General features: G+C 64.1%; 46 protein-coding genes and 1 pseudogene (1 of these 47 only partly in view). 16 read left to right on the top strand and 31 right to left on the bottom strand.

All coding sequences use genetic code 11. The features are described from left to right. Together ACV1FX_RS31165 and ACV1FX_RS31170 are read left to right on the top strand one after the other, a co-directional pair. Positions 1 to 250, top strand: the 3' end of a protein-coding gene (locus ACV1FX_RS31165) for an efflux RND transporter periplasmic adaptor subunit (RefSeq protein WP_473121368.1). 995 nt of this gene lie to the left of the window's left edge; 250 of the gene's 1,245 nt are visible here — the last part of the coding sequence; the start codon falls outside the window, past its left edge; the stop codon is at positions 248 to 250. A 57-nt stretch (positions 251 to 307) separates the two neighbouring features. After that, positions 308 to 3,424 carry an efflux RND transporter permease subunit gene (locus tag ACV1FX_RS31170; protein ID WP_473121369.1) on the top strand — a complete coding sequence of 1,039 codons (3,117 nt, stop codon included), beginning with the start codon at positions 308 to 310 and terminating at the stop codon, positions 3,422 to 3,424. Between the two features lie 5 nt (positions 3,425 to 3,429). Here ACV1FX_RS31170 and ACV1FX_RS31175 read toward each other — a convergent pair whose 3' ends face one another. Continuing rightward, on the bottom strand, positions 3,430 to 4,056 hold the full coding sequence (locus ACV1FX_RS31175) for a LysE family translocator (protein WP_473121370.1): 627 nt from the start codon (positions 4,054 to 4,056) through the stop codon (positions 3,430 to 3,432). 214 nt (positions 4,057 to 4,270) lie between these two features. Further along, entirely contained in the window at positions 4,271 to 5,233 is a 963-nt protein-coding gene (locus ACV1FX_RS31180; protein WP_473121371.1) for an amidohydrolase family protein, read from the bottom strand. A 277-nt stretch (positions 5,234 to 5,510) separates the two neighbouring features. On the opposite strand from ACV1FX_RS31180, the gene ACV1FX_RS31185 reads away from it, so the two are divergent. After that, a complete protein-coding gene (locus tag ACV1FX_RS31185; RefSeq protein WP_473121372.1) occupies positions 5,511 to 7,109 on the top strand; it encodes an FAD-binding protein in 1,599 nt (532 codons plus the stop codon). A gap of 802 nt (positions 7,110 to 7,911) precedes the next feature. Here ACV1FX_RS31185 and ACV1FX_RS31190 read toward each other — a convergent pair. From ACV1FX_RS31190 to ACV1FX_RS31220, 7 genes are all read right to left on the bottom strand, one after another. Then, complete coding sequence (locus tag ACV1FX_RS31190; protein ID WP_473121373.1) at positions 7,912 to 8,250, bottom strand: hypothetical protein; 339 nt, start codon at positions 8,248 to 8,250, stop codon at positions 7,912 to 7,914. Continuing rightward, positions 8,228 to 9,343, bottom strand: a complete 1,116-nt coding sequence (locus tag ACV1FX_RS31195) for a hypothetical protein (protein ID WP_473121374.1) — start codon at positions 9,341 to 9,343, stop codon at positions 8,228 to 8,230. The genes ACV1FX_RS31190 and ACV1FX_RS31195 overlap by 23 nt, the downstream gene beginning before the upstream one ends. Beyond that, on the bottom strand, positions 9,336 to 9,755 hold the full coding sequence (locus ACV1FX_RS31200; protein WP_473121375.1) for a hypothetical protein: 420 nt from the start codon (positions 9,753 to 9,755) through the stop codon (positions 9,336 to 9,338). The genes ACV1FX_RS31195 and ACV1FX_RS31200 overlap by 8 nt, the downstream gene beginning before the upstream one ends. A 33-nt stretch (positions 9,756 to 9,788) precedes the next feature. Next, positions 9,789 to 10,757: an alpha/beta fold hydrolase gene (locus ACV1FX_RS31205; protein WP_473121376.1), complete on the bottom strand. Its 969-nt coding sequence runs from the start codon at positions 10,755 to 10,757 to the stop codon at positions 9,789 to 9,791. Positions 10,758 to 10,956: 199 nt separating this feature from the next. Next, on the bottom strand, positions 10,957 to 12,387 hold the full coding sequence (locus ACV1FX_RS31210) for a TolC family outer membrane protein (protein WP_473121377.1): 1,431 nt from the start codon (positions 12,385 to 12,387) through the stop codon (positions 10,957 to 10,959). Positions 12,388 to 12,561: 174 nt separating this feature from the next. Further along, entirely contained in the window at positions 12,562 to 13,341 is a 780-nt protein-coding gene (locus ACV1FX_RS31215) for an enoyl-CoA hydratase (protein WP_473121378.1), read from the bottom strand. A gap of 139 nt (positions 13,342 to 13,480) precedes the next feature. Then, positions 13,481 to 14,143: a hypothetical protein gene (locus ACV1FX_RS31220; RefSeq protein ID WP_473121379.1), complete on the bottom strand. Its 663-nt coding sequence runs from the start codon at positions 14,141 to 14,143 to the stop codon at positions 13,481 to 13,483. 297 nt (positions 14,144 to 14,440) lie between these two features. On the opposite strand from ACV1FX_RS31220, the gene ACV1FX_RS31225 reads away from it, so the two are divergent. Continuing rightward, positions 14,441 to 14,986, top strand: a complete 546-nt coding sequence (locus tag ACV1FX_RS31225) for a sigma-70 family RNA polymerase sigma factor (RefSeq protein ID WP_473121380.1) — start codon at positions 14,441 to 14,443, stop codon at positions 14,984 to 14,986. Between the two features lies 1 nt (position 14,987). Beyond that, positions 14,988 to 15,626 carry an NrsF family protein gene (locus ACV1FX_RS31230; RefSeq protein ID WP_473121381.1) on the top strand — a complete coding sequence of 213 codons (639 nt, stop codon included), beginning with the start codon at positions 14,988 to 14,990 and terminating at the stop codon, positions 15,624 to 15,626. Between the two features lie 6 nt (positions 15,627 to 15,632). On the opposite strand, the gene ACV1FX_RS31235 is transcribed toward ACV1FX_RS31230, so the two are convergent. After that, positions 15,633 to 16,745: a DUF2336 domain-containing protein gene (locus ACV1FX_RS31235; RefSeq protein WP_473121382.1), complete on the bottom strand. Its 1,113-nt coding sequence runs from the start codon at positions 16,743 to 16,745 to the stop codon at positions 15,633 to 15,635. Between the two features lie 63 nt (positions 16,746 to 16,808). Further along, the gene (locus ACV1FX_RS31240; protein WP_473121383.1) at positions 16,809 to 17,966 is read right to left on the bottom strand and encodes a GGDEF domain-containing protein; all 1,158 of its coding nucleotides are present in this window, start codon (positions 17,964 to 17,966) and stop codon (positions 16,809 to 16,811) included. Between the two features lie 466 nt (positions 17,967 to 18,432). On the opposite strand from ACV1FX_RS31240, the gene ACV1FX_RS31245 reads away from it, so the two are divergent. From ACV1FX_RS31245 to ACV1FX_RS31260, 4 genes are all read left to right on the top strand, one after another. Further along, on the top strand, positions 18,433 to 19,002 hold the full coding sequence (locus tag ACV1FX_RS31245; protein ID WP_473121384.1) for a sigma-70 family RNA polymerase sigma factor: 570 nt from the start codon (positions 18,433 to 18,435) through the stop codon (positions 19,000 to 19,002). Then, positions 18,999 to 19,697: a hypothetical protein gene (locus ACV1FX_RS31250; protein ID WP_473121385.1), complete on the top strand. Its 699-nt coding sequence runs from the start codon at positions 18,999 to 19,001 to the stop codon at positions 19,695 to 19,697. The genes ACV1FX_RS31245 and ACV1FX_RS31250 overlap by 4 nt, the downstream gene beginning before the upstream one ends. 12 nt (positions 19,698 to 19,709) lie before the next feature. Beyond that, a complete protein-coding gene (locus ACV1FX_RS31255; RefSeq protein ID WP_473121386.1) occupies positions 19,710 to 21,410 on the top strand; it encodes a S8 family serine peptidase in 1,701 nt (566 codons plus the stop codon). A 483-nt stretch (positions 21,411 to 21,893) separates the two neighbouring features. Continuing rightward, complete coding sequence (locus ACV1FX_RS31260; protein WP_473121387.1) at positions 21,894 to 22,391, top strand: TIGR03809 family protein; 498 nt, start codon at positions 21,894 to 21,896, stop codon at positions 22,389 to 22,391. Between the two features lie 126 nt (positions 22,392 to 22,517). On the opposite strand, the pseudogene ACV1FX_RS31265 reads toward ACV1FX_RS31260, so the two are convergent. From ACV1FX_RS31265 to ACV1FX_RS31330, 14 genes and pseudogenes are all read right to left on the bottom strand, one after another. Then, a pseudogene (locus ACV1FX_RS31265) lies at positions 22,518 to 22,825 on the bottom strand (GIY-YIG nuclease family protein). A 107-nt stretch (positions 22,826 to 22,932) separates the two neighbouring features. Next, on the bottom strand, positions 22,933 to 24,303 hold the full coding sequence (locus ACV1FX_RS31270) for a TIGR03808 family TAT-translocated repetitive protein (protein WP_473121388.1): 1,371 nt from the start codon (positions 24,301 to 24,303) through the stop codon (positions 22,933 to 22,935). A gap of 225 nt (positions 24,304 to 24,528) precedes the next feature. Continuing rightward, positions 24,529 to 25,176 carry a pyroglutamyl-peptidase I gene (locus ACV1FX_RS31275; protein WP_473121389.1) on the bottom strand — a complete coding sequence of 216 codons (648 nt, stop codon included), beginning with the start codon at positions 25,174 to 25,176 and terminating at the stop codon, positions 24,529 to 24,531. Further along, positions 25,173 to 26,162, bottom strand: a complete 990-nt coding sequence (meaB, locus tag ACV1FX_RS31280) for a methylmalonyl Co-A mutase-associated GTPase MeaB (protein WP_473121390.1) — start codon at positions 26,160 to 26,162, stop codon at positions 25,173 to 25,175. The genes ACV1FX_RS31275 and meaB overlap by 4 nt, the downstream gene beginning before the upstream one ends. Before the next feature lie 81 nt (positions 26,163 to 26,243). After that, complete coding sequence (locus tag ACV1FX_RS31285; protein ID WP_473121391.1) at positions 26,244 to 27,224, bottom strand: tripartite tricarboxylate transporter substrate binding protein; 981 nt, start codon at positions 27,222 to 27,224, stop codon at positions 26,244 to 26,246. A 131-nt stretch (positions 27,225 to 27,355) separates the two neighbouring features. Continuing rightward, positions 27,356 to 28,117: an RsiV family protein gene (locus ACV1FX_RS31290; RefSeq protein WP_473121392.1), complete on the bottom strand. Its 762-nt coding sequence runs from the start codon at positions 28,115 to 28,117 to the stop codon at positions 27,356 to 27,358. A gap of 219 nt (positions 28,118 to 28,336) precedes the next feature. Then, positions 28,337 to 30,493, bottom strand: a complete 2,157-nt coding sequence (scpA, locus tag ACV1FX_RS31295) for a methylmalonyl-CoA mutase (protein WP_473121415.1) — start codon at positions 30,491 to 30,493, stop codon at positions 28,337 to 28,339. A gap of 10 nt (positions 30,494 to 30,503) precedes the next feature. After that, positions 30,504 to 30,968, bottom strand: coding sequence for a GFA family protein (locus ACV1FX_RS31300; RefSeq protein ID WP_473121393.1), 465 nt, complete (start codon positions 30,966 to 30,968; stop codon positions 30,504 to 30,506). Beyond that, entirely contained in the window at positions 30,965 to 32,836 is a 1,872-nt protein-coding gene (locus ACV1FX_RS31305) for a methylmalonyl-CoA mutase family protein (RefSeq protein ID WP_473121394.1), read from the bottom strand. Before ACV1FX_RS31305 ends, ACV1FX_RS31300 begins: the two co-directional genes overlap by 4 nt. An 80-nt stretch (positions 32,837 to 32,916) precedes the next feature. Beyond that, positions 32,917 to 33,432, bottom strand: a complete 516-nt coding sequence (gene folK, locus ACV1FX_RS31310; protein WP_473121395.1) for a 2-amino-4-hydroxy-6-hydroxymethyldihydropteridine diphosphokinase — start codon at positions 33,430 to 33,432, stop codon at positions 32,917 to 32,919. A gap of 38 nt (positions 33,433 to 33,470) precedes the next feature. Next, positions 33,471 to 33,848 (bottom strand): dihydroneopterin aldolase, encoded by a 378-nt coding sequence (gene folB, locus ACV1FX_RS31315; protein ID WP_473121396.1) that lies wholly within the window; start codon positions 33,846 to 33,848, stop codon positions 33,471 to 33,473. Continuing rightward, complete coding sequence (folP, locus tag ACV1FX_RS31320; protein WP_473121416.1) at positions 33,845 to 34,693, bottom strand: dihydropteroate synthase; 849 nt, start codon at positions 34,691 to 34,693, stop codon at positions 33,845 to 33,847. Before folP ends, folB begins: the two co-directional genes overlap by 4 nt. A 141-nt stretch (positions 34,694 to 34,834) precedes the next feature. Then, positions 34,835 to 35,242: a DUF4332 domain-containing protein gene (locus ACV1FX_RS31325; RefSeq protein ID WP_473121397.1), complete on the bottom strand. Its 408-nt coding sequence runs from the start codon at positions 35,240 to 35,242 to the stop codon at positions 34,835 to 34,837. Positions 35,243 to 35,267: 25 nt separating this feature from the next. Then, on the bottom strand, positions 35,268 to 35,633 hold the full coding sequence (locus ACV1FX_RS31330; protein ID WP_473121398.1) for a DUF2267 domain-containing protein: 366 nt from the start codon (positions 35,631 to 35,633) through the stop codon (positions 35,268 to 35,270). A gap of 330 nt (positions 35,634 to 35,963) precedes the next feature. Here ACV1FX_RS31330 and ACV1FX_RS31335 point away from each other — a divergent pair, with 330 nt between their 5' ends. After that, positions 35,964 to 37,586 (top strand): helicase HerA-like domain-containing protein, encoded by a 1,623-nt coding sequence (locus ACV1FX_RS31335; protein ID WP_473121399.1) that lies wholly within the window; start codon positions 35,964 to 35,966, stop codon positions 37,584 to 37,586. Between the two features lie 83 nt (positions 37,587 to 37,669). Continuing rightward, positions 37,670 to 39,064, top strand: coding sequence for a M20/M25/M40 family metallo-hydrolase (locus ACV1FX_RS31340; RefSeq protein ID WP_473121400.1), 1,395 nt, complete (start codon positions 37,670 to 37,672; stop codon positions 39,062 to 39,064). 204 nt (positions 39,065 to 39,268) lie between these two features. Here ACV1FX_RS31340 and ACV1FX_RS31345 read toward each other — a convergent pair whose 3' ends face one another. Beyond that, entirely contained in the window at positions 39,269 to 40,048 is a 780-nt protein-coding gene (locus ACV1FX_RS31345; protein ID WP_473121401.1) for a class II aldolase/adducin family protein, read from the bottom strand. Between the two features lie 126 nt (positions 40,049 to 40,174). Beyond that, on the bottom strand, positions 40,175 to 41,824 hold the full coding sequence (locus ACV1FX_RS31350) for a glycosyltransferase family 39 protein (RefSeq protein ID WP_473121402.1): 1,650 nt from the start codon (positions 41,822 to 41,824) through the stop codon (positions 40,175 to 40,177). 312 nt (positions 41,825 to 42,136) lie between these two features. On the opposite strand from ACV1FX_RS31350, the gene ACV1FX_RS31355 reads away from it, so the two are divergent. Beyond that, complete coding sequence (locus ACV1FX_RS31355) at positions 42,137 to 42,985, top strand: DUF308 domain-containing protein (RefSeq protein ID WP_473121403.1); 849 nt, start codon at positions 42,137 to 42,139, stop codon at positions 42,983 to 42,985. A gap of 9 nt (positions 42,986 to 42,994) precedes the next feature. Then, positions 42,995 to 43,408, top strand: a complete 414-nt coding sequence (locus tag ACV1FX_RS31360) for a Ros/MucR family transcriptional regulator (RefSeq protein ID WP_473121404.1) — start codon at positions 42,995 to 42,997, stop codon at positions 43,406 to 43,408. A 7-nt stretch (positions 43,409 to 43,415) separates the two neighbouring features. Here the strand turns inward: ACV1FX_RS31360 and ACV1FX_RS31365 are convergent, their stop codons facing one another. The 3 genes from ACV1FX_RS31365 to ACV1FX_RS31375 form a co-directional block, all read right to left on the bottom strand. Further along, the gene (locus ACV1FX_RS31365; protein ID WP_473121405.1) at positions 43,416 to 43,844 is read right to left on the bottom strand and encodes a SufE family protein; all 429 of its coding nucleotides are present in this window, start codon (positions 43,842 to 43,844) and stop codon (positions 43,416 to 43,418) included. A 67-nt stretch (positions 43,845 to 43,911) separates the two neighbouring features. Then, positions 43,912 to 44,337 (bottom strand): DUF5330 domain-containing protein, encoded by a 426-nt coding sequence (locus tag ACV1FX_RS31370; RefSeq protein ID WP_473121406.1) that lies wholly within the window; start codon positions 44,335 to 44,337, stop codon positions 43,912 to 43,914. Between the two features lie 16 nt (positions 44,338 to 44,353). Continuing rightward, positions 44,354 to 44,638, bottom strand: a complete 285-nt coding sequence (locus ACV1FX_RS31375; protein WP_473121407.1) for a hypothetical protein — start codon at positions 44,636 to 44,638, stop codon at positions 44,354 to 44,356. Between the two features lie 85 nt (positions 44,639 to 44,723). Here ACV1FX_RS31375 and ACV1FX_RS31380 point away from each other — a divergent pair, with 85 nt between their 5' ends. Genes ACV1FX_RS31380 through ACV1FX_RS31390 form a run of 3 tightly spaced genes read left to right on the top strand, consistent with a single transcriptional unit; the run spans position 44,724 to position 47,687 of the window. Beyond that, positions 44,724 to 46,574, top strand: coding sequence for a PAS domain-containing sensor histidine kinase (locus ACV1FX_RS31380; protein WP_473121408.1), 1,851 nt, complete (start codon positions 44,724 to 44,726; stop codon positions 46,572 to 46,574). After that, complete coding sequence (locus ACV1FX_RS31385) at positions 46,567 to 47,283, top strand: peptidoglycan-binding domain-containing protein (RefSeq protein WP_473121409.1); 717 nt, start codon at positions 46,567 to 46,569, stop codon at positions 47,281 to 47,283. Before ACV1FX_RS31380 ends, ACV1FX_RS31385 begins: the two co-directional genes overlap by 8 nt. A gap of 59 nt (positions 47,284 to 47,342) precedes the next feature. Continuing rightward, the gene (locus ACV1FX_RS31390; RefSeq protein ID WP_473121410.1) at positions 47,343 to 47,687 is read left to right on the top strand and encodes a DUF1491 family protein; all 345 of its coding nucleotides are present in this window, start codon (positions 47,343 to 47,345) and stop codon (positions 47,685 to 47,687) included. A gap of 4 nt (positions 47,688 to 47,691) precedes the next feature. Here the strand turns inward: ACV1FX_RS31390 and ACV1FX_RS31395 are convergent, their stop codons facing one another. Beyond that, complete coding sequence (locus tag ACV1FX_RS31395) at positions 47,692 to 48,666, bottom strand: DUF2336 domain-containing protein (protein WP_473121411.1); 975 nt, start codon at positions 48,664 to 48,666, stop codon at positions 47,692 to 47,694. Positions 48,667 to 48,992: the final 326 nt, after the last annotated feature.

Here is a 48,992-nt window from a genome sequence, read left to right on the forward strand (position 1 = left end):
GTTCGCCAACGTGACGATCTATTCGGCCGGCGGTCGCGGAGCACCGGCGGTGCCGAAGCAGGCCCTGATCTATGAAGGTGACCAGGTCCGCATCTGGGTCGCGCGCGAGGACAAGTCGGTCGAGCTGCGCCAGATCAAGATCGGGCTCGTCAACGGCGATCTCGTCGAAGTCACAAGCAATCTGAAACCGGGCGAGCAGATTGTCACCAAGGGCAGCCTGTTCATCGATCGCGCAGCCTCTGGCAGCTAGCGCATGATCATGCGCCATCAAAACTGCCGTTAGCGCACAGCGAAAAACTGGCCTGTAATGGATCGTCTCGTCGCCCTTGCCGTCAATCGCCGCTACCTGATGGTCGGCATGTTCGTCGCCGTGCTGATCGGCGGCCTGATCGCGTTCAACCAGCTCAACATCGAGGCCTATCCCGATCCGACGCCGCCGATGGTCGACATCGTGACGCAGAGCCCGGGCCTGTCGGCCGAGGAGATCGAGCGCTACATCACGATCCCGATCGAGACCCAGGTCGCAGGCCTGAAGAACCTGACGACCATCCGCACCATCTCGCTCTACGGACTGTCCGACGTCAAACTCCAGTTCTCCTTTGCCTACACCTATGACGAGGCGCTCCAGCAGGTCTTGAACCGCCTGGCACAGCTCGCGCCGCTCCCCGGCAACGTGCAGCCGCAAATCTCGCCGCTGAGCCCGATCGGCGAGATCTTCCGCTATCGCCTGGTCGGCCCGCCGAACTACAGCGTGCTCGACCTGAAGACGATCCAGGACTGGATTCTCCAGCGCCGCTTCCGGGCAGTCCCCGGCGTGATCGACGTCACCGGGTGGGGTGGCAAGACCAAGACCTATGAGCTGCAGGTCGACTTCAACAAGCTGATGGCCAACGGCCTGACGCTGCCGCAGCTGCTTCAGGCTGTGAGCAATTCCAACGTCAATGTCGGCGGCAACACCGTCAATATCGGCTCGCAATCCGCCGTGGTGCGCGGCGTCGGCCTGATCCGATCGATCGACGACCTCGCCAATACCATGGTGGCGCAGACCGGCGGCAACCCGGTGCTGGTGAAGGACGTCGCCGCCGTCACCGTCGGCGAGAAGCCGCGGCTCGGCATCGCCGGCCTCGACGATAGCGACGATATCGTGCAGGGCATCGTGCTGATGCGCCGCGGCGAGCAGAGCACGCCGACCATCAAGCGCGTCGAGCAGCTCGTGGCGCAGATCAACAATTCGACCATCCTGCCGCCCGGCGTGCGCATCGAGCGCATCTACGACCGCAAGGACTTGATCGATCTCACGACCCACACCGTGCTTCACAACATGGTGGTCGGCATTCTCCTGATCGTGCTGTTGCAGTGGATCTTCCTGGGGGATTTGCGCAGCGCATTGATCGTCGGCGCCACCATTCCGTTCGCGCTGTTCTTCGCCGTCATCATCCTGGTGCTGCGCGGAGAGTCGGCCAACCTGCTTTCGGTCGGCGCCATCGATTTCGGCCTGATCGTGGACGCGACGGTCATCATGGTGGAGGCCATCTTCCGCCGCCTGACCCAGACCACGCCGCTTTCCGAGCTCGAGCACGCTTCGGCGGACACGCTGTTTGGCATGAAGAGCCACGCCATCCTGTCGGCCGCCGCCGACGTGTCGCGTTCGATTTTCTTTGCCGCTGCCATCATCATCGCAGCCTTCTTGCCGCTATTCACGCTGTCCGGCGTCGAAGGCAACATTTTCGGCCCGATGGCGCGTACCTATGCCTATGCGCTCGCCGGCGGCCTGCTCGCGACCTTTACGGTTACTCCGGCGCTCTCCGCGATCATCCTTCCGGCCCATGTCGAGGAGACCGAGACCAAGGTCATGCTGTTCCTGCACCGGATCTACACGCCGGTGCTGCATTGGGCGGTCAGTAACCGCAACATCGTGCTGGGCGGTGCCATCGGCCTCGTCGTCATGACGTTGGCGCTCGGCCGGCTGCTCGGTCTCGAATTCCTGCCCAAGCTGGAAGAGGGCAATCTCTGGATCCGCGCGACGTTGCCACCGACCATCTCGCTCCAGGAGGGCAACACCTACGTCAACGAGATGCGCAAGCTGATCCGCGCCCGGCCGGAGGTCGAGTCCGTCGTGTCGCAGCACGGCCGTCCCGACGACGGCACCGACGCTGCAGGCTTCTTCAACGCCGAGTTCTTCGCGCCGCTCAAGCCCGCGAGCGAGTGGCCGGGGACTCACGACAAGGAAGAGCTGACCGCGCAACTCCTCAAGCAACTCGACGACCGCTTCCCGGGGGTCGAGTTCAACTTCTCGCAATATCTCCAGGACAACGTCTCCGAAGCCGTCTCGGGCGTGAAGGGCGAGAACTCGATCAAGCTATTCGGTAGCGACCTGAAGGCGCTGACCGACACCGCCAACAAGATCAAGTCGGTGCTGTCGACGGTTCAGGGCGTCACCGACCTTGCGGTGTTCACCTCGCTCGGGCAGCCGACGATCCAGATCGATATCGACCGCGCCAAGGCGGCGCGCTATGGCCTTGCGCCCGGCGATATCAATGCGACGATCAAGGTCGCGATCGGCGGCGACACCGCGGGTGATCTCTACGAGCCGGGCTCGGATCGCCATTTCCCGATCATCGTTCGCCTGGCGCCTGAATATCGCAAGAGCGCGGAGGCGATCCAGAACTTGCGCATCGGCACGCCCGGGCCGAATGGCACCGTCACGCAAATTCCCCTGAGCGAGGTTGCAACGATCAGCCTTGTCTCGGGTGCGGCCTATATCTATCGGGAGCAGCAAGAGCGCTATTTGCCGATCAAGTTCTCGGTGCGCGAGCGCGACCTCGGCAGCGCGATCCGCGAGGCGCAGCAGAAGATCGCCGAGCAGGTGCAGTTGCCGCCGGGCTCGCACATGGAGTGGGTCGGCGAGTACGGTAACCTCCAGGACGCGATTCGGCGGCTGTCGATCGTGGTGCCGATCTCGCTTGCCTTGATCGGCGTCCTGCTCTGGTTCAATTTCGGCTCGATGACCGACACGATGCTCGCCATGAGCGTGATCCCGATGGCGATCTTCGGCGGCGTGCTGGGTCTGCTGATCACCGGCACGGCGTTCAGCGTCTCCGCGGCGATCGGCTTCATCGCGCTGTTCGGCATCGCCGTGATGGACGGCATCATCATCATCTCGCAGTTCAACCAGCTCATCGAGGAAGGCCTTGACCGCATGACCGCGGTAGTGCGCACCGGCGAGCTGCAGCTCCGGCCCGTGCTGATGACCTGCGTGGTCGCCGGCGTCGGCTTGCTGCCGGCCGCACTGTCCGAAGGCATTGGCTCGCAGGTGCAAAAACCGCTCGCGGTCGTCGTCGTCACCGGCATGATGCTTGCGCCGGTGGTGATCCTCGTGACGCTGCCGGTCCTGATCTCCTTCTTCTCGCGCCGCGCCCGCTGACGGCCTCACAACATCCGCTGCGCGATCCGTATCAGCATCGTGGTGCCGAGCCCGAGCAGCATCAGGCTGGCGAACCGGTGGCTCAATGACAGCATCCGAGGCGTCAGCCGGGATCGCGCGGTCGCCACCATCGTGCTGAGAACCGCCCACCAGATCGCAGAGCCGACGAACACGCCCGCGATCAACGGCGGCGCGGCGGATTGCGTCGAGAACGCGTGCAGTGCCGCCAGGAACAGGATGGCGGTGAGCGGATTGGTCAGGCCGAGCGCAATGGCACTGAGATAGGCGCGCGCGAGGTCGACGTTGTCGATCGTGCGCCCGTCCTGAAGCGCGGCGGAGGCGCGATGCGTCCGGGCCGCGAACCACAATAGCGTAAGGGCCGAGACGAAGCCGAAGCCCACCGCATTCGCCTCAACCCATGGCTGAGCAACCGAGCCCAGACCGAGAACCGCGAAAGCGCTATAGGCAAGATGCACGGTTGCTGCACCAAAGCCCGTTGCCAACCCTGAGGCCATGCCGGATGCCAATGTGCGCTGAATGCACAGCATGCCCATTGGCCCGATCGGAGCTGCGACAGTGAAACCAATTCCAGCGCCGGAGAGGAGCGCGGCAAAATAGTGAGACAATGACATGCGACCGCACGAACAAATGAAATTTGTACGTGCGTATCGGCGAACGTGAATCGTTGCCTCAACCGAACGGGTGAAAAGCGAACGGGAACACGAACACGTTCATGTGAGCCGTTGCCGCGTTGTGCTTTCGTTGCAACAATGTGTTCGCGTTACAACGCTTTCGTTGCGCGGCGCGGGGGCACGTTCCACATCGATCGCAGGTTTCGGTGACGAATCAAAAACCGTAGAGCCGCGCCGGATTGTCGACCAGGATCTTCTTGCGAGTCTCGGCATCCGGCGCCCAGACCGGGAGCTGGTTGAGCAGGCGGCCGTCGTCGATCTGGTAAAGCGGCGCGATGTCGGTGGCCTTTCGTCCCTCCACATGACTTGAATCGGGGTGCGGCCAGTCGGTGCCCCAGACGATGCGGTCGGCATTCGCAGCGATCAGGGCGCGGGCGAACGGCACCATGTCCTGATAATCGGGCGCGAGCGTTGACGAGCGATAGGCACCGGAAATCTTCACATAGGCCTTGCCGGATTTGACGAGTTCGAGCAGGTCCGAAAATCCAGGCTGCTCCAGCCCAAGCGACGCCTCCAGGCCGCCGAAATGATCGAACACGGCTGGCACGGGCGCAGCCAGCACGAGGTTCTTGATCGCGGAGATCATCGGCAGCGTGGTATAGAGCTGCACATGCCAGCCGCGTGCCTTCATGCGCTCGACGGCACCCGTGAACCGCGCGCGCCCGACATTGGGATCGCTGATGCCGCCGGTTGCCAGATTGATGCGGATGCCGCGGAAGCCGTCGGCTTGCATCGCGTCGAGCTGGGCTTCTGACGTCTTGTCGTCGATCACGGCTACGCCACGTGCGGTGGCGCCGCGTGCCTTCATGCCGAACAGCGTGGACGAGTTGTCCGTGCCGTAGACGCTCGGCGTCACGATCACCACCCGCTCGATATGCAGCGCCTTGTGGAGGGCCGCCATCTCCTCTGGCGAGGCCGGCTCCGGCGTATAAACGCGGCCCGAAAAGAAGGGGAATTTCTCAGGATCGCCGTGAATGTGGGTGTGGCAGTCGCAGGCATGGGCCGGGACGTCGAAATTGACTGATGTCGACGGCTGCGACGCGCGAGCGTGGGCCTTGCTGGTCATGGTGACTCCGGCAGCCAGGGAAGCAAGCAGAACGCCGCGTCGGGTGAGCATGGTTGTCTCCTTGCTTCGTTGTCCCCAAGGGGACATGTCACTGACGATATCACGTCCGGCCAGATAATCGCTTCACGTCGCTGCATAGCTGTTCGACAAGTTCTGCAAGGGGCCGGACGCCGTCGACGCGCGTCGTGACGCCGGAGCCCGATGCTCCCGTCAGATGAATGCGGCAGCTTTTCATGGTCGTTCATGCAAACGGGTTTGAACCGGGCGGCTGGCGGTTTGACTAATGATCCGCGCTCCCGGATCATCTCGCTCCCACCGGAATCACTTTATGCAAAAATCTTTCGGCAAATTCAAAACCGGCGTCTCGGCCGCCGCCGTCCTCGTCGCGCTGTTTGGTGTTTATGGCTTCCGCAAGCTTCAGGCGCTCGCGGCCGATCCGACCGGTCCGAAGGACTGCCGGGCCGCGGATGACGTCGGCGAACAGGCCAAGATCGACCTGGACAAGGTGAGGGCGATCGCGCCGCTTCAAGGCGTGACGTGGTCGCAGCTCGGTGGCAGCATCAATGATGCGAGCTGCCTCAACCGTACCGAGATCTACGGCGTGGTCGAGGTGCACACCGTCGATGATATCGCAAAAACGCTGGCCTTTGCGCGCGCCAACAAGCTGCCGGTGACGACAGCAGGTGTGCGACACTCCATGGGCGGCCAGGCCTTCCGCAAGGGCGGCATCGTGCTGGACATGCGCGGCTTCAATCGCATCACGCTCAACGAGGCGGCGCGCAGCGTCACCGTACAGCCCGGCGCGACATGGCATGACATTCAGATCGCGTTGCATCCCCGCTTTGCGGTGCGCGCGATGCAGTCGACCGACATCTTCAGCGTCGGCGGTTCGATCTCGGTCAATGCCCACGGCATGGACCACCAGGCCGGCGCGCTGGCCCGCTCGATCAAGGCGATGAAGGTGATGCTGGCGGACGGCTCGCTCCAGAGCGTTTCGCCGACCGAGAAGCCGGAGCTGTTCAATCTCGTGGTCGGCGGCTACGGCCTGTTCGGCGTCATCGTCGAGGCCGAGCTCGATATCGCCGACAACACGGTCTACCAGACCGGACGGCGCGTACTCGATTACAAGGCCTTCCCGGCGCTGTTCGCAGGCGAGATCGAGAAGGACACCAATATTGGCCTGATGTACGGCCACCTCTCGACCGCGCCGAGCAGCTTCCTCCAGGAAATGCTGCTCTACACCTACACCAAGGTCGATGGCAGCGATTTCGCGATCGAGGAGCTCGGCGAGGTCAGCAGCACCAAGCTCAGGCGGCTCACGATCAACCTCTCCAAGCAGGGGCCATTCTTCCAGGAGTTGAAGTGGCTGTCCGAGAAGCACATCGAGCACCGGATGGAGACCTGCACGGTGACCCGCGCCAAAGCGATCGCCTCGGGAGAGGCCTGCCTCGTCAGTCGCAACAATCCCATGCACGACTCCGTGCCGTACTTGCGCAACGCGTTGCAGGACGAGACCGACATCCTCCACGAATACTTCATCCCGCGCAAAAACTTCGTCGCCTTCGTCGACGGCATGCGCAGGATCATGCTCGAGAACAAGACAAATCTGTTGAACGCGTCAGTCCGCATCGTGCACAAGGAGGAGAATTTCCTCACCTACTCGCCGGAGCCGGCGTTTTCGCTGGTGCTCTACATCAACCAGCCGACGGACGATGAGGGCAACCGCCGCATGAAGAAGGTGACGGAAGAGCTGATCGACCTCACCATCGCCAATCAGGGGCGCTTCTTCCTGCCGTACCAGCTCTATTACTCGCGCGACCAGCTCGAGAAATCCTATCCGCAGATCGATGACTTCTTCGCGGCCAAGCGCAAGTACGACCCGGCCGGTCTCTTCACCAACACGATGTATCAGAAATACGGCTCGTAAGGCACGATCCGGACAAGTGTTCAGCAGTCTTCCCTGGCGACAAACGCGGAACACGTTTGCGCGGAGATCGTGCTCCGCAAATAAAGCCTACCAGGCCATGTACTCATAACCGTCGGTGGAACCAACGAAGGCTGCGTCCGCTTTCGCCCGGTTAGCGACCAAGTTCGTGCGGTAGCGCACTATGTCGCAAAGGGGCAAAACTGGACGTCAACAGGCCGATGACAAAGCCATGATCGCTTGTCGGCGGCCATAGATCGATGCACTTTTATCTTTCTGTGTGGATGCTTCAGACCCGCTTCGTGATCCCGGTCACAACGCCAATAAACGATCCTGCGAGGAAAGAAGCACTAAGCATTATTAGATTGAGAACAAGCTTATCTTGACTAAATTGAAGTAAGATCCACCCAAGCAGCATGCAAATTAGCCCGCAGCCCACGGGCCAAAGCGCACGCCGCCGTACTGCGAGCCGCTGGGCCGGGCCAAGCAGCTCAGAGTTCCGCGACAGATTCCAGGCTCGGCGAAACGATAGCTCGAAACTCAAGGCTAATACGGCCAGACAGGCAGCGAAGAAGTAGTAAGACATTATCCTCGTTGCCAACTGTTACCATCTTGAAGGACGCGAGACGATAGCGTGGATTGATTGCCTCGGTCTTAAGGAGATAGCGAACAAACGGTCGTATCGGCGCACTATTCCAAGCTCGTCAACGATGTCCGCTTCGGGTCCATTCTCGCCCGACTGAGCGCAGGTTGTCCGCTGGCTCATGTCCGCTTTGCCCCGAAAGCACCAAGACCCCGGGCCGCGTCAGCTTCGCTTCGGCGCGAGCCCGTTGCAGCCGCCGGCCTGCTCGGCATCGAGCACGAGCAGGGCGCCGGCGGCGTAGAGCCGGCTGACGAAATCCGCTGCATTGGATCGCGCGATGGTGACATAGGCGTTCGACGCCAGCACGCGGCCGTCGGCCTTCGCAATTGCCGCGATTGCCTGCGTCTGCGGCCCGATCACGGCCAGCGAGCGGCCGGGCGCGGCACCAAAGGTGAGGGCAACGACGAGCGCAAGCCAGCCCGTGACGACGAGTGAGACCGCAAACGCGATCCTGCGGAGCGGCCGCGGCGTTGTCGGGCTAATAGTCGTAGAAGTGCTCAAGGCTCGCACCCTTCGTCGTCAGCTCGCGCTTGATCTCGACGAGCCGATCGATCCTAGCCTTAAGGCCGGCTCTGCGGAAGCCGGGTTTGGCGTCCAGATCCAGTGAAAACAGTTCCGTGGTGTCGGGAATATCGAGAGCCGTCCCTTTCGGCGCGATCACTGTGATGAGGATCTCGCGATTGCCGGCCATCTCGGCCAGGCGGTGACCGCCGTCGAGCAGCTTGTTCAGGATCTCGCTCAGCGCCTTGTAGCGCGGCGCCTGCACAAGCTGCCAGTCCGGCGACAGCGTACGGACCAAGGTGATGCGGGGCTCGGAGCCAAGCACGTCCTGCGGCAGCGTTGCGACCACGAACATGATGTCGCGCGGCTCGTCGTCGTCGCTGGCATCGAGCGCCTTCTGGATCGCGGCGGCATAGCCGATCTTGATGAAATATTCGGTGCCGAGCACGAAGTCGCGCTCCCATGTGCGCAGCTTGCTCGGTGTCGGCGCCGAGATCGCCCACAGTCCGTTCAGCGTGTCGCTGAACGGATATTTGTACCAGGGAATGGTGTAGAGAAAGGCAGCATAGTCCTGCAGTACCGTGCGGGCATATTCATCCTGCGGCGTGAGCTTCTCGCCCCTGATCCATTCGAAGGCGCGCCCGATGGTGTTCTCGTAAAGTCCCTTGATCGCGTATTCGGTGGAGTAGCTGATGCCGATAACGTAGATCATCATCTTCACATCGAAGCGCGATTCAGCGCTCGCCGGAACTGCGCGGTTGATCGTGCAGAAGCTGCGCCAGAAACCGAGGATGTGGCGCAAATAGCCGAAATGGCTCTCGCTGGACCGCTCGAGGAAGCGGCCAAAATCCTCGAAGGAATAGACGATGTACCACTCCGGGAAGGTGAAGTAGGTGTTGTCGAGCGGTCGGCGATAGCCCTTTTCGCCGATCGGCGGCAGCGCCGCTGCCGGTGTCGTGGCTGATGCCGCTTCGGTCGCGGGCTGGCAGCTTCCCTCGATATAGGCGAGTGGCCCCAGGATCGCGACGGCGATCAGGGCGAGGAGAGCAAGGATGATGCGGCCAAGCCTCCTAAACGCAGGTTGTTTAGGCATGGGCCGGTCGCGTGCGCGGCGCGAGGAGATAGCCGATCAGGATGGCAAGCCCGCCAAGGCCGAGATGCGGCGCATTGGCGAAGATGCGGGTCGACAGGGGCAGGTTCAGCACGCCGTTGATGAGGATGCCGAAATCGAGATAGCCGCTGCCGGTGAGGAGGCCGAGCACCCCGTCGGCGAAATAGAACACGCCGAAGAGCTGGAAGAACAGTTCGGATGCGCGGCGCGAGGTCAGCGCCGAGGCGAGCGCCCACAGCGCGGAGACGAGATGCAGGCCGTCGGCGTACCAGGTGCGGCGGAACAGGCCGAAGATCATGTCGTTCTGGTCGATGAAGGCGGGGATGTAACCGGTGAGGATCACAAAACCAAGCAGCGCAGCATAGCCAAAGGCGCACAATCGGATGACGTCCATGATCCCTCCGGTAAGTCCGAATCTCGTTCGAGTTTAGAGTGTCCCGAGCGCCTTGAGCAGGGCGTCGTTGAACTGGCCGGGATCCTCGATCTGCGGAATGTGACCGAGACCGGGCAGCAGAGCGAGATGCGCCTGGGGCAACAGAGCGTTCAAGTCGCGCGCCTGCGCGAGCGGCGTCACGGTGTCCATTTCGCCCCAGAGAATCGCAACGCGCTGCTTGAGCTGAGTGTAGGCGGCGCGATCAGCGCTCATCGCGCCGCGGTCCGCGCCTGTGAAATAATAGAGCCAGTCCGCAATATCCGATGTGGAGTTCTGGCGTGTCAGCGGCCGTTGCAGGATCTCGACATATTCGGGCAAGGCGCGGTCCTTCCTTGCGATCAGCGATTGCAGCAGCATCCTGGTCGCAAGCGGATTGGTGACCGTCAGCGACACCAGCATTTCGCGAAGCCATTTCGGACCCAGCACCGCCGGTGGATCGGACGGCTCAGCCGTCAGCCCCAACGCGGCATCGACCAAGACCAGCGCGCGGGCGCGTGCCGGGAAGCGCAGCACCAGCTCGGTCGCAGCACCCGCGCCGAAGGAATGGCCGACGATGATCGCGGGCGCCGCATTGAGCTTCTCGAGCACGTCGCGGACGCGCTCGGCCTGATCCTGTCGCGTGTAGCCGCCTGGCCGATCGGAGAAGCCGAACGGCGGCAGATCCAGCGCGATCACGTGATAACCACCGGCTGCGAGCGCATCGCTGGTCGCCCGCCACAATTCACTCCAGGCCGCGGTGCCGTGAAACAGCACGACAGGGATTCCCGAAAGCGGTCCCTTCTCCTGAATGAAGACGTCGCCCGAGCGTGTCGTCACCCAATGCCCGCTCGACGGCGCGAGATCGGTGCGGCCTGCGGTCTCGCGAAAAGCCGCCGCCAGCCGGAATGCGATGACCGCAGCGACCACCAGCAGCAAAAGGGCACCGCACAGCCTGGCCGCACCACGAAAGATTTTGGAGATCAAATGGCCTCGCGAGATGAGTCGGTCGACAGTAGACCGCTACTCTAGCGCGAGTTGATCTGGCGTTGAAGCGAAGCGCGATTGCGCGTCTCGCTCAGGATGGATATTTGGCGGCCGATTTGCCCGACGCGACAATCCTGCCCGGCGAGGCCGTTCTACTTTGCATGGGGTTGTTTTCGATATTTCGGGGAGCCCGCCGGACTCACTGTCCCGACGGGGTACGCAGGCCGTGCCAGGCATCGCGCACCTGCTGGTAATGCACTTCGGGCAGATAGTCGGGCGTGTTGAGACTCAGGGTCTTGACGTCGAGGTGGCCGACCGCGCTGAGCAGCGTGTAGGAGGCAATGACACGGTCGCGCAATGCGCCGATCAGGCGGGCCTTGGCCTGGATCAGGTCGGCTTGCGAGTTGAGCACGTCGACGGTGGTGCGCTGTCCGCCGGCGGCCTCGCGCTGCACGCCCTGGAGGGCGACAGTCGCGGCCTTCACCTCGGACTCGGAGGCCGAGACCGCGATCTTGGCGCCTTCGTTCGCAACCCAAGCGCTGGTCGCGGCGGTGCGCGCCTGGTTGCGCACCTGATCGAGCACGAGGCGGCTTTGCGCGGTGACCTCCTTGGCCTGCCGGGTTTGCGACGCGGCCTGGCCGCCGTCATAGATCGGCGCGGTGACGTTGGCGACGATCGAGGCCTGGTCGGTGGCGAAGGTGCCTAGCGTCTGGTCCGAGTCGCGGCTGCGGCTGGCGCTGCCCTGCACGTTGGCGCTCGGCAGCAGCGCGCCTTCGGCGACGCGGATATTGGTGGAGGCGACGTCGACGTCGAAGCCTGCCGCCATCACCGCCGGATGCTCGCGGATCGCCATGGCGAGCGCATCCTCGCGGCTCCGCGGCAGATAGCGATCGACGACCTCGGCGGGCCGAAGCTGCGACGGCGGATTGCCGATCACCTGGGCGTAGGTTGCCTGGCTGATGGCAAGCGCGACTTCGGCGGCGTTGAGATCGGAAAGCCCGCGGTTGAGGCGTGCCTCGGCCTGGGCAGTATCGGTTGGCGTGACGTCGCCCGCGTTCAGCCGGCGCTGGGTGACGGCGAGCGTCTCGCGCAGGAATGCGACGTTGGAGCGTTGCGCCTCGACCAGCGACTGGTTGGCGAGCACGTTGGTGTAGGCAGTGACGGCATCAAGCAGCACGCCCTGGCCGACATTGCGCAAGGCTTCGCGGCCGGACTGCACCTGCAACTCGGCGACGCGCACGCTGTTGGCGGTGCGGAAACCATTGAACAGGGTCTGCGTCACGGTGACGCCGATGGTCCAGGGCTTGAGCGTTGCGGTCTGGATGGTGTTGTCCGGAAGCAGGTTGCGCACCGATTGCAGGCCGGCGCTCAGGCTTGCCACGATCTGGGGCCGGTAGCCCGCAAGCGCCTGCGGCACGTTCTCGTCGGTGGCGCGCTGGCGCGCCCGCTCGGCATTGAGTTGCGGATTGGTCTGATAGGCTTTTGCCAAGGCTTCCGGCAGCGCTTCGGCCAGCGCCGCTCTGGGGAGGGCGCAGGCGCCCGTCAGCGCGGCCCATGTGACAAGGACATGACCCACGCCTGATCGACGCCGCGTCCCCACGCGGCCAGTTCTGGCGGCACGCCCGTTCATGCGATCCCGTAACAACCCCGGCTGTCCGCCCCCAGCGACGGCGGCCCTCTTACCTGTTTAACCAGCGCCGGTCCCGCAGGCAAACTGCCGCGGGTCAATGTCCCATGAAATCCGTGCTTGTTGCAGCTACGTCACAGGATTTTTCGCCAAGGCATGGCGAGCCTTACACCAGCCTTACCGATTCTTGTTCAGCGGCTTGCGCTTCTCGATGAAGGCGGCCATGCCCTCCGAGCGATCGTCCAGCGCGAAGGTGGCGTGGAACAGGTTGCGCTCGACCTGCATGCCCTCGGCGAGCGTGGTCTCGAAGGCGCGGTTCACTGCTTCCTTGGCCATTGCGGCGGCAGGCTGCGACATCGCGGCGATCTTCTCGGCGGCCGCGATCACCTCGTCCATCAGCTTGTCGGCGGGCACCACACGGCTGACGAGGCCGCTCCGCTCGGCTTCCGCTGCATCCATCATGCGGCCGGTAAGGCAGAGATCCATCGCCTTGGACTTGCCGATCGCGCGCGTCAGGCGCTGCGTGCCGCCGATTCCGGGAATGGTGCCAAGCGTGATCTCGGGCTGGCCGAATTTCGCGGTGTCGGCGGCGATGATGATGTCGCACATCATCGCAAGCTCGCAGCCGCCGCCGAGCGCATAGCCCGCCACAGCCGCTATGGTAGGCTTGCGGCAGCGCGCCACACGGTCACCGCCGATCGCGGCAAAATCTTCCGAGAACATGTCGATGAAGCCTTTCGGCTGCATCTCCTTGATGTCGGCGCCCGCGGCGAATGCCTTCTCGCTGCCGGTGACGACGATGCAGCCGATCGCCTCATCGGCCTCCAGATCGTCGACGGCGGCGGCGATCTCGCGGAAGACGCCGAAGGATAGTGCATTGAGCATCTTCGGGCGGTTCAGCTTGATGATGCCGACCGCACCCTTGCTTTCGACGATGATGTGCTCGAACGTGCTCATGCTCCACCCACGCATTTTTCGATTTCGGCGGGCAATGTGCCCGCTGGCGGGGTGCGCTTCAAGAGGGCGAAAGCGTCCGGCGGGACGCGTGAGCCGCGCATCCCGGGGAACCGGTTCAGTCCAAGAATCAAGCCGGGCTTCAGGCCATGAGCATGCGCGCGGCCGAGGCCAGCGTCAGGAGTGCACCAACGCCGATGAAGATCTTGCCGATCAGCGAGCTCTGGTCCCAGGCCGAGTTTTCGTTGCTCGCGGCAGCCATCACCGGAGCCGGGCGCGGCTGTGCGTCGGTTGCCGCAACGACGGTCTTTTGCGCGGGCGGATTGTCCGGCTGCTGGGTGGCATCGGCCGGCTGATCCGATGCGGCCATCTGGCTGTCCGACGCCCGCGCGGCGGTCGCCTGATCGGCCGCGGCCTGCACGTTGTCATTGGCCCGCGACGTCATGGCGGTGGCTGCCGCGGCCGTCGGTGTATCGGCAGAGGCGAACTGCGCATTGGCGTTGGCGACCGATGGCGGCATCGTGCTCGAGGCCGGCGCGGCGGTATCACCGGGCGCTGTGCTTGCCGTGTCTTTTGCGGTGCTCTTGGCGGTTTTGTCGTCGGACGACTTCTCCGCTGTTTTGCTAGTGTGGTGACGGGCGGAGTGACGCCGGTGTTTGGCTGGTGTGACGGTCTCGGCCGATTTGGTCGCGCCGTCGGTATTGTCCGACGTGGACGCGGTCGGCGCTGCCTGCGAGGCGCCGCCGGATAACAGAAAAAGTCCGGCGCTCAGAACGAAAGCGACAAGCCCGCTGGCTCTGATCATTTTGACGATCTCCCCAATGTGCCCGCCCGGAGCGAACACAGCCCCCGGGAGATGACCACAGCGCGGCAGAAAATGGGAATCTTCGGGTTTGAGCGGGCGAAAACGGGGCAATCCGGCGCATGCGGCCGGCTTGGCGAGTGCGACGCGGACCGAACGGTGTTATGAGCCTGCCGGGCTTGCCGGCGGGACCGGACCGTGGGGCGACGCGACGGTTGTCATGGTATCACGATTTCGTGATCAGGCGCGGCCAGCGTAACAAATTGAAAGAGCGGCCGAATTGCCGTGTGAGGGGCGCGCGTGCGCGAACGTGAGGACGAATGGACCGGCCTGATGCGGTCGGCCATGGCAGGGGATGATGCGGCGTATCATCGCCTGCTGAAGGCGGTCACGCCGGTGCTCCGGGCTGCCGCCCGGCGTGGCCTCGCGCGGGCCGGCCAGCCTCCCGATCAAGCCGAGGATATCGTGCAGGACATTTTGCTGGCGGTGCATTTGAAGCGGCATACCTGGGACAGCGAAGCGCCTTTCGCGCCCTGGCTGTTCGCAATCGCACGCAACAAGCTGATCGACGCCCTGAGGCGACGGGGCAGGCGGATCTTCGTCAATATCGACGATTTCGCCGAGACTTTGCCGGGCGAGGCGCCGCAGGAGACGGCGTCCGCAGGCGAGGTCGCGGCCCAGCTTGCCACGCTGCCGCAGCGCCAGCGCGACGTGTTGCAGTCGATTGCAGTCGACAGCACCTCGATCAGGGACACTGCATCAAAGTTGTCGATGAGCGAAGGCGCGGTACGCGTCGCGCTGCATCGGGGGCTGGCCGCGCTTACCGCCAAACTGCGAGACAGATGAGATGGATACTGATCAACTCATTCGCACGCTCGCGGCCGACAACGCTCATCGCGCGCCGAAGGTGGGCGCCGTGCTGGCGCTTTCGCTGCTGGTGGCCGCACCGCTCTCAATCCTGATCTTCGCTACCTTCCTCGGCGTGAGGCCGGACGTGATGAGCGCGATGCACAATCCGTTCTTCGACATGAAGTTCGCGGTCACGCTGTCGCTCGCGATTCCCGCGATCGCGATCAGCCTGCATCTGTCACGGCCCGAGGCCTTGATGCGCGGCTGGGGCTGGCTGCTGCTATTCCCCGTGGCATTGCTTGCGGTCGCGATCGGCGGCGAGATGATGATGGCGCCTGCGATGCCGATGACGATGCGTCTCGTCGGCAAGAATTCGAGAGTGTGTCTGTCGGCGATTCCCGCGATGTCGCTGCCGCTGCTCGCGGGCGCGCTGTTCGGCCTGCGTCACGGCGCGCCGTCGCGGCCTGCGCTTGCCGGCGCGCTCGCGGGCCTGTTGTCGGCGGGGCTGGCGGCGACGCTCTATGCCTCGCACTGCACCGACGACTCGCCGTTGTTCGTGGCGACCTGGTACACACTCGCCGCCGGGCTCGTCGCAGCGATCGGTGCGGTGGTCGGCTCAAAAGTGCTGAAGTACTAGCGCCGGCTACGCCGGCGCCGTGCTCTGCTGCATGCGGTGGAAGCGCAGCACCTGCTGCGCGGTCGAGGTGCGCAGACCCTCGTAGGTGTCGCGCGCGCTCAGCAAGTCGGTCGGATCGCCGCCGGACAGCTTGTCGCGCATCGCGATGATCGCGCGCACGCTCGACCATGACATGCCGGCAACCCTGGCGAGGATCATTACACCCTCGGTGCGGCTTTCGATCATCATGTTCTCGGCGATCGCAACCGGTACACCCGCAAGCGCCGCAAGTCCGGCATTGGCCTCGTCGAACTTGCCCTGTTCGGCGAAGGCCGTCACCTGGTGCTCGTTGAGACGGCCGTCCTCGAACAGGGATTTCACCAGTGCCCGCGCCATTTCGGTCTGCCGCGTCATGGTTGCCGCCCGTACGCGCTGGGCCGCCTCGTGGACCGCGCCGAGCACCGCGTCGGACTGACCGGGATTGGCGGCATCGAGCTTCCTGCGCACGCTCAAGGAGGCCTTCGCAATCAGTTTCAGATAGTAATGGCGCGGCAGATCCGGGCGCAGGCCCACGCAAGTTGCGAGGTCGTCGTCGCGTTCGGCGCGTCCGACCAACTCGGTGAGACTCATCTCCGTGAATTTCGCGCCGGGATTCTTGGCTGTCGACTGCACCACCTCGTCATTGCCGCGCGCCACCAGCACGTCGGTGAGCGCGTCGGACAGCACGCGGCGCATCGAGATGGCCTTGAGATGTGCCTGGCTCTTGCTGCGTGCGATCTCGATCAGGGTCGCCTCGTCCAGGCGCTCCGACTTCGACAGCACGGGGCCGGCGACGTCGATGACATCATCGAGCGCGAGCGTGCGGATGGTCATGGCCGGTGCCGTGTGGATCGGTGCGAGGCGCTCGGCGAGCAGCACCTTGGCCGAGGTCTCGATATGGTCGATCAGGCACTGGAAGACGTCGTCGAACACGGCGACCTGGTCGTCGGAATAGTCCACCGCGCTGTTGATGAAGAGATCCGTGACGCGGCGCAGCGTCTCGACCCGGCGCGCAACCGTGCCGTGGGACAGCGTCGCCTGCAATTCGTCGAGCAGATTTTCGGAAACCTTGGTGGAGTCTTTGGCGGGTTTCGATCTCATGGCCCTGTCCTGGAGCGTTTGGTCCGGCAGTTCTTTCGGAGCTGCCGGACAAAAATGGATTGGTCAGCTGGTCGCGGTGCGGTTGCGTCCTTGCGCCTTGGCGGAATAGAGCGCGCTGTCGGCGCGCGCGAGAAATGTGTCGGCATTATCACTGTCGCGCAGCGCTGCGACGCCCGCGGAAATCGTCACATGCATGGCGGGCGCAAACGCGCTCCAGTCGAGCTCGGCCACGATCATGCGCAGGCGGTCGAGCATGCGCGCGGCGGCCTCGCCCGACGTGTCCGGCATCAAAAGCAGGAACTCCTCGCCGCCGTAACGGCCGAAGCGATCGCTGGGGCGGATATTGGCGAAGATGGTGATGGCGAAGGTGCGCAGCACCTCGTCGCCGATCGGATGGCCGTGGACGTCGTTGATGCGCTTAAACCAGTCGAGATCGATGAGTGCGGCAGAGCAGGGCGTTTTTGCCTCGCGCGCGCCAGCGATCTCCTCATCGAGCGCGCGCATGATCGAGCGGCGGTTGAGCGAGCCGGTGAGCTCGTCGAGCTCGGCGAGTTCCTCGATGCGCCGATAAGCGGCCTTCAGCTCGATGCTCCGCCGATACAGGATCTTGCGGAGCGTGCTGCCGAACAGGCCGAGGAAGGCGCACTGGCCGATCACCAGGACAAAGCACATCATCGATGCGAGGCGCTCGAGCCGGCTCGTCACCGGCAGGCCGATCGGCAGGTCGGAGATCAGGAAGACGAAGCCGAGCCCTACGGTGGCGAGTGCCCAGGTCAGCATCGCCTGCTGTGAGGTCATGCGCAGCGTGCCGAAGGCGAAGATCAGGAACAGCACGCTGATGAAGGCGACCCCGATCGTCGGCACCGCCATCAGGAAGATGAGCTGGAGCGCCATATGCGCCGAGATCTGGAAGACGGTGAGGTAGTGGTCCTTGTAGCGCTCGCCGACGCCGGCCTCCGACAGCACGGCGAAGCTGCCGATGATCATCAGTCCGCCGAGCCAGAACATCGACGGCACGATCATCGAGACCGCGCCGCCATAGGCGTAGATCAGCAGGACGGATGCACCGAGCGAGTAGCTCGCGGCCTGGCCGACATACATCTGGCGCCGCTGCCGCATGCGGCGTGCGACGACCTCAGGCGCGGCCTGGTCGGAAGACAGGACGAGATCCGCGACCTCTGCGGCATTCCGCTCCGGGATGGATGTCGCGGCCGTGCTCATGAACCTGCCATTGGTGAATGTCAGTCCAAAAATCTACGTGGCAAGCCTTTAGGTTTGGTATCCTTGCGATGCGAATCTGGGCCGGCCGGCCGGGTAAGGGCCTTGATCCGACACGGAAATTAGCGAGCGATTAGGGATTGTCGGCGATAGGCCAGGGAATGGGCCAGTATTGGCCCACAAATACGGTCAACGATTAAGGTCCAGAAATACAGTCAATTGGCCGGCCTGCACGAGGCTGCGTCATGGATCGAGGCTTGGTAAGATCGGGCCGCGCCTGAGGGCGCTCCGCAGGGAAAAGTAATAGTATTATGTTACCATTTTTGGCGTGCCCTCAAGGGCTGCAGAAATACATGCGTGTGTGGGGTACATCACACACGTCCCCGTACGACTGCGGTAGACTGAAGAATCTTGCGCCACCCGTCGAACCGCCTGCCGTTTCGACCCGACCAACTTTGCGAGACGGCCTTTGAGCGTGACACAGGCGGCTTCGGACGAAGTCCTGATCGCCCGGATCGCCCAAGGCGACCGGCTCGCCATGCAGGTGCTGTACGGGCGGCATCATGTCAGGGTCTATCGCTTCGGGCTCCGGCTCGTGCGCGATGAGCAGGTCGCTGAGGACCTGATCAGTGAGGTGTTTCTCGACGTCTGGCGTCAGGCCGGAAAGTTCGAGGGGCGATCCGCTGTTTCCACCTGGCTGCTGGCAATCACCCGATTCAAGGCCCTGTCTGCGCTTCGGCGCAGGAAGGATCTTGAGTTGGACGAAGAGGCCGCCAACGCGATCGAGGATCAGTCCGACGATCCGGAAACGGCGGTGCAGAAGAAGGATACCAGTGAAGCGTTGCGAGAGTGTTTGACGGCACTGTCGCCGGAACATCGGGAAATCGTCGATCTCGTCTACTACCACGAGAAGTCCGTGGAAGAAGTGGCCGAAATCGTCGGCATACCGGAGAACACAGTGAAGACGCGCTTGTTCTATGCGCGCAAGAAACTGGCCGAGCTGCTCAAGGCAGCCGGTGTTGAACGAGGCTGGCCATGATGGCATTGAGCAAGAAGATGCTGGAGCAAGAGCCCAGTGAAATTGAGATGCTGCTGCCATGGCATGCCGCCGGCACGCTGAACCCGCGCGACGCACGCCGGGTCGAGGACGCGCTCGCCCGCGATCCTGAATTGGCCAGGCAGTACGCCGCGATCCGCGGCGAATACGAAGGGACCATTCATCTCAACGAGAGCCTCGGTGCCCCGTCGGCCCGCGCGATGCAGAAGCTGTTCGCCGCGATCGACGCGGAACCCGCGCGCGAGCCCGGTGCGGTGTCGCTCTCGACGCGCATCTCCACCTTCTTCGCAAGCCTGTCGCCACGCACGCTTGCCTGGTCGGCGAGCCTCGGCGCAATCGCGCTGCTGCTGCAGGCCGGTGTCATCGGGGCCGTGCTGGTGACGAACCAGAACTCGACCTTCCAGACTGCCTCGCTCTCTACGGACGCGCCGATCACGCGCGAGCTCGGGGCCTCGCGTGCGGCTTCAGCGCATGCGCTGGTGCGGTTCACGCCGGACGCACGGGTTGCTGATATCACCACGCTGCTCGACACCTACCAGGCCTCGATCGTCGACGGTGCCAAGGGCGGCATGTTCCGCCTCCAGTTCAACAAGGCGATGAACAACGATGAGCTCGCCGCGCTGGTCGGCAGGATGCAGCGCGAGAAGATCGTCAACCTCGCCGTGGCGGCGCCTTAAGCGCCTGAGGTCATGACGCGTAAGTCCGAAAGCGTGTCGAGAGCAGGTGCCTGGGCTTCGTCGGTAGGCGCGGTTCTCCTGCTCGGAGCGTTCGGCGGCGAGGTCGTGCACGCGCAGGCGATCATGCGCACGCCAACGATCAATATTCCCTCTCGCGTGCCGACCATCAGCTCGACGGTGACGGGGCGCGCCGGCCCCGTCGTCACCGGGCGGGCGGTGACCAGCGTCGATCGCGGACCCAGGGTGACGCCCCGGCTGACGGCGCGCACGGCCCCGACTCCGGTGCTCCCTTACGTACGCTATTCGCCCAATCTCTATCCGGCCTGTAGCGGGCCTTATCGCGATGCCGACGGCGAATGTCTGAACCAGGCGAATGCAGCCGGCGGCGGTTCGGGTAAATCGGGCAAGAAGGGCGCCGGCAATTCCGGCCGCAATGCGGTCCAGGTCGCCACCACGTCGCGTAGTTTCACCAACGAGTTCGTGGCCGAGCTCGACAGCAACCTTTCGACGGCCGAGGCCGACGCGCTTGCGCGCAGCCACGGTCTGACCCGCATTACGACGGAAAGCTTTCCGCTGATCGGCGCCACCATCGGGCTGTTCCGCATCACCGACGGCCGGCCCTACGACACCGTGCGCCGCGAATTTTCTGCTGCGAACGGCGTACGCTCGGTACAGCCGAATTTCCGTTACATGCTCCAGGACCAGAAGGCGGGGGTGCCTGCCGAAGGCGACCCCGCGCAATATGCGCTGGCAAAGCTCCGCCTGCCGGAGGCACATATGCTGGTGCATGGCGCAAACGTCACGGTCGCGGTGATCGATTCCGGGATCGACGTCAGCCATCCCGAGCTTGCCAACTCGATCGCCGACAATTTCGACGCGCTCGGCAGCAAGGAAGGGCCGCACGTCCACGGCACCGGCATTGCCGGGGCGATCGTGTCACATGCACGTCTGATGGGGAGCGCGCCCGAAGCGCGCATCATCGCGATCCGCGCCTTCGGCGGCACCACGGGAGGCGCCGAGAGCTCATCCTACGTGATCCTGAGATCGCTGAACTACGCCGTCGAGCACGGCGCGCAGATCGTCAATATGAGCTTTGCCGGTCCCAAGGATGCGGTGATCGAGCGCGCCATCGCGGCGACTGCCGCGCGCGGATTGTTGCTGGTTGCTGCGGCCGGCAATGCCGGCGCGAAATCCCCGCCGCTTTATCCGGCGGCCAATCCCAACGTGATCGCGGTCAGCGCGACCGATGCGCAGGACAAGCTGTTTACCGCCTCCAATCGCGGCAGCCACATCGCACTCGCCGCGCCCGGCGTCGACATCTTCCTTCCGGCGCCGGACGGCAAATACCAGATGACGTCGGGCACCTCCTTTTCGGCGGCCTACGTCTCCGGTGTCGCCGCGCTGCTTCTGGCGCGCAACTACGCCTTGAAGCCGGAGGCGCTGCGCCTGACGCTCGCAAAAACCGCCCGCGACTTGGGAACGCCGGGCCGCGATGATCTGTTCGGCGACGGAGAGGCCGATGCTTATGCCGCGGTCATGGCAGTTGCCGTCGATGGTTCGACGCCGGTTGCGGCAGTGCCGGGGACAACAAAACGTGAAGATGCGTCGGAACGTCGCGAAGAGCCCGGAACACGCGCGCTGGAGCAACCCTCGCTTTCCGGTGCCGGCGATAAATCCGCGCTTTCTCAAGCGGATAGACCGGCCGCGCGATAGTTGTCGGCAAGCGGGCGCGGACCTGCGAAGGTTAAAAATTCACGCGGCGTATTTTGAACGTTCGGCCCTGTGCCACGACCAAATGATGTGGGAGCGGTCATCCCTCCCCATCAGTCATATCAGGCGCGAGCGCCCATCCACCCCAAGCGCCCATATGGCTTGACCCGTCCGGTTGTCCCCCCGGACGGGTCTTTTCTTTTTGGGGCTTTCGATCTTCGAAGCGCGTTCTGTTCAGCCCCCGGTTGAGTCACCGCTGACGATTGTTTGCGACCGACTCGCGCTTTTCGCTGCAGGACCGTCATGCTTGTGTGGGGCTTGACGAGCAAAGCCCGCAAAATCTCCGCACGACTACGGAATTTTGCCCCGAAGTTTGCGCCGTCGCTGGACAAGTCAAAACTTTTCCACAAAATAATCCCGTCACGTCTAAATTGATTCGTCTGTGTTGCGTCCTGCGTCCGTGGCTCTCTCCTGACGGGCTGGTTCATGACACATCGCCAAGGCGTGGCTTGCGGCCGCGATATCGCGGAGCGCTGGTGCGCACTCGCCGAGCAGCGGCTGGAACATCTCACTGAAATGTTCGAGACCGGACGCTGGCGCCGCTATCACTCCGAAGTTGCTTTTCTCGAAAACATCCAAGAAGCCAAGCGCGCCGTGCAGACATGGCGGGCGCTCGCCGACGGTGCCGACGTGCCCGCGATGAGTCCTGTCGGGACGTTCGCGTTAGGCTGGTCGCCGGCGGCTTTGTCACGCGAAACGGTGAGGCGCGAGCACGCCCAGACCGTGCAGCCGAAGGCCGTCCACATCGTGCCGGAGACGATCGTGCCGGTCGGTCTCACCAGCATGCCCGAACCGCTCGCCGAAATCGCCGAACCCTCGATCGCCCCCGAGCTAGCGGCCGCAATCCCCGAACGCGTGATCGAATTCACCTTCAGCCTCGATGGCATCGAAGCGAAATATCCGCTGCTGCGGAACGCGTTTTAGGTGGCGGCGCTCCCAAGAGTTGGAGCGTCTCTCTAGCTCCGTCATCCTGAGGCGCGAACCATGCGGTGCCACGCACCGCATGGCGAGCCTCGAAGGATGAACGGCCCGGCTGTATCCAATCGGATATTACTTCTTGGGCCTCGGCGCGCCTCCGCGTCGTTGCGCGAAATGGCTCACAGCTTTCCAGTCTGAACGAATGAGCGCTTCCTTCTTCGCGCGGCTCCAGCCCTTGAGCTGTCGCTCGGTCGCGATGCCATCCGTAATGCGATCGAAATACTCCGACCACACCAGAACGACTGGTCGCCTCGAATAGGTATATCCCTGATGAACGCTGGCGTTATGCTCATCAACCGCTTGGACGTGTCTTCGCCGGTGGCGCTTCCAATGTAGTAGGAGCCATCCGCACATCTCAGCATGTAGACGTAGATGCCCACAACGTCATCCTTCGAGGCTCTCCGCGCGGTGCTTTGCACCGCGCGGCTCGCACCTCAGGATGACGGCAGCGTGCGTGTTGTCAACAGTCTATGAGCTACGGCCGTGCCTATCGCCTCACCGCATTCCCGCCGACCACCACCTGCGCAAACCTTTGGGCGCCGTCAGCCGACAAATCGGTCGTCACCGTTCGCGCGTGGTCGAGGCCGACGATGGCGCCGAGCGGGGTCTCGGAGATCATGTTGTTGTTGACGAGAGCAGTGCCGGCGCCGGGCACGACGGACACGCCAATGCCGGCGAGGGTCTTGCGGACCACGTTGCCCGAGATCGCGACGTCGCGCAGATATTTGCCCCAGCCGGCGACGATGCCGTAGGACGGCGCGTTTTCGATCACGTTGCCGGTGACGGAGGTGTCGGCCTCCACATAGATGCCGATGCCGGCATCGTCATCGGGCGCGGTGCCGATGGGGCGCTTCGGGATCAGGTTGCGGATGATGTTGCCCTGAACCACCGCGATGCGGCCGCCTTCGTTGAAATTGCACACGGAGATGCCGACAGCCGCGCCGTCGACCGTGTTGTTGGCGATCACCGCGGCTTCGAACGAGAACTCCGAATAGAGCGCGACCTCGCGCACGTCGCTGACGCTGTTGCCGGAGATCTGGATGTTGGAGGCCGAATTGCCGCGCACCGCCGAGTAGTCGCAATTTTTGATGCGGTTGCCACGCACGATGACGTTGCCGGCGCGGAAGGCATTGATGGCATTGCCGTACTGCCCGGAGCCGCCAGGGCCGGCCTTGATGTCCTCGATCCGGTTGTCGGCAACCAGTGTGCCGTCATCGCCGATCGCCGTGCGCAGGATCTCGATGCCGTTGTCGTTGGTGCCCAAAATCGTGTTGCGCGAGACGATCAGACCCTTGGCATCGAAGGAGACGACGGCCGTCACGGCGATGTCGGTGAAGATGTTGCCGGAGACATCGCCGGCAATCTGTTCGAGCCAGATTCCGCTGCCGCCGGAGCGCGCAATCTCGCAATCGAGAATGCGGACGTCGCGTCCGCCGAGACAGTGGATGAGGCCGCGCCGCGTCGGCAACGCGATCCCGCCACCGTCGAGAGTGATGCCGGTGAGCCCGATCGAATGAGCCCCTTCGCTGAGGACCATGGAGGGACTGCCGGTGAAGACGAGCTTCGTCGCGCCGCGCACGCCGACGAGTTGCGAGCCGCTCTGAAGTCGCAACAATCCGGTCCGGTAGGTGCCGGGTGGCAGCGCCAGCGGCGCTTGCGCGCGGGCTGCTTCATCAATGGCGCGTTGCAGGACGCGCGTCTGGTCCTCGTTGCTGCCGGGCCGGACGCCATACTGCGTGGCGTCGCGCCCCAGCGCGGACGTCAGGGGTGCCGCGCGTGCTGCATCGACAGGCATGGCCAGCGCACCGGCGATGCCGGCGGTGGAAGCTCCAATGAGATGACGGCGATTGAGCTCCATAACGCGTCCTCCGGCGGACGCGGGACGCATCCGCGAGCGTTAGGTAGCGCAGAAATGGGGCAGGGCGGCCAGCCGCCTGACGATTGTTGCTGGTAGGGTTAAATGTTTACCCAAGGACGGTGCCGTAAGGTGGGCAAAGGCGTGCTGTTCGCGCGCCGTGCCCACCTCTTTTATCGCCGGGGATGCAGAAGTGGTGGGCACGTCGCATGCGCTCCCTTGTCCACCCTACGAATTCGCTAAATGCCGCGCTAATCTCACCATCTCCATCAGCATCGCTTCGCCGGCGTCGACCAACTCCTCCAGCGCGATGCGCGGGGCTCCCTTGCGTCGCGACGCGCCACTGCGTGCCAGCAGCGGGATGTGGATGAACGCCGCAAGCTTCGGCCCGCCGGCATTCACGCTCTCGATCGCGCGCCAGCTCAGGTAGTTGCAGAGATAGGCGCCGGCATCGCGCGAGGCCCGCGCGTCGATTCCGCTCAATCGCGCAGCCCGCAGCAGCTTTGCAGTGTGCGGGCCGAATGACATCGCGTCTGCGTTCGCTGCGATCGCGCCTTTGCGGGAACGGGTATTGGCGGCATCGGGCCACAGCATGGTGACGGCGTTGCGCGCGCGGGTCTCGATGCGCAGGTATGAGGTGCGTGCGGCGAGGCCGAACATCAGAAGCGCATCGGGCCTCACTCTTGCGAGGACCTCCGGCAATTGCCGGTCGACCGCGGCATAGGTCACCGGGAAGATGTGGGTCGCAAGCTCGACACCGTCGAACGCGGGGCGGCGCAGCCGCGACAGCCGCGCGACCAGCGGCTGTGTCGGATTATAGGGCGCGCCGGGGAACGGACCGAAACCGGTGAGGAGGACACGAAGCTTGCCGCTCATTGCAGGAGCTCCATGATGTGCTCGGCGGCGAGCGCCGGCGCGACGCGGCCATCGGCCACCTCGGCCTCGATCTTCTTCACCCTGGCGCGGACGGAGGCCTCGGTGCGCAGCCGGGACAGCATGCGCTGCTCCAGCATCGACCACATCCATTTCACCTGCTGCTCGCGCCGGCGCTGGACGAAATCGCCCGACGCGCTCATCGCCTTGCGATGATCGAGGATTTTTTGCCAGAGCTCGGCAATGCCATTGCCGGTCAGCGCCGAATAAGTCACGACAGGCGGATGCCAATGCTCGGAGCGGGGGCTGAGAATGTGCAGCGCGCCGCGATAGTCGGCGGCGGTGATGTTGGCGCGCTTGAGGTTGTCACCGTCGGCCTTGTTGATCGCGATCATGTCGGCGAGCTCAACCAGGCCCTTCTTGATGCCCTGCAATTCGTCGCCGCCGCCTGGCAGCATCAATGCGAGGAAGAAATCGGTCATGTCGCAGACCGCGGTCTCCGACTGGCCGATGCCGACGGTCTCGACCAGCACGACGTCGAAACCGGCGGCCTCGCAAAGCAGCATCGCCTCGCGCGTCTTGGCAGCGACACCGCCCAGCGTGCCCGATGACGGCGACGGGCGAATATAGGCGTGATCGGACGCCGAGAGCCGCGCCATGCGTGTCTTGTCGCCGAGAATCGAGCCGCCGCTGCGCGCCGAGGACGGATCGACTGCGAGCACGGCGACCTTATGGCCTTGCGAGATCAGATGGGTGCCGAGTGCATCAATCGTGGTGGACTTGCCGACCCCGGGCGAGCCGGTGATGCCGACGCGAACCGCTTTGCCAGTGTCCGGCAGCAATTGCTGCACCAGTTCGCGGGCGGCCGCCTGATGGTCGCTGCGCCGGCTCTCGACCAGCGTGATGGCGCGGGCGAGGGCCGCGCGGCTGCCGGAACGGACGTCCGGGGCGAGGGCTTTGACGTCGAGCGAAGCCTTCTTCTGAATCATGCCCTGCTTTACAACGGCCGGGCGGGACAGGCGAGGGCCAGAGCCGGCATCAAGGCAGCAGGCGTTGCCATGCTCGACACGTCACGACTTGGAGAGGCCGGCGGCTTTCATAGCTTTGCCCATCTGGACATCGCCCTTGTCCATGAAGTCGGCGAACTCGGCGGCATCGCGCCACGCCAAGCCGAAGCCGCGGTTGGCGACGAAGGCCCTGAACTCCGTGGAGTCGAAGATCCTCTTCGCCGTCGTCGTAAGCTTGGCCGCGATCTCCGGAGGCAGGCCCTTGGGTCCGCCGATGCCGCGCCAGCCGCCGGTCGAATAGTCGACCCCTATCGCTTCTTTCAGCGTCGGCACGTTCGGGAAAACTGGGTTGCGCGCCGGCGCCATGATAGCAAGGCTGCGCACCTTGCCGGCCTCAATGGTCGGGCGCGCCTCGGGCACCGAGCAGGTGGCGAGATCGATGTTGCCAGCCGCGAGATCCTGCATTGCGGGAGCGGCACCGTTCGAAGCGACCCAGGCGACCTGGTTGGCCGGCAGTCCCATCGCCTGCATCCAGCCGATCAGGGCGAGATGCCAGATGCCGCCTTGACCCGTCCCTGACGCAATGAACTTGCCAAGCGGTGCGTCCTTGATGGCCACGGCCAATTCTTTGGCGGTCCTGTAAGGCGAGGAGGACGAAACCTGGATGCCCGGCGCGTCCTCATTCATCATGGCAAGGGGCGTGAAGCTCCGCGGCGTCAGGTCGGTGAGCCCCTGCCAGTGCATCATGGTGAGCTCCACGGTCAGCATGCCGATCGTGTAGCCGTCGGGAGTGGCAGTTGCGATCGCGGTATGGCCGATGACGCCTGAGCCGCCGACCCGATTGACCACGTTGAAAGGTTGACCGAGTTCCTTCTCCAGCATCCCCGCGAGAATGCGCGCAGTCGCATCCGTGGCGCCGCCCGCGCCCCACGGCACGATCAATGTCACGGGTCGGGCCGGATAGGTCTCCGCGCGTGCGCGCTTCAGTCCAAGAGCGGCGGCGACAGACGATGCCGCGAAGGCGCGGCGCGTGATGGCAGACATGAGGACCTTCCAGCGGTGCCTGTAACGTCGGCGCCCCGTCTATTGCGACAGTTTTGGCAGCTTTGCACCAGCGCGGCAAGCCGGCCGGACCAGTTGCGCTGTGAGCAACGCTGCGCTCTTGCCGCGACGAATCACTGCCCGTTGTCTTCGTCGCCCTTCGGTCGCGCGCCACCGAAAATCCGCGCGCCTTCCGGCGTCAAATAAGGCTTCAGGGTCTCCCACGGTGCGAAGGCGACATATTCTCCCTCGGCGTAGGGGCCGACTGCATAGGGCGAATAGTGGAAGGTGAGACCGGAGCTCTTGCCCGCTTCGGTTGAAGGCGCGAGCGTCACGGCGCCGATCTTGAGCAGGCTCGGCTCGATGCCTTTGAACCATTCGTTGGTGGCCGTTTCGCCCGCATCGCGCTTCTTCTTCTCGATTCGAAGCGAGGCGATCACGGCCTTCTGCATCGCCTTCATCGTCGCGCCGTTGTCGGCGGTCTCGCTGAAGAACGGGCGGATCGATATACGCTTGGCTTGCGCCTTGTCCCACAGGATGGTGTCGACGCCGGAATTCGGATGCGCGCCGTGGGTGTCCATGTAATCGGCGCGGATCAGGCTGACATAGCGGTCGGCAACCACCGAGCGGATCGTGTATTTGCGCTCGAAATCCCAGCCCCCGTTCTGGAAGAACTGCGGATCCTGCTTGCGCGAGGCGGCGGCATCAGCGGCATTCTTCTCGAGCCACTTCTTGCCCTCGGCGAGGCAATCGGCAGCGAGCGCCGGGTCGGCCTTGATCTGGTCGTCGAGCAGCACGCGGGCTTCGATGGTCCTGTTCTTGATAATCGCATCGGGCTTGGGATCAGCCGCATGTGACGGCGAGGCCATCGCGACGGCTGAAAGGATCGCGATCATATGCAAGAACCGCCCTGCGCCCGCAGTTGCACAATGGTATGTCACTTCAGTACCCATGAATTCATGTTTGTTTTAAACGCTGCCGGCATGACCGCGCCATGACATAAGTGCCACAAGATGAACCGACGCAGAACGCGCCGGGCGGACACCCGATCGTGAAGGTTGGTTGCGGCAAGGCGCGTTCTGGTTCTCTGCCGGAAAGCCGTCAGCCTCGTCGATCTACTCCGCCGCGGCGCTGTGGCCGAGCCGGGCGTTGAGCTTTTGGATCAGCTCCGCGGCGGCATCCGCGATCACGGTGCCCGGCGGGAAAATCGCTTCCGCACCGGCTGCATGGAGCGCTTCGTAATCCTGCGGCGGCACCACGCCGCCGACGATGATCATGATGTCCTCGCGGCCGTGCTTCTTCAGCGCCGCCTTCAATTCCGGCACCGCCGTGAGGTGCGCGGCGGCCAGCGAGGAGACGCCGAGAATGTGAACGTCGTTCTCGACCGCCTGGCGCGCGGCTTCATCGGCGGTGGCAAACAGCGGCCCGATGTCGACATCGAAGCCGATATCGGCAAAGGCCGACGCGATCACCTTCTGCCCGCGGTCGTGGCCATCCTGACCGATCTTGGCGACGAGAATGCGCGGACGGCGGCCTTCCGCCTCCTCGAAGGCGTCGATCAGCGCCTGCACCTTTTCAACCTGGCTGCCCATGGCGGACGCCTCCCGCTTGTAGACGCCGGTGATGGACTTGATCTCGGCGCGGTGGCGGCCGAATACCTTCTCCATCGCGTCGGAAATTTCGCCGACCGTTGCTTTCGCGCGCGCCGCGTCGATCGCGAGCGCGAGCAGATTGCCGTTGCCTTCGCCGGCCGAGCGCGTCAACGCGGCGAGCGCGACTTCGACGTCCTTCTGATTGCGCTCGGATTTGAGCCGCGCCAGCTTGTCGATCTGCAAACGCCGGACATTGGTGTTGTCCACCTTCAGGATCTCGATCGGCGCTTCATCTGACGGCTTGTACTTGTTGACGCCGATCACCGCCTGCTTGCCTGCATCGATCCGGGCCTGTGTCTTGGCGGACGCCTCCTCGATGCGCAGCTTCGGCACGCCGGCCTCGATGGCCTTGGCCATGCCGCCGAGCTCCTCGACCTCCTGGATATGGCCCCAGGCCTTCGCGGCGAGATCGCGCGTCAGCCGTTCGACATAATAGGAGCCGCCCCAGGGATCGATGATGCGGGTGGTGCCGCTTTCCTGCTGAAGGAAGAGCTGCGTATTGCGAGCGATGCGCGCGGAAAAGTCGGTCGGCAACGCGAGCGCTTCGTCGAGCGCGTTGGTGTGCAGCGACTGGGTGTGGCCTTGCGTTGCGGCCATCGCCTCCACCGTCGTGCGCATCACGTTGTTGAAGACGTCCTGTGCGGTCAGCGACCAGCCGGAGGTCTGGCAATGCGTACGCAGCGAGAGCGAGCGCGGATCCTTCGGGCCAAACGGCTTGAGCAGCTTGGCCCAAAGCAGCCGCGCGGCGCGCATCTTGGCGACTTCCATGAAGAAGTTCATGCCGATCGCCCAGAAGAACGACAGGCGCGGCGCGAAGCGGTCGACGTCGAGGCCCGCGGCAAGCCCCGCACGCAGATATTCGACGCCGTCGGCCAGCGTATAGGCGAGTTCGAGATCCTGCGTCGCCCCGGCCTCCTGCATGTGATAGCCGGAGATCGAGATCGAATTGTATTTCGGCATCTTTTGCGAGGTGTAGGCGAAGATGTCCGAGATGATCCGCATCGAGGGCGCGGGCGGATAGATGTAGGTGTTGCGCACCATGAACTCTTTCAGAATGTCGTTCTGAATGGTGCCCGAGAGCTTTTCCGGCGCCACGCCCTGTTCACCGGCGGCTGCGACATAGAGCGCGAGGATCGGCAGCACCGCGCCGTTCATGGTCATGGATACGCTCATCTGATCGAGCGGAATGCCGGCAAACAGCGTGCGCATGTCGTAGATGGAATCGATGGCGACACCCGCCATCCCGACGTCGCCGGCGACGCGCGGGTGATCGGAATCATAGCCGCGATGGGTCGCGAGATCGAAGGCGACCGAAAGGCCCTTCTGTCCGGCAGCTAGGTTGCGACGATAGAAGGCGTTGGAATCCTCCGCCGTGGAGAAGCCGGCATACTGCCTGACGGTCCAGGGGTGGTTGACGTACATGGTGGGGTAGGGGCCGCGCAGGTACGGCGCTATGCCAGGGTACGTATCGAGGAAGTCGAGACCGACGAGATCGGCTTCGCCATAGGCGGGCTTCACCAGAATGCCCTCGGGGGTCAGCCACGGCTCGGCGCTGCCGGTCGGCGCGGTGGTTGCGGTTCGCTCAAAGGCGACATCGGCGAAGTTCGGAATGCGGCTCATCGCGCGGCCCTCAATCATGATCCGGATGCTGATGGCTGACGATGGTCGCCATCTTCTCCGGCCCGTAATTCTGCTGCGTGGTCTGGCTCGGCAGGTTTGCGATTCCGACGACCCAGCCGAGCCGGGATTCGGTGCCATATTGCCGCGTCGGCACTACGTGATCCGGGCGGTCGAAGGCGCCGGTCATGATCTCGATCCGCTCGCCGTCGATGCGGCCAAAGCTCAGCGGCGTTCCACAGGCCGGGCAATAGCCGCGCTGGGCGATGGTCGATGAACGGAAGAACGACGGTTGTCCCTTGGTCCAGGTAAAATCCGTCTTGTTGATATCGGCGAAGGACGCGAACGGTGCGCCGCTCGCCTTCTGGCACATCCGGCAATGGCAGATGCTGACCTTGTTCGGCGCGGCCGCCAGGGCGAAGCGGACCGCGCCGCATTGGCAGCCGCCTGTGAGAACGGGTTTGCTCGTCTCGGTCATGCCTTCTCCATCCGTCGATAGGCATCTTGCAGCGTGGCGAGGGCATCGACGCCTGCAAAGATGAACCCACTGACGCCGGCTGCGCGCAAGCCTGCCTCGTTCTCGGCCGGCCGGCCTGCCAGATAGATATGCTTCGCATCGGCGCTTTGCAGGGCCGTGGCCGAGGCTTCAGCACGGGCCGCGTAGACCTTGTCGCTGGAACAAAGGCAGGCGAGCTCAGCACCCGATGCCTTGAAGGCGGCTGCAAGCGCTTCCGGATCGGCAAAGCCTTCACTGTCGACGGCCAAAATCCCTCCGGCCTCGAAGAAACTCTTTGCGAAGGTTGCCCGTGCGGTGAAATCGGCGGCCGTGCCGAGATTGGCCAGAAACACCTTTGGCCGCGCGCCGGTTGCCTTCAGCTTGGCGTCGGATTGATCGCGCAGCGCCTCAAAAGGTTCCGCAAGGCGGATTGGTGCAAGCGCCTGAAATTTGAACTTTTTCTCGCCATAAGGTGCAAGCGCGACCGGTGTCGCCGGCAGCACGGCCACGTCGCTCTCTTGCAGATTCGTAAACTCGCTGGCGCCCGTCAGCACGTCGCGGCGCTTTGCGATGTTGGCCTCGCGCGCCTTGCGCGTTGCGGCGACCTTGCTCTGGATCAGGCCTTGCTGAAGCGCGGCAAACGCGCCGCCAGCTTTTTCGGTTTCCTGGAACAGGGTCCAGGCAGCCTCGCAAAGCTGTGTCGTGAGCGCCTCGATGCCGCCCGCGCCCGCGGCGGGATCGGAGACCTTTGCGAGATTGCTCTCCTCGAGCAGTACGAGCTGCGTGTTGCGGGCCACGCGCCGCGCGAATGCGTCGGGAAGCCCGAGCGCCAGCGTGTGCGGCAGCACGGTGGCGGCATTGGCGCCGGCAAGGCCTGCAGCGAACGTCGCCATGGTCGCGCGCAGCATATTCACGTAGGGGTCGCGCTGCGTCAGCATGCGCCAGGCAGTGTCGGCGGCGATGAACAGCGGCTTCGGCGTCAAGCCGCAGGCCTGTTCCATGCGCGCCCACAACAGCCGCAGCGCGCGGAACTTTGCCATGGTCAGGAACTGGTCAGCATCGGCCGCGAGCCGCGCGTAGACCATGCCTTGTGCCTGCTCCAGGGGAACGCCGGCGCCTTCGATCGCGCGCAAATATGCAACGCCGCAGGCGAGCACGAAGGCGAGCTCCTGCACCTCCGATCCGCCGGCATCATGAATCACGCGTCCGTCGGCGGAGGCGAACGGCGCTTTGAAGCCGAGCGCCGCAAGGCCCTTGATCCCGGAGGTCACCGCGGGAACGATCTCCTCCCAGGCGTAGGGGCTGTGACCCCAGACGGCGCAGGCCGCGAGCGGATCGAGGCCGAAGCGGATGTCGCAGGCGGCGGGATCGATGCCCTTGCTCTTCACGTATTCGGCAACATGGATCGCGGCCATCCGCGATTGCGGCCCGACCTGAAGCTCGATGCCGATGCCGGCATCGAGCTGAACGTCCTTCAAAACCTTTGCGACCGCGTCCGCCGTCGGTTCCAGGCCAAAGCCGTGGCTGCCGTTGCCGCCCGCAAACACCAGCACCAGACCTGTCGCGCCGTTCTCCAGATCCGTGAGCGCCTGCATATTGGCCTCGGTTGCATCGGGATGGTCGATCCGCTGCATGATCTGCCAGGGCGCGGCCGCCGGCCGCCCCACCACGGCTGTGACATCCTTGGCGCGCGGATAGAGGGGATCGATCGTCAGCCCGTCATACGTCTTGCCGACGAGCCTTTCGAACGGCGCGCCCTTCAGCACACCATCGACCAGCCTGCGCCAATCCTCGTGACTCGCTTGCGGGAAGTCCGCTGCCAGCGGCAGATCGTCAGTTGCGGCGGTCATTCGGCAGGAAACTCCCGGACACTTTCGTTTGGGGGACGAAATTGCCACGGCCGGCCGTCCCTGCAAACGGTTGTTTTTGGCTAGCCGGTATCCGAAAGCCGCTCGATTCCCTGCGTTGAGACGCTGGCGAGCCCGTCGCGCACGCGGATGCCGCCAATCATGCGATCGGGTGCGATTTCGCCGAGCGGTACCAGCACAAAGGCGCGCTCGAACAGGCGCGGATGCGGCAGCGTCAGCTCCGGCGTTTGCAAGGACACATCGTCATAGGCGATCAGGTCGAGATCGAGCGTGCGCGGTCCCCAACGGCGCTCCTTGTCGCGGGTCCGACCAAATTTCTGCTCGACCTTCTGCATCACGAACAAGAGCGCGTGCGGATCGAGGCTGGTCTCGATTTCGATGCAGGCGTTGACGAAAGGGGCCTGATCCTCGTCCCCCCAGGGCGGCGTCGTGTAGTCAGAGGAACGCGCGACCAGCAACGCCTGCGCCATGCCGCAGATGTGGGTGATCGCCTTTCGGAATGTCGCGCGGACATCGCCGACATTGCCGCCCAAGGCGATGAGCACGCTAGCGGACCGGATTTGACGTTCGCTCTCCATTTGCCGAGCTTCCTTCTGCGAACGTCAGAATCGGGCCACTAGCCATGGTTTGGGTGCCGCGAGCGCGTCAGTACCACGCCGACATCATCGAAGATGGCGGCGATCGGCGCATGCGGCTTGTGCACGGTGACCTTCACCGCACGGATGCGCGAAAAATGCGACAGGATGGCATCGGCCACTGCACCGGCCGCGCGCTCCAAAAGCCTGTAATTCGTGTTTTTGAACGCCGCCGTCGTGGTCGCGACCACCTCGGCATACGAGACGGTGTCGGCGAGCCGGTCGGTGCGCGAGGATTCCTGGAGATCGGCGTAGAGCTCGAGGTCGATGACGAAGCGCTGGCCGACCTCGGTCTCATGCTCCATCACGCCGTGGCGGGCATGGATCACGAGGCCGGTGACGAAGATGGTATCGGTCATGGCTTGCTCTCAATGGCGGTGGCGACCCGCAGGGCTTGCAGGGTCTCGGCGACGTCATGGGTACGGATGATCCGTGCGCCGCGTTGCGCGGCGATGAGGTGGGCGGCGATCGAGCCGCCTAGCCGCTCTTGCGGCTCCGACGGTGATACGGATGCGATGAAGCGCTTGCGCGAGGCGCCGACCAGCACCGGCAGGCCGAAGGCGCTGAGCTCGTTGAGGCGCGCGAGCGCTGTCATGCTCTGCTCCGGCGTCTTGCCGAAGCCGATGCCGGGGTCGAGCACGATGCAACTCTCGGCGATGCCGGCCTGCGCCGCGACTTCGAGCGAGCGCTGAAAGAACGCCATCATGTCCTGCATGATGTCGATGGCTGGATCGACGCTATCGCGGTTGTGCATCACGATGACCGGGATTTTTTTCGCCGCTACGACCGCCGCCATGCCGGCATCGCGCTGCAGGCCCCAGACGTCGTTGGCGATCGCGACGCCCTGGTCCAGCGCAAAGGCCACGACCTCCGACTTCATGCTGTCGATCGAGACCGGCACGCCGAGTGCGATCACTTCCGCCAGCACCGGCCTCAGCCGCCGTAGCTCCTCCTCCGCCGTGACCGGCTGGGCGCCCTTGTAGGGCCGGGTGGATTCTGCGCCGATGTCGATGATATCGGCGCCGTCGGCGATCATGGTGCGCGCCCGCGCCAGTGCCTCGGCGGCCGCGATGAACTGCCCGCCGTCAGAGAAGGAATCCGGGGTGACGTTGAGCACGCCCATCACGGCCGGGACCGGCCTGGCCAGCAGCGTCCGCAGCCATGCGGCAGTGGACGGGGCAGGGTGCGAGGGCAGGGCGCTCATGCGGTCGCTTTGCGCGGTCGGTGAGTTCAAGTCAAGACGCATCCCCAGTGTCGTCCTGGCTTTCGCCTGGACGACACTGAAGGTGTGGCACCAAATTCGGTCTGTTGCGAGCAGACTCCGTATGCCGCGGGCGATGTGCGTCTAATATGAAATCTTCGGCGGCAGCTTGCGAGCCTTGGCGATGAGGTCGCCGACGGACTTTTCCGACGGCATCACGCGGACGAGTTTCCGCTTCTCGTTCACCTCGCGCATGTTCTGCGCCAGTCGCGACGGGTTGCGATAGGCGAGTTCGCGGACGGTGGTGACGCCGGCGGCGCGGACGAGATTGACCTTGGCCTTGCCCATGCCGGGAATGCGCATGTAGTCGGAGACGTTGGCCCACTCCAGGAGCTGCTGCTCGCTGATGCCGGTTCTGGCGGAGAGCGCCTTGCGGCCCTTCGAGGTACTGGCGGCTTCGAGCAGCGCAACGGTAGTGCGGATGCCCTGCGCCTTCAGCTTGCTGGCGGCGAAGGCCGACAGGCCCTCAATCTCGGAGATGGGATATGTCATGATGCTCAATATGAAATGCGAAAGCTCAGGCGAATTGGCTGAGGCCCGGCGTCCCCGCAATGATTTTGCCCATCTCATCCGCTCCGATTTTGTCCCGACCGAAGCGAAAAAGTTCGCGGGCGATCTTTTGAATGTCGGACATGCCGAGCCCAAGGCCCATCAGCCGGGTACCGACGGCCATCAGGCCGCCGCCCATCAGACGGGACAGGCCGCCGCCGCTTTGGGACGCGGCAATCGCCGCCTCGGCGCCGGGAATGTGATCGATCAGAGCCTGAACGCCATCGGAAGGGCCTTCGTTGCGCAGGAAGCCCAGGATAATGCCTATCGTCTTTTCGGCGACAGCACTATCGATGCTGGCGTTTGTCGCCAGCCGCCCGATCAGCTCGTCCATGTGGCCTGCCCCTCAGCCGGTTCGAGTCCGGAGTCTTGCTTCTGAAATTGATCTTGAGCCGGTGCGTTAAGAATTACAAGCGACGAACGCATGAGCGGCGACGAATCGCGCAGGGAGTGTTGCAGCGATGCAAGAGCGAAAGATGGAATTAGCGAAAAATTGCCGCGGTGCGCACTTATCGTTCAGACTTTCGGCGGAGAGAGGCCGACTTCATCTCTCACGATGTCACATATGCAAATCTCGGGTGGTGCGTTGACCCGTTCAATCGGCACCCAACATGCGTTAAACTAGGGAACCCAAAATTCGCATTCCCCACCAAGGCAAAGAGTAATGGCGACACAAGACACCAAGCCCGGCGATACCAGCGACAAGATCTTCGTCGGCAAGGGAGACGAGACCGCCTGGCTGACGCTTGCGCTTGCCAACCGCCATGGCCTCGTCACGGGGGCAACCGGAACCGGCAAGACGGTGTCGCTGCAAGTGATGGCGGAAGGATTTGCGCGTGCGGGCGTGCCGGTATTCGCTGCCGATATCAAGGGCGACCTTTCGGGCATCTCCGAGGTGGGAGAGGCCAAGGATTTCATCGTCAAGCGCGCCGCTGACATGGGGCTGACATTCCAGCCTGACCAGTTCTCGACGGTATTTTGGGACGTGTTCGGCGAGCAGGGCCATCCCGTGCGCGCGACCGTCACCGAGATGGGACCGCTTCTGCTGGCCCGCATGCTCGATCTCAACGACGTGCAGGAGGGCGTCCTCAACGTCGCCTTTCGCGTCGCCGACGACAACGGCCTGACCCTGATCGACATGAAAGACCTGCGGGCACTGCTCGATGCCATCGTGCCCGACACCAGCAAGAAGGGGCCGGATGCCGGAGAAGATCCGCTGGCGCCGATCCGGAAAGCGGCCCAGGGTTTCGGCAACGTCACCAAGGCCACCGTCGGCACCATCCAGCGCCAGCTTCTGGTGCTGGAGAACCAGGGTGGCACGAAATTCTTCGGCGAGCCGGCACTGACGCTGAAGGACTTCATGAAGACCGATCGCGATGGCCGCGGCATGATCAACATCCTGGTTGCCGACAAGCTGCTGCAGAGCCCGCGGCTTTACGCGACATTCCTGTTGTGGATGCTATCGGAGCTGTTCGAGGAGCTGCCCGAAGCCGGCGATCTGCCCAAGCCGAAGCTGGTGTTCTTCTTCGACGAGGCGCACCTTCTGTTCAACGACGCGCCCAAGGCGTTGATGGACAAGATCGAGCAGGTGGTCCGCCTGATCCGCTCCAAGGGCGTCGGCGTCTATTTTGTCACGCAAAACCCGATCGACGTGCCCGACCGGGTGTTGGGGCAGCTCGGTAACCGCGTGCAGCACGCGCTGCGCGCCTTCACTCCGCGCGACCAGAAGGCGGTCGCGGCCGCGGCGCAGACCTTCCGGCCCAATCCGAAGCTCGACACGACCAAGGTGATCATGGAGCTCGGCAAGGGCGAGGCGCTGGTTTCCTTCCTCGAAGGCAATGGCACGCCTTCGATGGTCGAGCGGGTGATGATCCGTCCGCCCTCGGCGCGGATCGGGCCGATCACGCCGGAGGAGCGCAAGGCGATCATGGATGCAAGTCCGGTCAAGGGCAAATACGACACCGCGATCGATTCCGAATCTGCCTATGAGATCCTGCAAAAGCGCATCGCCGGCACTGCGGCGACGGCTGATAGCCCGGCGAGCGGAGGCGGGGGCGGCATCCTCGGCCAGATCGGCTCGATCGTCGGTACCATCTTCGGCACCAACACCGGACGCACCCGGCTCACCACTGGCCAGCGCGTCGTGCGCGACGTGACGCGCACGGTCACAAATCAGGTGGTCGGCGGCGTCGTCGCCGATCTCGGCAAGTCGGTCGGCGGTCAGCTCGGTGGCTCGGTCGGCCGCGCTCTGGTGCGCGGCGCACTGGGTGGATTGCTGCGGCGCTGATGCCCGAGTGTCTGGCTCGAAAATCGCGGCGGCGCTAAAAGCAGCAGCGTCTTGAGAACCACAAGCAGTCAGGAACGAGAAAAATGTCAAATGCACAGCTCCAGTCCGTGCTCGATCACATCGACAAGGATTTCGACAACAGCCTGACGCGCCTGTTCGCGCTGCTGCGGATCAAGTCGATCTCGGCCGATCCGGCCTTCGCCGATGATTGCAAAGCGGCGGCCGAACATCTCGCCAAGGACATCGCAAGCCTCGGCTTTGCGACCGAGGTGAGGCCGACCGCTGGCCATCCCGCCGTGGTCGGCAAGAGCAAGGCGAGCGGACGTCCGCACGTGCTGTTCTATGGACATTACGACGTGCAGCCGGTCGATCCGCTCGATCTCTGGCACCGCCCGCCGTTCGAGCCCGTCGTCACCGATCATGCCGACGGCCGCAAGATCATCGTCGCGCGCGGTGCCGAGGACGACAAAGGGCAGGTGATGACTTTCGTCGAGGCCTGCCGCGCCTGGAAGACGGTGACGGGCTCGCTGCCGATCGACGTCACTTTCCTGATCGAGGGCGAGGAGGAGGTGGGCTCGAAGAACTTCGTGCCGTTCATCGAAGCCAACAAGGATGAGTTCAGGGCTGACTATGTGCTGGTCTGCGACACCGGCATGTGGGATCGCAACACGCCGGCGATTACGACGTCGCTGCGTGGCCTGCTCTATGAAGAGGTGAAGATCACGGCCGCCAACCGCGACCTGCATTCCGGCGTGTTCGGTGGCGCGGCGATGAACCCGATCCGCGTGCTCACCAAGATCCTCGGCGGACTGTTCGACGATGACGGCCGCATCACCATTCCCGGCTTCTACGATGGCGTGAAGGATCTCCCCGCCGATATCCTCGAACAGTGGAAGAAGCTCAATCTGACGCCGGAGACGTTCCTCAAGCCGATCGGTCTGTCGATCCCGGCCGGCGAAAAGGGGCGACTGCTGATCGAGCAGGCCTCCTCGCGCCCGACCTGCGACGTCAACGGCATCTGGGGCGGCTACATCGGCGAAGGCTCCAAGACGGTGATCCCGTCGCACGCGTCGGCGAAGGTCTCGTTCCGCCTGGTCGAGGGACAGGACCCCGCGAAGATCCGCAAGGCTTTCCGCGACTACGTGTCGGCGCGAATTCCCGCCGACTGCAAGGTCGAGTTCGGCGACCATTCGGCCGCGCCAGCGATCGCGCTCGACTGGAACATGAAGCCGCTAGCGGCAGCCAAGAAGGCACTGACGGACGAATGGGGCAAGGAGACCGTGCTGATGGGCTCGGGCGCCTCGATCCCGATCGTCGCCGACTTCAAGCGCACGCTTGGGCTGGACTCGCTGCTGGTCGGCTTTGGCCTGGACGACGACAACATCCATTCGCCGAACGAGAAGTACGATCTGCAGAGCTTCCAGAAAGGCATTCGCTCCTGGGCCCGCATTCTCGCCGCGCTTGCGGAGGTGAAATAGAGGCATGGTGCAAGGGTGGGCAAAGGTGCGAAGCACCGTGCCCACCGTCTCTCCAGGATTTGTGAGAGAAGAGGTGGGCACGCTTCGCTTTGCCCACCCTACGAAGTTACACCAAATAAAAACGCCGCCCGGAATTGGGCGGCGTTTCATTCCAGAACGTGCAGAGGTCGTTCGAAGAAGATCCTACACGAATCCTCGCAAATCTCAAGTCCGGTAGCCCGGATTGACGCGGTCGAGCCTGCGCAGCAGAGGCGGCCACACCAGATGGGCGGAGCGCAACTCGGCGCGGTCGCGGTTGGAGAGCAGTTCGGTGTTCTTCTCGATCGCGATCTCCTCGACCGGATAGACCGGCGTGCCGAGCGCGCGCGTGCGCACCTGCATCGAGCAGGCGCGCTCGAGGTGATACATGCGCTCGAACGCGGAGGCGACGGAGCGGCCGACGGTCAGCGTGCCGTGATTGCGCAGCAGCATGTGGTTGTGGTCGCCGAGGTCCTTCTGAAGCCGAGGCCGTTCCTCGTGATCGAGCGCGATGCCTTCATAATCGTGATAGGCGAGGTCGTGCGTGACAAGCTGCGCGGTCTGGTTCAGCGGCAACAATCCTTCCGCGCTGCTCGACACTGCGGTGCCGTCGAGCGTGTGAAGATGCAGCACGCAGATCGCATCCTCACGCACCTCGTGGATCGCGGAATGGATGGTGAAGCCGGCCGGATTGATGCTGTACTCGCTCTCGGTGAGCTGATTGCCCTGCAAGTCGACCTTGACCAGGCTCGATGCGGTGATCTCGTCGAACATCAGCCCGTAGGGGTTGATGAGGAAGTGATGCTCGGGGCCGGGCACGCGGGCGGAGATGTGGGTGTCGACCAGGTCATCCCAGCCATAGAGGGCGATGAGGCGATAGCAGGCGGCGAGATCGACCCGCTGTTGCCACTCGGCCTCCGTCATGTTCGACGGCGCTTCCTTCAGGCGCGCTTCCGCTGGCGACATGGCAATCCCTCCGAACCTCGTTGCTTGGCGGGGAGCCTAGTCCTGCGAGGAAGTGGCAGCAAGGCGCTCAAAGCGTGGCAGTCATGCGGGCTACGCGACGACGGGATAATGTCGGCGATCGGCCTGTTACGGCGCGGGGATCGACAGCAGGCTGGAAATGCTGCGACCGCGGATGTCGTAGACGCGGGCGAACACCACGTCGTCGCGCTTGATCTCGACCAGGACCGGTGCGGTGAGGCCCTTGCAGTAGAACTCGCCGAGCGTCATGGCAAAATCTGCGGCGTTGGAATCCCAACCGATGGTGAAGTCGGGGCCGAGCGCGACCTGGGCGGGACGCTGCGGGCCGCACACCGCGACCTTCCATTTGCGATTGCGCGGCGGCACTTCCTGTCGCTCGATGAGCTGCTCGCGCAGCTCGTCGGAGGCTTGCTTCAGGGCCAGACCCCAATAGTCCAGCATGAAGCGGTCATCGGCTGCGCGCACGGTGCCCGCGATGTGGTTGAAGTGGGTGTATTGATAGGGATGCAGGCGGATCATCTCGGCGAGCGGCAGCGCGAGGCCGAAGCAGAAGGTCGCGAGCACGACGGGCTGCCAGGCGCGATGATTGGCCCGCAGGCGCTCCATGGCCCAGGCAAAGGCGACGCCGCCCAGGACGGCCATCGGCGGAATGACGAAGACGAAGTGGCGGATACCGTTGTAGAGCGCCGGTCGCTTCACCATCGCGATCACGAGCGGCAGCGTGGCAGCGAGCGTCAGCATCAACAGGATGGTCTTGCGCCGCGCCGGAACCTCGCGGCGCGGCAGGATGACCAGGGTGCCGATGACGGCGCCGATCATCAGTACCAGCATCACTTCGGGCAATTGCAGCGCGAACAATGTCGGCAGATACGACCATGGCATGTCGGGCACGGACACGAGCGCGCCGTCGAACATCTCCTTCCAGGGTTTCTCGAAGAAATGCGAGAAGTAGGTCAGTGCCTGGAACGGATTGCCGGGCTCCATGATCGACCACGGCCAGATGAGGCCCATGATGAGATAGCCGAGCACGAGGCCGGGCAGCAGCACGTAGACGACATGCGCGAAGCGGCGGATCGCTTCGCGGGTGCCTTCGACGCGCAGCTCTTCCAGAAACAGCGGCATGAAGCCGATCATCGCATAGACGAGCGAGAGGCCGCCGAGAATGCGCGTGCCGATGGACAGGCCAGCGCCGAGGCCGACGATGAGAATCGTGCGCGGCGAGGGCTGCGGATATTCCTCGGCCAGGCGCACCAGACCGAGCATCAGGATGATCATTGCCACCGCGAAGGGCGCGTCCTTCGGGTTCATGAACATGTGACCGTAGAAGATCGGGCAGAGCGCGAGCAGCAGGAGTGCTGCAAGGCCCGCAAGTGGCCCGCCAATGCGGCGCGCGAGCCGCCAGGTCACAGCAAGTCCGATCACGCCGACGACGGCACCGACGAGACGGCGCGTCTCGAACAGTTCGAGCGGCATCACCTTGTGCAGAAGCGCTGCGACCATGTCGAAGCCGCCGCCATACATGTAGAGATTGGCGAAGGAGAGCGCCGCGGTGTCCTTGAAGCCGGAGCCGAACATGCGCAGCAGGAGGTCGGCATATTCGGCGTGGGTGTAGTCGTCCCAGCCAAGCCCGTAGTCGCGGAAGGTCAGCCCCGCGATGACCGCGACCGACGCCAGCACCAGCATGGCAAGGTCGTCGCAAGTCCGCTCAACCGAGCGCCCCAGAGGCGTGTCGATCGCCGAGGTGGTGATGGATGTCATGGCTATCGGTGACCCGGAATCCCCTCTTGGCCGCGCTGGTGCGCATGGCCCTTTTCCCCGGGAACCCTATAGCGCAGTTCCATTTCCAAGTAATTGCGCATTATGGCTAAATTCCTGATGCAACGCAGCAATTTCCGAATCCTGGAGTTTTGATAGAGCTAGCGAGGTGTTGCTGAAGGGAATGTGAATAAGTCTCTGATTTTGCTATTTTAAGGAACGGCTAGGGCAATTGGCCGTTGGCGAGGCGTGCGATATGACGGTATCGTGGCTTAGGCGGTGTCGCGCGATCATGCGCGGCCGGGGGTGAGTTCGATGACGCTGGCATTGTTGATCGCGGGGATTTTCGCCTTTGTGGCGGGTCTCCTGACGGTCCTTTGGGGCATCTCGCTCAAGGAATTCAGTCTCGGCAGCACCCTCATACTCAGCGGGACCATCGGCGTCTGCTCCGGGATGTTACTGATGGGCCTGTACGCCGTCGTGCGGGAGCTGAAGGGCATCGCCCGCCGGCTCGCCGCAACGACGGCAATGTCCGAAGTTCGGGTCAGGCCGGTGCTTCCGCCGGGCCTTGCGAGCGTGGGGATGCCCGCGCCGGAAGCCGCCCTCGCCGAGGCCGCCAAGACCGAGCTGACGATTCCAGTATCTCCGGCTGGGCCGCCGCCCTGGCAGGATGAAGCAGCGGTGCGCGCGCGCGCCGAGGTGCCGCCGGTGCCGGAAGCGCCCCCAGCAGCGGCTGAGGCGCCGCGCCGGCGCAATCTCTTGTTCACTTCCACCTCGCGCAAGGAGCGCGAGCGCGCGCAGGCCAAGGCTTCCGACGTCGCGCCGGGTGAGGAGCCTGCGGCTCCGTTGCCCGCGGAGCCGCCGCCGAGCTTCGACGATGCCTGGCCGAAGCCCGAACGCATGCGGCCGCAGGAAGCAACTCCGCCCCGCCGGCCGCCGCCGCCACCCCCGGCCCGCACACCCTCGAGCCCTTCCGAAGCTGCGCCGCCGCCCGAGCCGCGACCGGCCGAGCAGCCGGCTGTCACCATACTTAAATCGGGCGTCGTCGACGGGATGGCCTATTCGCTCTATTCCGACGGCTCGATCGAGGCGCAGATGCCGGAGGGCATGATGCGCTTTGCCTCGATCGACGAGCTGCGCACGCACCTCGATCAGCGGTCCTGAGGTCCATCCGTGTCAGATGCGGCGGCCAAAAACTTCATCGAACTGACGGCGAACATCGTCTCGGCCTATCTCAGCAACAATCCGACGCCGGCGGCCGAGATCCCGAACCTGATCAGCCAGGTGCATGGCGCGCTGGTGCGGGTCTCCTCGGGCCGGAACGAAGCGCCGCTCGAACCCACGAAGCCTGCGGTGTCACTGAAGAAGTCGATCGCGCCGGATTATCTCGTCTGTCTCGAGGACGGCAAGCGCTTCAAGTCGTTGAAGCGCCATCTGCGGACCCAGTACAACATGACGCCCGAGCAGTATCGCGAGAAATGGGGCCTGCCGGCCGACTATCCCATGGTCGCGCCGAACTACGCGGTGGCCCGCTCGCAACTGGCGAAGAAGATGGGGCTGGGGCAGCAGCAGAGAAAACGGAAATAACGCCGCTTCAGGACGCTTCCGCGAGCGCCTCCCGCGCATCGGTGCGAATACGTTCAACCATCGAGCGCAGCCCGTTGGAGCGCTGCGGCGTCAGGTGGTCGCGAAAGCCGAACTCGTCGAACACCGCGATCGCGTCGGTCGAGAGAATTTCCTGCGGCGTGCGGTTTGAATAGAGCGAGAGCAGGATCGCGACCAGCCCCCGCACGATATGGGCGTCGCTGTCGCCACGATACTTCAGGACCGGCGTGCCATTCTCGCGATCGATCCGCTTCGACAGCCAGACCTGGCTGACGCAGCCCTGCACCTTGTTATCTGCAGAGTGTTCCGCCTCCGGCATGGGTTCCAGGGAGCGGCCGAGCTCGATGACGTACCGGTAGCGGTCGTCCCACTCGTCCAGAATCTCGAAATTGTCCCTGATTTCGTCGATAGTCGTCATGATGGCCCGTGTGTGATCTCAGGCCAATATAGGGAGGCAAGGACACGAAATCGATAGGATTCGATCCCTAATTCGCCGTCTCCGGCCCGCGCCATTCGAGCGCCAGATCGTCCTGAGTCAGGGTGTCGTGCGGCGCCGTCCCCGCTTCGAGATCGGCTTCCGCCATGCTGCCGATCGAGCCGGTATGGTCGGGTGCCTTCTTGTCATTCTTGCCGTTGGTAATCTGCTCTTTCTTGTCGTTGATGATCTGGTAGAGCTTGCGCGCTCCGTCCTGCGCCCGCTGACCGATGATCGTCGCAGCCTGGCCGCCGACCTCGCAGGCCGCCGGCTGACGTTTGCAGAACTGGCTCACGTCGGAGACGGCCGCGGTCGCGGCTGACACCGCCTCGGCGGCGCCGATCGGCGGCACCTTCTCCGATTCGGGAGTCTTGTCCCGTGGCAGGAGCACCAGCACCAGCCCGAGCCAGAATGTGATGCGGAGCAGAAAACGCATCTTGCGACCTTGCGTGTTAGATCAAGCCGGCGGCACCCCCGCGGGCCTTCGACCTAGCAACTCTCGATAAATCGCAAGTGATTGCGTTGAGCTTAATTCGGCGAAATTTTGTGGGGGATTTGAACGAATCGAAAGGCTCGTAAATTTTCCATTGATGCGGGCTCGCAATCGCTCGTTTGCGCCCTTCCACCAATTCGAAACCATAAGGCGAGGGATGCGGAAACCCGGCGTTCACCATCCGCGCGAATGAAACCGTCAAATCGCGTAAAATTTCGCGCGAACATCCGGTGTTCTGCCGCATGCGCCACCGCCTTAGGGTTCGTTTAATGTCACTCTGACACGGTGGCTCAACGACAAGGAGGCGTTCCGGCGCGTCTTTTCGATGCATGAGCCGAAGCGCGGGACCCGTGACAGTTTTGAGTATCATCCGCGATTGTCTCGATGCGCTGCTGCATCCCTCGGCACGTTTTAACGCGCTGACGCGGGCACGCCATCGGGCTTTCATGGCCCCGAGGCTCCTCGGCAGCCTAGCCGCCTTCGCCGCATTCCCGATTTATCTTGCCATGCGCGGCGCACCCAGCGCGATCGAGGTCGCGGCCTTCGCCTGGCTGATCGCCCCGATTCTTTTGTCATGGTTCCTCTCGCGCACCGGGCGTTATGAAGGCGCCCATGTGCTGTCGTCGCTGGCGCTCGCCGCACTGATCATGGCCGTGGCGGTGACCACGGGCGGCATCGAATCGTTTGCCGCGGTCTGGCTGGTCGTCGTTCCCTTGGAGGCTGCGCTGTCAGCCTCGCGCCGTGTCGCTGCCTTCGCATCGGTGCTGGCGCTGTCCTGCGTGGCGATCCTGATTCTGTTCGGTCAACTCGACTGGTTGCCGCTCGGCCAGGCCAACGCGGCCGAACGCGCCATGTTCGCGGCGTTCGGCGTTGCGTCCGCGACGCTTTATGCGGGAGGTCTCGCCTTCGGCGCCGAATCGCTGGCGCGCACCAGCGTTGCGCTGCTGTCGCGCGAAGAGGAACGCTACCGCCTGCTGGCGCGCAACATGAGCGACGTCATCTCGCGGCATCAGCGCAACGGCGCAGTCCAGTTCATCTCGCCGGCGGTCGAAGCCATGCTCGGCCTGCCCGGCGCCCGGCTCACCGGTCACGGCCTGTTCGATCGTGTCCATGTCGCCGACCGCCCGGCCTATCTCACCGCATTGTCGGATGCCGCGCGCGGCGACGTGCGCAGCGTCGAGTTCCGGCTGCGCCGGGAGACCGGCGGCAGCGAGCGCGGCCACGTCGATTTCATCTGGGTCGAGATGCGCTGCCGTCCGCTCGACCAGGATTTGGGCCGCGACGTGACGTGCGAGCCCGAGGTCGTCGCCGTGATGCGCGACATCACCGACCGCAAGATACAGGAACAGGCGCTCGATCAGGCCCGCAGCGCCGCGGAAGCGGCCGATGCCGCCAAGACGCGCTTCCTCGCCACCATGAGTCACGAGCTGCGCACGCCGCTCAACGCCATCATCGGCTTCTCCGAGATGATCGCGCAGGAGCAGACCCTGATGTTGGGCGCGGCCCAGCGCAAGGAATACGCAGAGCTCATCAACGCTTCCGGTCAGCACCTGCTGTCGGTCGTCAACGGCATCCTCGACATGTCGAAGATGGAATCCGGAAAGTTCGAGATTTCGCCGGAACCGTTCGCGCCGCGCGCCGCGCTCTTGCATTGCTGCAATCTGCTGGCTTTGAAGGCGCGCGAGAACGGCATCGATCTCATCACCGATGCGCCGCAGGATCTGCCGGTGATGACCGGTGATCCGCGCGCCTTCAAGCAGATCGTGCTCAACCTCGTCTCGAATGCGATCAAGTTCACCGAGCGTGGAGGGCAGGTCACCGTCGCCGCCACGGTTTCGCCGTCACACCTGTTCCTTCGCATCAGCGACACCGGCGTCGGCATCGCGCCCGACGACCTGAAGCGGATCGGCGCACCGTTCTTCCAGGCCGGCAAGACCTATCAGCGTCGCCACGAAGGCACGGGTCTCGGATTGTCGATCGTGAAGAGCCTCGTCGCCTTGCATCTCGGCGAGTTGACGATACAAAGCAAGCTCGGCGAGGGGACAGCGGTCACCATCAAGCTGCCGCTCGTCTGCACGCCGTCGCAAGGACGGCCCAGCGAAAGCAAGATTGCGACGCTGATGCCGCCACCGCGCCATGATGTTCAGGATCAACCGCCTTTGGTGAAGAAAAGTGCCTAAAAAATCTGCAAGGGGTGAGGATGCTCCGCGTCGCCGTGGCGCGAAGGCGGCGGTCGTCGACGTCGAGACCGAGCGCAATCTCGCGATGCGGATCCTGCTGCACAGCCCAAAGGATACGCTTGCCGGTCTCGTCGCCTTCGCTGCGGTCAGCGCCATCATCGCCAATGCGCTGTTCCTGCAAACCGGCCGCCATCCGGCGCCGATGTTCGGCACCGTGATCAACCTGCCAGCTCCGTCGGCCGTCGCGCTGTCGAACCCGCTGCCGCGGCCGCGCCCGGTTGCAGCCGATACGCTACCGCTCGAGCCGAAGCCGATGGAGTTCCGCGTCGCCGAGCCCAAAGCGGCAGAAAAGCCGCCGGCGCCCGAGAAGGCAGCCGATGCAACGGCCTCGACCTCCAGATCTGCCGATCCCCTGACAAATCTCGTCAAGGCTACGGCGACAACGCCTCCCTCGCAATCGGTTGTCGTCGCGCGCCCGCCGGCGCCGATCCCGGCGCAGCAGAGCCCCGCAATCCGCCGCGTCGCCGCCGTGCAGCGCGCGCTCTCCGAATATGGCTACGGTCAGTTGAAGGTCACCGGGTCGATCTCCGGCGAAACCCAGGCCGCGATCCAGAAGTTCGAGCGCGAGCACAAGATGCCGGTCACCGGGCAGGTCTCGGACCGCCTGCTGCGCGAGCTTGCGGCTGCGATCGGACATCCCGTCGAATAATTGCCATTGCTTGCCGCTGATACTGGTGCTGTTGCGGCGGCTGGCCTATCGTCCTGTCCATGCGTTTGAAATCGAACATATGGGTGGCAGCATACCTGCGCCGCTGCCAGACTGAAGGCGTGTTCGGCGCGGTGCGCCGGCGCGGCGCCGAGGAAGCCGGTGCGGTGTTCGTCAAGGTGTCGCTGCTTGACGGCAACGCGATGCTGTACGTGCCCGCGCCACAGACCGTCTATGATGACGGCCGGCCGGTCGATCGCTTCTTCGTGCCGGTCGCGCCGCAGCCTTTGCCGGAGCCTGCGGTCGAAGAACGGATCACCAAGGAGATCCGCTTCGATCCCGACGCATGGATCGTCGAGACCGAGGACCGCGCCGGGCGGCATTTTCTGGATCTTGCGCGCGCTTGAAGATCTAGCGCTCCGATCCGCCGGTGCCTGTCCGCATCGGCGGGATCGCGCCGGGCTGCACCGCGGGCCGCGGCTGGCTTGCGCCGCTGCGAGCGCGCTGGCGCTCCCCGTCATAGAGTGATGACTGATATTTTGCGCGCGTCACCGCGAGCGTCGAGCCGCGCCAGGCCGCCAACATCACCAGTGCCGAGCGGTCGCTCAGACGATCATAGAGTCGCGATAGCCGGTAGACGGTGTTCACGGACGTTCCGATCTCCGGCTTGAAGAACAGCAGGATGCGCTGGAAGTTGGGGCTCGGCATGTCGAGTGCACGGGCGGCGACCGCAAGCGCTTCGCCGCCGGCGTCATCCACGATCTGCGCAGCGACGCGCGATGGCAGGATCAGGCTCTCGCCGAGCTCCAGCGTGAAACTTTCGGTGTCCTCGGCGTATGCCGCCCACTCCAGCGTCTGGATCGCGCGCATCGCGCGGGCGCTCGGAATGCTGGGCGCGGCCTTCAAAGGTGTCTGCGCCAGGTTGTGCAGGATCAGCGCACGCTCCGAGGCGGTGGCGCGGAAGAACATGTCGTGGATCTCGGCGGCGTCCTTTGGCTGCATCGCCATGTTCGCGGACATCCGCAGCTCCGCATCCGTCGGCGTGCGGGCCGGCGCGGGGTCTGAGGGCGGCGCAGGGATTTCCCTTGCCAGCGGAATTCTCCGACCCTCATGCGCAGGCAGGAGCCCGAGCTTCTGCATGATCGGCGCCGGCGTCGCAGGATAGATCGCAAGGCGAGCCTTCACTGCGGCGCGCGTCGCATCGTCGACCTGGTCGATCAGCCGCGAGGCAAGCTCGACGAATTGCCGCTCCTCATCGCCGCTATGGCTCTTCGCCTGCACGTAGAGGTCGGTCAGCACGCGCAGGAGCGTGGGGCGAATATCGACGCCTTCGCGACGGGACAGGGTGATGAGCCCGTCGAATGCTGGAAATAGCGGCTTGGTCATGAGGCGTACGCAACTCGAGAAAAATCGTCCTCGCGAGCCTATCGCAGGTTGTTTTAAAGGCTCGTTAAGGAAAACGAGGTGTGAAGCCGGTGCTGCAGTTTCGACAGTTGTCGTGCCGCAACGGGACGGTGCGTCCGGCCCGTGTGGTTACGGTTCGGCCGGTGCGTTTACACCCCGTTAACCATGTGCTGATCTTAATGGCACCCATGTTGTGAGGACCGTTCGGTCGCGCGGCAATAGAAGAGAGCTGACATGGGGACGATCATCGAATTTCCGGCCGGTCGCCGGCTGGGCTCATCGGGGGATGTCGCTCCGCTCGCAGAGAC

It is taken from the genome of Bradyrhizobium ingae (assembly GCF_055791185.1).

Coding starts and splice junctions, on each gene's coding strand:
- folB (WP_473121396.1), bottom strand. CDS start 33,848: ATGACCGATACCATCTTCGTCACCGGCCTCGTGATCCATGCCCGCCAC.
- ACV1FX_RS31235 (WP_473121382.1), bottom strand. CDS start 16,745: ATGAGATCGAAACCCGCCAAAGACTCCACCAAGGTTTCCGAAAATCTG.
- ACV1FX_RS31255 (WP_473121386.1), top strand. CDS start 19,710: ATGACGCGTAAGTCCGAAAGCGTGTCGAGAGCAGGTGCCTGGGCTTCG.
- ACV1FX_RS31350 (WP_473121402.1), bottom strand. CDS start 41,824: ATGACATCCATCACCACCTCGGCGATCGACACGCCTCTGGGGCGCTCG.
- ACV1FX_RS31240 (WP_473121383.1), bottom strand. CDS start 17,966: ATGAGCACGGCCGCGACATCCATCCCGGAGCGGAATGCCGCAGAGGTC.
- ACV1FX_RS31345 (WP_473121401.1), bottom strand. CDS start 40,048: ATGTCGCCAGCGGAAGCGCGCCTGAAGGAAGCGCCGTCGAACATGACG.
- ACV1FX_RS31200 (WP_473121375.1), bottom strand. CDS start 9,755: ATGGACGTCATCCGATTGTGCGCCTTTGGCTATGCTGCGCTGCTTGGT.
- ACV1FX_RS31210 (WP_473121377.1), bottom strand. CDS start 12,387: ATGAACGGGCGTGCCGCCAGAACTGGCCGCGTGGGGACGCGGCGTCGA.
- ACV1FX_RS31380 (WP_473121408.1), top strand. CDS start 44,724: ATGAGCCGAAGCGCGGGACCCGTGACAGTTTTGAGTATCATCCGCGAT.
- ACV1FX_RS31370 (WP_473121406.1), bottom strand. CDS start 44,337: ATGCGTTTTCTGCTCCGCATCACATTCTGGCTCGGGCTGGTGCTGGTG.
- ACV1FX_RS31230 (WP_473121381.1), top strand. CDS start 14,988: ATGGATACTGATCAACTCATTCGCACGCTCGCGGCCGACAACGCTCAT.
- ACV1FX_RS31250 (WP_473121385.1), top strand. CDS start 18,999: ATGATGGCATTGAGCAAGAAGATGCTGGAGCAAGAGCCCAGTGAAATT.
- ACV1FX_RS31180 (WP_473121371.1), bottom strand. CDS start 5,233: ATGCTCACCCGACGCGGCGTTCTGCTTGCTTCCCTGGCTGCCGGAGTC.
- ACV1FX_RS31395 (WP_473121411.1), bottom strand. CDS start 48,666: ATGACCAAGCCGCTATTTCCAGCATTCGACGGGCTCATCACCCTGTCC.
- ACV1FX_RS31215 (WP_473121378.1), bottom strand. CDS start 13,341: ATGAGCACGTTCGAGCACATCATCGTCGAAAGCAAGGGTGCGGTCGGC.
- ACV1FX_RS31330 (WP_473121398.1), bottom strand. CDS start 35,633: ATGGACGAGCTGATCGGGCGGCTGGCGACAAACGCCAGCATCGATAGT.
- ACV1FX_RS31325 (WP_473121397.1), bottom strand. CDS start 35,242: ATGACATATCCCATCTCCGAGATTGAGGGCCTGTCGGCCTTCGCCGCC.
- ACV1FX_RS31335 (WP_473121399.1), top strand. CDS start 35,964: ATGGCGACACAAGACACCAAGCCCGGCGATACCAGCGACAAGATCTTC.
- ACV1FX_RS31300 (WP_473121393.1), bottom strand. CDS start 30,968: ATGACCGAGACGAGCAAACCCGTTCTCACAGGCGGCTGCCAATGCGGC.
- meaB (WP_473121390.1), bottom strand. CDS start 26,162: ATGATTCAGAAGAAGGCTTCGCTCGACGTCAAAGCCCTCGCCCCGGAC.
- ACV1FX_RS31185 (WP_473121372.1), top strand. CDS start 5,511: ATGCAAAAATCTTTCGGCAAATTCAAAACCGGCGTCTCGGCCGCCGCC.
- ACV1FX_RS31170 (WP_473121369.1), top strand. CDS start 308: ATGGATCGTCTCGTCGCCCTTGCCGTCAATCGCCGCTACCTGATGGTC.
- folP (WP_473121416.1), bottom strand. CDS start 34,693: ATGAGCGCCCTGCCCTCGCACCCTGCCCCGTCCACTGCCGCATGGCTG.
- ACV1FX_RS31220 (WP_473121379.1), bottom strand. CDS start 14,143: ATGATCAGAGCCAGCGGGCTTGTCGCTTTCGTTCTGAGCGCCGGACTT.
- ACV1FX_RS31275 (WP_473121389.1), bottom strand. CDS start 25,176: ATGAGCGGCAAGCTTCGTGTCCTCCTCACCGGTTTCGGTCCGTTCCCC.
- ACV1FX_RS31375 (WP_473121407.1), bottom strand. CDS start 44,638: ATGCGGCAGAACACCGGATGTTCGCGCGAAATTTTACGCGATTTGACG.
- scpA (WP_473121415.1), bottom strand. CDS start 30,493: ATGAGCCGCATTCCGAACTTCGCCGATGTCGCCTTTGAGCGAACCGCA.
- ACV1FX_RS31290 (WP_473121392.1), bottom strand. CDS start 28,117: ATGATCGCGATCCTTTCAGCCGTCGCGATGGCCTCGCCGTCACATGCG.
- ACV1FX_RS31195 (WP_473121374.1), bottom strand. CDS start 9,343: ATGCCTAAACAACCTGCGTTTAGGAGGCTTGGCCGCATCATCCTTGCT.
- folK (WP_473121395.1), bottom strand. CDS start 33,432: ATGGAGAGCGAACGTCAAATCCGGTCCGCTAGCGTGCTCATCGCCTTG.
- ACV1FX_RS31260 (WP_473121387.1), top strand. CDS start 21,894: ATGACACATCGCCAAGGCGTGGCTTGCGGCCGCGATATCGCGGAGCGC.
- ACV1FX_RS31340 (WP_473121400.1), top strand. CDS start 37,670: ATGTCAAATGCACAGCTCCAGTCCGTGCTCGATCACATCGACAAGGAT.
- ACV1FX_RS31175 (WP_473121370.1), bottom strand. CDS start 4,056: ATGTCATTGTCTCACTATTTTGCCGCGCTCCTCTCCGGCGCTGGAATT.
- ACV1FX_RS31285 (WP_473121391.1), bottom strand. CDS start 27,224: ATGTCTGCCATCACGCGCCGCGCCTTCGCGGCATCGTCTGTCGCCGCC.
- ACV1FX_RS31390 (WP_473121410.1), top strand. CDS start 47,343: ATGCGTTTGAAATCGAACATATGGGTGGCAGCATACCTGCGCCGCTGC.
- ACV1FX_RS31355 (WP_473121403.1), top strand. CDS start 42,137: ATGACGCTGGCATTGTTGATCGCGGGGATTTTCGCCTTTGTGGCGGGT.
- ACV1FX_RS31270 (WP_473121388.1), bottom strand. CDS start 24,303: ATGGAGCTCAATCGCCGTCATCTCATTGGAGCTTCCACCGCCGGCATC.
- ACV1FX_RS31305 (WP_473121394.1), bottom strand. CDS start 32,836: ATGACCGCCGCAACTGACGATCTGCCGCTGGCAGCGGACTTCCCGCAA.
- ACV1FX_RS31365 (WP_473121405.1), bottom strand. CDS start 43,844: ATGACGACTATCGACGAAATCAGGGACAATTTCGAGATTCTGGACGAG.